The sequence below is a fragment of the Pseudomonas sp. 58 R 3 genome, from assembly GCF_900006605.1.
In the GTDB taxonomy this organism is placed as follows: Bacteria; Pseudomonadota; Gammaproteobacteria; order Pseudomonadales; family Pseudomonadaceae; genus Aquipseudomonas; species Aquipseudomonas salomonii.
The window spans coordinates 1-57,012 of the sequence record NZ_CVTT01000080.1 but is presented as its reverse complement, the minus strand read 5'-3'; the positions used below and the strand labels follow the sequence as shown (position 1 = coordinate 57,012).

Below are 57,012 nucleotides of genomic sequence, written 5' to 3'. Positions count from 1 at the left end.
AACAGGCGGCGATACCGACGCCGCCGTGCCAGAAGCCCGGCCGTGACAGGTAGTCGCCCGGCTTGCCAACCGCAATGCCATGGGCCTCATCGAAGAGGATTTCGACACTGCCGGTGGCCGCCATACCCACGGCGTTCCAGCCGTCGTGGGTGACGGTGACGCCGGGCTGGTTCATCTCGACAGCCACCAACTGCTGGCGGTCGTCTTCGTCCCAAGCCGTCAGCAAACCATGGCTGACCACCGCAGCGCCCGAGCACCAGGCTTTGCGCCCATCGACGATCAAGCGCTGACCGTCACGGCGCACACGCACCTTGGCGGTCGGCGGTTCGGCGGCCCACATGCCCCAAACGCTGCCCAAGGGCGGCAAGGGGCTGTCGAGCTCGGCGATGATCGCCAGGGCATCCGTGTGGCCTTCGAACAGCTTGCACAGGCGCAGGTCATGACCTGCCACCTGTGCCAGCCGGCTGAAGCGCTCGAGCGTCTGGCCGCTGCCGGGCAATGGCAGTTGGTCCAGGCCTTCTTCCTGAAGTGCCTTCAGTGCAACGCCCAGCGCCTGAGTGTCGGCGTAGCTGCGGTTGCCTTGAAGGAATCCATGCAGGGCCATGTCACACCTCATCATCTCGTTGCAGTTCGAACAGCAGCAGGGAACGGCCCGTCACCGCGTATTCGTGCTCGAAATCAAAACGTTCCTGCCCGCGCACTGCCGGGGCATTGGTGTCGAGCATACAGGTCCAGAATTCCCCCTGGGGCACCGGCGGCAGGCGGAAATTCACCATGTCGTGGTGGGCGTTGACCACCAGCAACAGGGTCGCGTCACCGCCTGGGCGACGAATCCCGGTTTCCTGGGCGCGGCCGTCCATCAGCATGCCCAGGCAGCGGCCGTGGCTGTCTTCCCACTGTTCGGTGCTCATCTCGTTGCCATCCGGCGCCAGCCAGGTGACGTCTTTTACCCCGAGATCTTCGTTGTAGTCGCCCACCAGGAAGCGCCCACGGCGCAGGATCGGGTAGGCCAGGCGCAACTTGATCAGGCGTTTGACGAACTTGAGCAGTGCCTTGCCGTCGTCGTCCAGGTCCCAGTTGACCCAGCCGATCTCGCTGTCCTGGCAATAGGCATTGTTGTTGCCGTGCTGGGTGCGCGCGAACTCGTCACCGGCCACGATCATCGGCGTGCCTTGGGCCAACAGCAACGTGGCGAAGAAATTGCGCATCTGGCGCAGGCGCAGGGCGTTGATTTCCGGGTCTTCGGTGGGGCCTTCGACGCCGTGGTTCCAGGACAGGTTGTTGTTGCTGCCGTCCTGGTTGTTCTCGTCGTTGGCCTCGTTGTGCTTGTCGTTGTACGACACCAGGTCGTGCAGGGTGAAACCATCGTGGGCGGTGATGAAGTTCACCGAGCTGTAGGGCCTGCGCCCCCGGTGGTTGAACATCTCGCCCGAGGCGGTCATGCGCCCGGCAAAGTCCGCCAACTGGCCGTCATCGCCTTTCCAGAAGGCGCGCACGGTGTCGCGGAAGCGGTCGTTCCATTCCACCCAACCCGGTGGGAAGTTGCCCACTTGATAGCCGCCGGGGCCGCAGTCCCAGGGCTCGGCGATCATTTTCAGCTGGCGCAGCACCGGGTCCTGGCGGCAGGCCACGAGGAAGCTGTGGCGCTCGTCGAAACCGTCGCGGTAACGTCCCAGAATGGTCGCCAGGTCAAAGCGGAAACCGTCCACGTGCATCTCGGTGGCCCAGTAACGCAGGGAGTCGGTGACCATTTGCAGCACGCAGGGGTGGCTCAGGTCCAGGGTATTGCCGGTGCCGGAATCGTTGATGTAGAAGCGCTTGTCGTCGGGCATCAGCCGATAGTACGAGGCGTTGTCGATGCCGCGCATCGACAGGGTAGGGCCGCGCTCATTGCCCTCGGCGGTGTGGTTGTAGACCACGTCGAGGATCACTTCGAGCTTCTGTTCATGCAGGTGCGCGACCATCTCCTTGAACTCGGCGATCTTGCCGCTGGCCAGGTAGCGCGGGTCGGGCGCAAAAAACGCGATGCTGTTGTAGCCCCAATAGTTGGTCATGCCTTTTTGCAGCAGGTGCTGGTCGTTGACGAAGGCATGCACCGGCAGCAGTTCAACGGATGACACGCCCAGCTGGCGGATGTGCTTGAGCACGTCATCTTCCATCAGCCCGGCACAGGTGCCGCGCACCGACTCGCCCACCGACGGGTGACGCATGCTGATGCCACGCAGGTGGGTTTCGTAGATGATCGTGCGGTCCCATGGCACCCGCACCGGCTGGTCGTTGCCCCAGGTGTGCGCCGGGTCGATGACCTTGCACTTGGGCACGAAGGGCGCGCTGTCGCGTTCGTCGAAACTGAGGTCGTCGTCCGGGTGGCCGATGGTGTAGCCGAACAGCGCCTCGGACCATTTGAGTTCACCCACCAGCTGTTTGGCATAGGGGTCGATCAACAATTTGTTGTGGTTGAAGCGGTGACCATTGGCCGGGTCATACGCACCGTACACGCGGTAGCCGTAAATCAGCCCTGGGTGGGCGTCGGGCAGGTAACCGTGGAAGGTTTCGTCGGTGTATTCGGGCAGTTCGATCCGTTCAAGTTCGACCTCGCCGGTGTCATCGAACAGGCACAGCTCGACCTTGGTGGCATTGGCTGAGAACAGCGCAAAGTTGACGCCCAGGCCATCCCAGGTGGCGCCTAGAGGGAAGGGCAAACCTTCACGAATCCGCGACGGCTCGTTTTCCGGCGTGGCTGGGTTGTTATCGGGTTTGCTCATTAAATTGCTCCTGCAAGGGTCTTTTTCGGGCCGAGCGCTACCGTGCCGACGGTTGCTCAGCTAACGCACTGAAAAGTAAACAGGGCCGCCTGCCGAGCGTGTCGGCAGGCGGCGCGTGGGCTATTAAGGCTTGGGCTTTTTCGGCGCCGCAGGCTTCTTGGCCGCCGGCGGTGCGGGCTTGCTGGCTGCCGGGGCCGGCGGCTTGGCTTTTGGCGCAGGCTTGGGCGCGGTCTTGGGCTTGGCCGCAGCCTTGGGTTTGCTCGGGGTCAGCGCTTCGGCTTCGGCCAACTTGCGCGCCATCTCCCAGTGGCGTGCATCTTCACCGTGGGGCTTGCCTTCGGACTCCCAGATCTGATGCGCCAACTCGCGTATGCGTTTGTCTTCAGTACTCATCGCAATACTCCTCACAGAAAATTTTCAGCTTTCTTGATCATCGGAATTGATAAAGACATTGACCGGGAAATCCCCCAGGGCAGCGCTGATCAACAGCTCCTTGTTTGGTGTGACTGCGCCTGTATGAAAAAGTCCCTTCCAGTTTTGTGTTGTGGTGGCGAACGGTAATTTCACCCGCGTATCGCCCCAAACCTGCGCATTGATATGGGGCTGTTCACCGTTTTCCAGCAAGCGATGGGGCCAGCGTGGCACCACCACCAGCAGGTGTTTGCCCTGATACGCGCGGCAAAATGCGACGACGTGATCGGCGTGTTTGCCCAGCACTTCCAGCGGGGTATAGCTGCCGCGTTGGAAGAGTTCGGCATTGGCCTTGCGCACGGCCAGCACCTGGGCAATCAGCGCCTGTTTGATACGCCCGTCGCGCCAGTGGGACAACAGCTCGCCGATGTTCGGTGGGGTATCCAGCGCGCGTTGCCGTGCGTTGAAATCCACCGGGCGGCGGTTGTCCGGGTCCACCAGGCTGAAGTCCCAGAACTCATCGCCCTGGTACAGGTCCGGTACACCCGGCACGGTGATACGAAGCAAGGATTGCGCCAGCCCGTTGAGTGCACCCGCCGTGGCGATGGCCTGGGCGGCGCTGGCGATGGCGTTGCGTAGCGTGGCGCCGGCATCGCTGAGCAGCAGGCGTGACAGGAAGGCTTCGACCGCCTGTTCATAGGCGTCGTTGGGCGCGCTCCAACTGCTTTGCAACTTGGCTTCGCGCAGGGCTTTTTGCTGCCATTGCCACAGGCGTTGCTGGTAAGACTGCAGGTCCGGGTGGGTATCCAGCGGCCAACTGCCGAGCAGCACCTGGTAAAGGATCAGCTCATCGCCCGCCGACGGGCTGTGTGCATCATCGCGCAACGGTGCGGCGAGGCGCCGCCACTGCTCGACCTGTTCGACATACCACGGCGCACATTCACTCAGTACCGCCAGGCGTGCCCGCGTGTCTTCGCCGCGCTTGTGGTCGTGGGTGGCAGTGGCCAGCAGGTTGTCGGGGAAGGTCCGCAGGCGCTGTTGATTGGCCGCATGAAAGTCCGCCAGCGGTGCGCTGAACTGTTCGGTGCTGAAGCCCACATCGTTACGCGACAGCAGCACTGCCGAGCGATAGAACGCGGTGTCTTCCACCGCTTTGGCGGCCGCCGGCGACGTGAGCTGCTGGAAGCGCACGCAGGCATGCTTGAGCATCTTGCGCTCACGGCCCACCGGGCGATTGCGCCACGGCTGGCCGCCCAGCCATTTTTCCAGGTGGTCGAGCACTGGCCAGTCGCCTTCGCTCAAGGTGCTGCGGGCACCGGCCAAGGCTTGCAGGAAAAACACATCATCGTGCGCACTGCGCCCACGGGCGCTGATGTAGGTGCGGTACACCGGAAAGTGCACGATCAGCGCCTGCAAGGCACGGCGGATCGCGCCCAGGGTCAGGTCGCGGGTCATGACGTCATCGCGGGCCACTTGCAGCAGCGCCTGGGCCACGCTCTCGAAGTCACCGGCCAGCGAGCCGTTAAGGATCTGCTGGCGCGCCAGCCAGGCCTCTTCGATAAAGGCAGCAGGCCGTTCGCTGTGGCGCGTCCACAGCTCAGCCAACGGCCCGAAGCCTGCCGGGTCGTGTTGCAACAGCGACAGCTGGTTCATGAATTCATAGCCGGTGGTGCCGTCTACCTGCCAATCTTCGCGCAGGGTTTCGCCTTCACCGAGGATTTTTTCCACGAAGATCGGCAAATGCCGGTTGGGCGAAAGGGCGTCCACGCGCCGACGCAACTTGCGGCAATACCCGCGTGGGTCGGCCAGCCCGTCGATATGGTCGATGCGCAGGCCGTCCACCAGACCTTGGCTGATCAGCTCGAAAATCTTGCCGTGGGTGGCTTCGAACACGGCGCTGCGTTCTACGCGCAGGCCGCCCAGTTCGTTGACGTCGAAGAAGCGCCGCCAGTTGATATCGTCCGCTGCGGTGCGCCAGCTGGCCAGCCGATACACCTGTTGTTCCAGCAAGGCGTGCAAGTGATTGAAGCCGTCCGGCTGGCGCCCATCAAATTCGGCCAGCCGGTGCTTGATAGCGTGCAGCACTGAGGCTTCGGTGGCCCGTTCGGCCAGCACGTGTTTGAGCCAGCCGGCTTCGGTGTAAGCGTCATCCTGGAAGGCAAGGGCGCTGAAACGCTCGGCCAGGGGCTTTAACGGCTCATCGCTGCCCAGGATCATGGCGTAGTCACGCGGGCAAATCGGGAAGCGGTGCTCGTAATGCTCGACGTAAAAACCGCCCTGCACGGCATCGAACTTGAGCGCCAGGTTGCCGCTTTGCAGCGCTTCACCGTAGTCGCTGCCCAGAAACGGCATCAGCAACTGGCCCTTGAGCAGCGGGTCCGGCGAGTGCCACTGGATATCGAAAAACTCACTGTAGGGGCTCAGGCGGCCCCATTCCAACAGGTCCAGCCACCACGGGTTGTCCGCGCCGCCGACGGCCATATGGTTGGAGACGATATCAAGGATCAGCCCCATCCCGTGCGCACGCAGCGCCGCAACCAGCCTGTGCAAGGCCGGCTCGCCGCCAAGCTCGGGGTTGACGCGGGTCGGGTCAACCACGTCGTAGCCGTGCATGGAGCCGGCGCGGGCGGCAAGCAGCGGCGAGGCGTACAGGTGGCTGATGCCGAGCTGGGCAAAGTAGGGCACCAGCGGCACGGCATCATCCAGGGTAAAGCCTTTATGAAATTGCAGGCGCTGGGTCGCGCGCAAGGTTAACGCATTCATCGGTCACGCTCATGGGCTTGGTTGCGCGCCACGGCCAGCAACTCCAGACGACGGGCGGCGCCGTTGTTGTCGAGCAGGCTGGCGGCCTCACCCGGCAGGCGGCGGCGCCAATTGGGGTGGGTGTCGGTGGTGCCGGGCAGGTTGGCTTGTTCCTCGATGCCCAGCGCGTCTTCCAGCGGTAACAGCACCAACGGCGCGCGGGTATGGCCCAGGTAGCGCACGCTGGCGTCGATCATATGGTCGGTGTCGTTGCGGATTTCATCGACGAAGTTCTGCGGGTCCTGGCTCAAGGCCTGGCGCAGCGCCTGGCGCTCGCGCAGGCGGTGTTCGCTCCACTGCTCCACGGTGGGCGCATCGATCAGGCCCAGCTGGATATTCCATTCGATATCGCGGCTGTGCCACCAGCCGTTGAGGGTCGGCAGGTCGTGGGTGCTGGTGGTGGCCAGGGCGTTGTCCGGCCAGTCGAGGATCGGCGTGAAGTGGCCTTCGTGGTTTTGCTCAAAGAGCAACACGCGCATGCCCAGGATCGAGCGGCCGCTGAGTTTTTCGCGCAGGCCATCGGGCACCGTACCCAGGTCTTCACCGAGCACGATGGCCTGGTGGCGGTGGGATTCCAGCGCCAGCAGGCGCAGCAGGTCATCCACCGGGTAATACAGGTAGGCGCCGTCGCGCGGCGTAGCGTCCATGGGAATGACCCACAGGCGTTGCAGGCCCATCACATGGTCGATGCGCAGGCCGCCGGCGTGGGCGAAGTTGGCCCGCAGCATCTCGATAAAGGCGCGAAAGCCGTTGCGCTTGAGGCCTTCGGGGGAAAACGCCGAAATGCCCCAACCTTGGCCCGCGCGGTTGAGAATATCGGGTGGCGCGCCGACGGTAAGGTTGGCCAGCAACTCGTCCTGCCGGCTCCAGGCCTGGCTGCCGCCGCCGTCGGCGCCCACGGCCAGGTCTGCGATCAGGCCGATGCCCATGCCACTGCCACGCGCGGCTTGTTGCGCGCGCTCCAGGCAGCGGGCGATCAGCCATTGGCAAAAGGCGAAATAACCGATTTCTTGCGCATGCTCGGCGGCAAATTGCGCCAGCGCCGGGCTCTGTGGCGAGCGCCAGGCTTCGGGCCAGTGGCGCCAGTCGAGGTCTTCACCGGCGGCGGCTCGCAGGGCTTGCACGGCTTCGAAGCGACAGTGGTTTTCCAGGGCTTCGCCGCCGGCCTGGCGAAAGCTCAGGAAGTCGGCGTGTTGCGGGTGCTGGCCGTGGCGGAAATCTTCATACAAGGCGCGCAACAGGCGCTGCTTGGCGCGGGCGGCGGTGGGCCAGTCGATCAGGCTGAGCCGCTCCAGCTCGTGCAGCTCATCGGTGAGGTCCAGTGCCTCGATGGCGTTGCGCACTTCGCGCTCGCCAAGGATGCAGGCGGGCGAGGCATACAGGCTGTTGAGGAACAAACGGCTGGAGGGTGAATAGGGGCTGTAGCGCTCGGTGTCGGCGCTGAACATGGCGTGCATCGGGCTGATGGCCAAGGCGTCGGCACCGCGCTCGGCGGCGCTGCGGGCCAGGTGCTCCAACGCCAACGTGTCACCGAAGCCGCCGTCACCCAGGCGGCGCAGTGCATACAGCTGCGCACTCAGGCCCCAGGCGCGGGCCGATTGGCTGTCGACCGCTTCACCGACGCTGTAGCAATGGGTCGGGGCCACGGCCAGGGTGAAAGTCTGGTCGTCGATATGCACCTGGTGATAACCCAGTGCGATCACGCCGGGCAGTTCGGCATTGCCATCCAGGCGCAATTCGAGGGTTTCGCCCTGTTCCAGGCTGACGCGGCAGGGTGTGTCCGGGGCGAAGTAACGCGCGAGGTCCAGACCTACGCCGGTATCCACAGTCATCAGTGGCGGCAGGTGCTTGTCTTGTTGCACCCGTTCCATTTCGAGCAGGCTGGCATCGATCTCGGCGTCGGTATCGGCCGGGTGGCCCAGGCCTTTGAGGACGGCACGCAAGGCGGCGGGTTTGACATGTTGCGGGCGGCCGTTTGCGTCGATCCAATCGACGGCCAGGCCCGCGCGGCTGGCGAGTATTTCCAGGTTCGCTTCGCTCAAGGGTGATCTCCAACAGGGGATAAGGCGACGCGTGCACTCAAGGGCGCCAGTTGCGCGCCTCCATGGGCAGACGTCTCGAATAGCAGGTGTGGCGGCGCCGGGTGATCCAGCGGCGTGGCGCCCAGGTTCAGGTCGATCTGTAACACGCTGCCGTTGCCCAGGCGCCAGCGCGCGGTGACGGCGCCGTCGGCCAGTACCTGCGCGCCCAGGGCCACGCTGCCCGGCAAGTGCGGCACGATATGCCGATGGCGCAGGCTCAGCAGCTGGCGGTATAGCTGCGCGTGTTCGTTCTCGGTGAAGCGGGGCGCCGACTGTAGAAAGGTCGGCAGCGCGTTGGGGTCGGGAATATGTTCGCGCCGCTCAGGGTCCTTGAACGCTGCGAAGTCGGCGAATTCGTTACGCCGACCTTCACGTACGGCTTCGGCCAGTTCACCGTGGTGATCGGTGAAAAACAGGAACGGCTGCTCGGCGTTGACTTCATCGCCCATGAACATCAGCGGAATCATCGGCGACATCAGCAGTAAGGTGGTGGCTGCTTTCAGCGCCTGGGGCGAGCACAGTTGGTGCAGGCGCTCGCCCAAGGCACGGTTGCCGACCTGGTCGTGGTTCTGCAAAAACGCCACGAAGGCGCTGGGTGGCAGGTCGCCGCTGGGCTCGCCGCGTGTGTGGCCGTGGCGGGTGGTATGGCCTTGGTAGACAAAACCTTCGCCCAGGCAGCGCGCAAGTTTCTCGGTGGGGCCTTGCGCGAAGTCACTGTAATACGCATCCGTTTCGCCCGTGAGCAGCACGTGCAGGACGTTGTGGAAGTCGTCGTTCCACTGCGCATCAAAGTCGTGCGTGAGCAGGCTGGCCTGGTTGAGTTCGTTTTCCAGTACCAGCCACACGTGCCGGCCGGTGTCCACCTGCTGGCGTACCCGATGCGCGAGTTCCTTGAGGAAACCGGGGTTGTCGATGGCGTGCACCGCGTCCAGGCGCAGGCCGTCGAAGCGGTACTCGAGCAACCACATCAGCGCGTTGTCGAGGAAAAAGTCGCGCACCTCGCGGCGATCGAAATCAATCCCGGCGCCCCAGGGCGTGTGCACGTCTTCTTCAAAGAAGCCTTGGGCGTACTGGCCCAGGTAATTGCCGTCGGGGCCGAAGTGGTTGTAGACCACATCCAGGATCACCGCCAAACCGTGTTCGTGGGCACTGTCGATCAGGGCCTTGAGTTGTTCGGGGGAGCCATAGGAGGCTTGCGGGGCGTAGGGCAGTACGCCGTCGTAGCCCCAATTGCGCTCGCCGGGAAATTGCGCCAGCGGCATCAGTTCAATGGCGGTCACCCCAAGCTCGGCCAGGCGGGGTAGCTGTTTTTCAACGGCTGCATAACCGCCCATTGCGCCGACATGCAGCTCGTAGATAACGGCCTCGTGCCAAGGGCGACCTTGCCACTGGCTGTGTCGCCATTGATAGGCGAGGGGATCGACGACCACGCTCCAGCCGTGTACGTCAGTCGCCTGGGCCCGGGATGCCGGGTCCGGCACGTCCTGTTCGCCGTCGATGTTGTAGCGGTAACAAGTGCCCGCCGGGCACTTGGTTTCTACCTCGAACCAGCCATCTGCCTGGGGCAGCATGGCGATGGACTTGCCGTCTTGCAATTCAACGCTGACATAAAATGCGTCTGGCGCCCACAAGGCAAAACGCGTGTGTTGCGCGTCCAGCATGATTGCGCCGTGGGGCCAGGTTTCCAGAGTCCGTGACGGCATCTATGAAGACCTCCCTTTTTTTAAAACAACAACTAAAAATTACTTCGTGGGTTTCCCCAAGGCCTTGGCCACCAGCTGTTCATACAGTTCAGCGTAGGGTTCCACCGCCTGGCTCCAGTTGAACGGCTGGGTCATGGCGCGGCTGCGCATGGCGTTAAGCAGGCCTTTATTGGCAAATACCCTGAACGCGCGGCTCAGCGCTTCTTCATAGCTCTCGACGGTGGACTCATTGAACAGAAAGCCGGTGACGCCATTTTCGATGGTGTCCGCCAGGCCGCCGGTATTGCGCGCCACCGGCAGCGAGCCGAAACGCTGGGCGTACATCTGGCTCAGACCACACGGCTCGTAGCGCGACGGCATCAGCAGGAAATCGCTGCCGGCGAACATGCGCCGTGCATCGGTTTCATTGAAGCCGATGCGCACACCTACCTGGCCAGGAAAGCGCAGGGCCAGTTCGCGCATGGCGTGTTCTTCTTCCGGCTCGCCGCGGCCGATAATCGCGATCTGGCCGCCGTTTTCAACGATATAACGACTGACCGCTTCGGTCAGGTCCAGGCCTTTCTGGTACACCAGCCGCGAGACCACCGCGAACAGCGGGCCGGTGGAATCGTGCAGGCCAAACAGTTCACGTACATGGGCGGCGTTGACCGCCTTGCCTTCCCAATCGCCGATATTGAAGTTATGGGTCAGGTGCGTGTCGGTTGAGGTTTCCCAGCTTTCATCGATGCCGTTGGGGATCCCACTGAGCAGGCCTTGCTGGGTCTTGCTGGCGAGGAAGCCATCGAGGCCACAGCCGAATTCCGGCGTAGTGATTTCCTGGGCGTAGGTCGCACTCACGGTGGTGATATGGCTGGAATACGCCATGCCGGCCTTGAGAAACGACATCTTGCCGTAGAACTCCATGCCTTCCTGTTGCAGGGCGTGGGGTGGAATGCCCAACTCAGGGGTCGAGGCCAGGCTGACCACACCCTGGTAGGCGAGGTTATGAATGGTGAACAGCGTGGGGGTGCGCGACCCGCGCCAGTGCATATAAGCCGGCGCCAGGCCTGCGGGCCAGTCGTGGGCGTGCACCAGGTCCGGGCACCAGTGGATTTGTGCGAGGTTGGCGGCCATGTCGGCGGCGGCTAGGCCCAGGCGGGCGAAGCGAATATGGTTGTCCGGCCAGTCGCGGCCGTTGTTGGCGCCGTACGGCGTGCCTTCACGCTCGTAGAGCTCGGGGCAGATCAGCACATAGATGACCAGGCCATCCTTGAGGTCCATGCGCCCGATCTTGCACGGCGGCAGCGCCGCGTGGCCGCCCAGTTCGCCGATGATATGGATCGGGTTGTCGCTTTCCATCACCTGCGGGTAGCCGGGGATCAGCACGCGCACATCATGCAGGTGCGCCATGGCACGGGGCAGGGCGGCGGAGACGTCGCCCAAGCCGCCGGTTTTCACCAGGTCGGCGAATTCGGACGTCACAAACAGGACTTTCTTTCGATTAGGGTTCTGACTCACGATCGGCCGCACAGTGTTGGGCAGGTCGGCCAACGAAGTCGGTCCCCCTGCCGGCTGACTAAAACGCTCTCCCTGAGTATCGACTGCAGCACTGATCATCGTTCTCTCCTACATATTGGGTCGGCTGATGGCCCGCTGCCATCGGCTCCGATTGGCCACATCCTGCGGCCAGGCGCACAAGCACAGTACAAACTGGCAAGGCGTATGCCAGTTGCACTCATTGCGAAAAAAGAGTGGATGGACGGGCATTCGGCTGAATCGCCTGCGCTCGCCTCCCTTAAAAACTTGACCTGCGGCAGAGTTGTAAAGTTTCGATTTTTTGCGGGGTTTTTGTTTTGGAACGGACCCATCGGTCATGAGTCTAGGACAGATCCCAGAGCCCGTATGGTTTATAGGCGTTTTTTGTAGGACAAAAAACTTGTAACCATATGCACAGTTCACAATTGCTGTGATTTTGCGAGAACGGCTGAGGAATGGTGGCGAATTGCCTAGATGTTGTGAGCAGGCTTGTTGTGGCGAGCAGGCTTGCCCTGCGTTGGAGCGCGCAGCGCTCCCAAATGGCCCACTCGGTGCGTCAGATAGATGGGGTGTGTTCATTATGGGGCTGCTGCGCAACCCAACGCAGGGCAAGCCTGCTCGCCACAATGGCCTGCTTGCCACAACAGGCCTGCATGCCATACCGCTTACAGGCTGCGAATCGGCGTCCCGCTGGCCCAGGCTTGGATGTCTTCGATCATCTGCTGATAGAACTGCCGATAATTCTGTTCACTCACATACCCGACATGGGGCGTGGCCAACACATTCGGCAGACGCCGGAAGGGATGATCAACCGGTAGTGGCTCTTCGCTATACACATCCAGCGCGGCCCCTGCCAGTCGCCTAGCTGTTAACGCCTCGATCAGCGCCTGTTCATCCACAATCGGCCCACGTGATGTATTGACCAAACGCGCACTGGCCTTCATCCAGCTCAGCGCCTGGGCATCTACCAGGCCGCGACTGCGCTCGCTGAGCACCAGGTGCACGCTCAGAATATCCGCCTGTTCAAACAACTCACGCTTGCTGACCCAGCTCACACCCGCCTCGGCGGCGCGCTCCGGCGTGAGGTTCTCGCTCCAGGCAATCACGCGCATGCCGAATGCCTGGCCAAACTGCGCGACTTTCTGGCCGATGCTGCCCAGCCCGAGAACCCCCAGGGTTTTGCCATACAGGTCGCCGCCCAGCCCGATCTGCCAACCGCCGGCGCGCAGTGAGTTGGCTTCGGCCAGCAGGTTGCGGGTCGAGGCCATGATCAGCGCCCAGGTCAATTCCGGCGCCGCCTGCTTGTAGCTGTCGGTGCCGCACACCTGGATGCCCAGGGCTTTAGCTTCGGCAATGTCGATGGCCGCGTTGCGCATGCCGCCGGTCACCAGCAGTTTCAGCTTGGGCAGGCCTTGCAACAGGGCCTGATCGAAGGTTGAGCGCTCGCGCATCAGGCAAATCACGTCGAACCCCTGCAAACGTTCAACCATCGTGGCGGTATCGGCGGGGTAATCGTGCAGAAAGTGCACCTGGCCCACCGCCGCCAGTGCCGACCAATCCACCACACCACTGGCTACATTCTGCCAATCATCAATGACTGCGATCTGTACCGACATTCACGAGTGCCTCGAAATAGGTTGGATTAAAGGGCGTTCAACCCCTGCAACAGTGCCTGATGAAACTGCGCCGGTTCTTCCATCTGCGGTGCATGGCCCAGGCCCGGGAATTCCACCAGGGTCGCATGGGGGATCAGCTTGGCCGCCTGTTTGCCCAGCACGTCGTAGTGACCGAGCCTGGCCTTGACCGCCGGCGGCGCGATATCGCTGCCGATGGCGGTGGTGTCGGCAGTGCCGATCAGCAGCAGCGTGGGCATCTGCAAGTCCTTGAACTCGTAGTACACCGGCTGGGTGAAGATCATGTCGTAAATCAGCGCCGAGTTCCATGCGACCTGGGTGTGGCCGGGGCCTTTATTCAGGCCGGCAAGCATGTCGACCCAACGCTCGTATTCCGGCTTCCAGCGCCCGACGTAGTAAGTGTTGAGTTCATACTGGCGAATGCCGTCGGCGCTGAGTTTCAGCTCGCGCTCGTACCATTGGTCGACGCTGCGATAGGGCACGCCCAAGGCTTTCCAGTCTTCCAGGCCGATGGGATTGACCAGCGCCAACTGCTCGGTTTGTTGCGGATACAGCAGTGCATAACGGGTGGCGAGCATGCCGCCGGTGGAATGGCCGATGAGGGTGGCCTTTTGAATGCCGAGTTTTTCCAGCAGTTGATGGGTGTTGATCGCCAGCTGCTGGAAGCTGTACTGGTAGTGGTCGGGTTTGCTGGAGGTGCAAAACCCGATCTGGTCCGGCGCGATCACGCGGTAACCCGCTGCGCTCAAGGCCTTGATCGAATCTTCCCAGGTCGCGCCGCAGAAGTTCTTGCCGTGCATCAACACCACGCTGCGGCCATTGGCACGGCCCTTGGCGGGCACGTCCATATAACCCATTTGCAGGGTTTTGCCTTGGGACTGGAAACTGAAATGTTCGACCGGGTAAGGGTATTGAAAGCCTTGCAGCTCGGGGCCATAGGCAGTGGCGAGGGCCGTAGCGGCGAGGGCGGGAGTGGCGCTTGCCGTCAGCAGGCCGGCGATGCAGAAGGCGCGAATTAGCGACATGTAAGGGCTCCGATGGGAATGCCCGGATGCTGTTGCGAGGGGATTAAGTGGGGATTAACACCCACTGCAAGGTCAGCGCCGCCAGTACGCCATAGCGCAGGCTCTTGGCCAGGGTGACCAGCAGCAAAAACCGCCACAGCGGTTCGCGCATCACACCAGCGACCAAGGTCAAGGGGTCACCAATGATCGGCACCCAACTGAGCAACAATGTCCAGTATCCCCAGCGCTGATAATTGCGACGGACTTTTTCCAGATGCTTGGGACCGACCGGAAACCAGCGCCGTCCCTTGAAGCGTTCAATCGAAAACCCCAGCCACCAATTAACCACCGACCCCAGCACATTGCCCAAGGTCGCAATACCCAGCAGCAGCCACAGGCTGTAGTGCCCGCTGAACAGCAAGCCTACCAGCACGGCTTCCGATTGCAGCGGTAGCAGGGTGGCTGCGCCGAAGGCGGCGAAAAACAGCCCCAGGTAACCGGCGAACATTAATCAGTGGGCCAGGGTGGTGGTGAACAGGGCGCAGAGTAAGGCCAGTGGCAAGGGGATTTTCATGCGGGTCTCGTGGGCAAGAGGACGGCGTCGGAATTTTGCGGCGATCATGACGACGTCATCCCAGGCAAGCCAGCTCCCACAGGGTGATAGGGCGTCAGTAATGTATCTAAATTATACGAAAGCCGCGTTTTCAAGGCGGTGTTTGAGCTGATCCAGGGCAATGGCCGACAGCTCGACCATGCGCGCGTGCAAGGTGGCCAGTTGCAACTCGGTCTCGTAGGTGAGCACCCGTCTGAACAGCGTGCCGCCACGATGGGGTTGCAGGAAGTAGTGAATCGAACCGTCTACCGCCAGGGAGGTGAACACGGTTTTGAATTCACCGGGGCAGCGGGCGATCTGCACGCGATAGCTCAAGGGAACGCGCACGCCCAGCAGGTCGATGATTTCGGTAAAACGCGCGCCGGCCGGCAGTGAGCCGGTGGTGCCGGTGTCGGCACTCAGGGAGGTGGGGTGCCACTCGTGCCAGCGATCCGGCTGGGTCACGTAGTCGTAGATGACCTCGATAGGTGCCTGGATGAAGCGCTCCTGACTGATCCGCTCCAAGCGGACCGAATGCTCAGTTGCATGCATGACACACCTCCTGTGTGGCGAGAGTTTGTCCTGAGAACTGTCAGAATAGCCCCACTCCCGCGCATTGCACGGGAGTGTCTCAGTCTTTTATCAGCGCACCTTGAAGCGGCCCATCAACGCAATGACCCGGCCATTGGCATCCAACAGGCTCTGGGTGTTGGTTTGCGTGGCGTGGCCACTTTCTACCAACTCATCGACCATTTGTCGGATCTGCACCATGCTGCGGTTGATCTCCTCGGTCACCGCGCTTTGCTGCTCGGCCGCCGTGGCGATCTGGGTGCTGAGGTTATTGATATGGCTGACGGAGCCGGCCATCTCGTCCAGCCCGGTGTTCACCCGTGCCGTCGCGTCGGCCGCCGATTGGCAACTGGCCTGGGTGTTTTCCATGGCTGCCACCGACGAACTCACGCCGGTGGTCAGGCGCGCGAGCATCTCGTTGATCTGCGAGGTGCTGGCCTGGGTGCGTGCCGCCAGCGCCCGCACTTCATCGGCCACCACCGCAAAACCACGGCCTTGCTCGCCGGCCCGCGCCGCTTCAATCGCCGCGTTGAGGGCCAGCAGGTTGGTCTGGCCGGCAATCGCGCCGATCACCCCGAGGGTCTCGGTGATGCGTGCAGCGTCCTGGCGCATGGCCTCCACGGTGTGGGTGGCGCTGGCGACTTCGCCGATCAATGCGCTGACACTGGTGGACGCTTCGCCCACCACCACGCGGGAACGGTCGGCGTGTTCGTTGGCGCGTTGGGTGAACGAGGCGGTTTCCGCCGCGTTTTGCGCCACGGTGTCGGCAGTCGAGCTCATTTGCGTGATGGCGGTGACGGTCTGGTCGGTCTCCGAGGCGTGGCGCACCAGGATCTGGTTGGTGTGGGCCGATGTCTGCTGCAGTTGCGCCAGGCTCGATGACATGGCGCCCGTGGCCTGGGTCACTTCACCAATCATGTTCTGCAAGTAGACGATAAAATGGTTGACCGAATGGCCGATGGCGCCCAGTTCGTCTTCGGCGCGAATGGTGATGCGCCGCGTCAGGTCGGCATCGCCGGCGGACAAGGCATCGATATTGGTCTTCAACGACTTCATGCGCTGCACCAGTTGGCGGATCGCATAAGCGGCCAGCAGCACCAGCAGCAACACCATGGGGATTTGTATCAGGGCCAGGCTGCCGAGTACGTCATCACGCTGGGCGGTGATCAACGAGGTGGGCAGGGCGGTGGCGAGGAACCACGGCGTGCCCTCGATCGGGCGCAAGTAGAAGGTGCTGGCCACGCCCTGGTTGTCGAACTCGGCGCGTACAAGCCCTTGGTCGCGGTGGGCCAGGGCTTTACTCACCTGGGCGGCAAACGCCGAGGTGCCGACCAGTTCGCTGATGTTCTTCAACACCACCGGGCCGCTGATGCGCGAACTGTTGCTGATGATCTTGCCGTCGCCTTCGACGATCAGCATCTGGCCGCCGATGTCTTTTTCCTTGCTGGCCACCAGCTCATTGAAGAACCCCAGGGTTACGTCAATGGTGGCCACGCCATAGGCTGCGCCATCGCGCTGAATGGCCATGGCACAGTTGGTGCGTGGCTCCTGGCTGGCGTCGTCCTTGTAGGCGGCGGCCCAGGCGCACTGGCCGCGCGGCGAGGCGAGGCCGCCTTTGTACCAGCTCTGGTCATAGTAGTTGGGCGCAGCGTCGCTGTTCCAGAACGTATTGACCGCCAATTTGCCCGACGCGTCGCGGTGCCAGAAGGTGCTGAACTTGTTGCGCCCTGGGGCGCGCTGGTTGGGCAGTGGCCAGATACCGCCGCCGAAGACTTTCAGCTCGCCATATTGATCCACCAGGCCGGGCAGCACTTTGTCGATGGCATCGCTGTCGAGCAGGGGAATGGTTTGGGTGATGCTGCGTTGCTGGGCTTGAACCTTGTTCAGTTCGCCCTGAATGCGCTCAGCCACTTCGGCGACGCGGTTGAGCACCACCTGTTCTTCGGTATGGCGCAGCGTGGGGGCCACCAACTGGCCGATCCCGACGACGGTCAACACCAATATCAGCAGGACGAACAGCACCAGAAACAGGGTGTAGCGGGTTTGGATGGAGCGCAGTGGAGGCATGGGGGTCGTCCTTACGAAGCGTTATTATCGACGCGGCTTTGTTAGAGCTTCGTAGGGCTATCGGCTAGGTGCGCTGGAGCTTTAGGTACGATGGTGCAAAGTGGCCAGGTAATTGACGGCGGCCTTGCGGGTGCTTGAGTTGAACAGGAGGGCGTCCATACGATTGAGCGAAGTAGACACCTGACAAGATGCCAGGACTGCTCTGACGTGGCGCTTCCGGATAAAGGGGTTCCCAGCAATGGCGCCGCTCAGTGGCTTCAGCGTCACCTCTGCAATTGCCCTTTGCGATAAGCCCCAGGCTGCTGGCCGGTGGTCTTGTGGAACGCCCGGGTAAACGCCGCCACCGACTGATAACCCACGGCCAGCGACACATCGGCCACGGTCATGTTTTCCTTGAACAGACGGCACGCATGGCGCATGCGCATCATCAACAGCACATGCCCCGGCGATTGCCCGCACAACTCGCTGAAGCGTTTGAAGAACGCCGAGCGCGACAAGCCGGTGCAGGCGGCCATGCTTTCCAGGGTCCATGGGTCTGCCGGGCGGGCGATCAATTGCTCCAACAGTTCGGAGAACGCCGGTTGCCTGCCTAGCGCTGCCAAACCGCCCAGTTCGGCGTTATCGATGACCTGCTGACGCAACACATAAAGAAACAACAAATGGCACAGACGTTCGAGCAGTGCCGAGGAGGGCGCCGGGACGCGCTCGCACTCTTGCAGGATCAATTCGAAGAGGTTGCGCGCAGCGGTCAGCGATGGGTCGCCGGCGCGCAGGATGATCCAGGCGGGCAAGCCGTCGACGATCATTGCCGACAAACCGGAATGGAAGTGAAAAAAACCGCAGACCAGGCCGACGCCATCGTCGGCGTTGCTGTCCAGTGCCAGCATCGGTCGGCGCGGGCATTGCTGCGCGGCTGCGGCCGTCGCCTCGCCAGACAACCGATACTCGAGGTCACGCAGCAGAAACACCGCATCACCATTATTCAGGTGTTGGGGAAGGGGTTCGCCGTCAATATGCAACCAGCATTGGCCCTGCACAATCAGATGGAAACTCGCGCTGGCCAGGCCATGGGTGCTGGCATGCCACGCGCCGCAATAGCGGCCGACATGGAACAGGCTGGTGTTGAGTTCGAGGCTGTCTAATAACCAATCAACGAGTGCACTGGACGAATTCATCTAACGGAAAGACTCTAGAGCAAGTAATCGCTACTTTAGCCTATTGAGGCGTTTTTTTATAACCAACAGACTTAGGTGAAGACCCCATCAGGAGACCACTCCATGTCCCGTGTACCGTTGCTCACCCCTGAAACCGCCCCGGAAGCGGCCAAGCCCTTCCTGGAAAACGCCCTCAAAGCCTCGGGTTTCATCCCTAACCTGCTCGCCGTGTTGGCCAATGCACCGGCGGCGCTGGAAACCTACATCACCGTGTCCGGGCTCAACGCCAAGTCGCAACTGAGCCTGGCCGACCGCGAAGTGGTGCAGTTGATTGCCGCCACCACCCACGGCTGCGATTTCTGTGTGGCCGGCCACACCGCCGTGGCGCGCAATAAAGCCAAGCTGCCCGAAGACGTGATTGACGCCTTGCGCCAGCGCGGTGAATTGCCCAACGCCCGTTATGAGACACTCGCCGCCTTCACCCGCGAAGTGATCGCCACCCGTGGCGATGTCAGCGACGCGGGTTTTGAAGCGTTCCGCGCCGCCGGCTATACCGATGGCCAGGCGCTGGAAGTTATTTTGGGCGTCAGCCTGGCAACCCTGTGCAACTTCGCTAACGTGTTTGCCCGTACCCCGCTGAACCCGGAACTGGCGCAGTACCGTTGGGAAAAACCGGCAAGCTGAATCGGCGATTGTCCACCTGCTGTGAAAAGGAGAATTGAATGCTTGACCCAATCTTGAGCCGTTGGCTCGATGTTCAAGCGCAGGCCCTGGATGTGGGCAGTTGCGATCCACAGGAAGTGCTGCCACGGCTGGCAGAGTCAAATGTATTAAGCATCGGCGTGCCCAAGGCGCTGGGCGGGCTGGGCGGTGATGTGACCGGCGCGGTGGAAGCCATCGCCAATGTGGCCAGCCATTCCCTGGCGGCGGCGTTTGTGTGTTGGGGCCAGCGCTCTTTTATCGAATATTTGTTGCAGAGCCCGAACGAGCGGTTGCGCGAGCAACTGCTGCCGGACTTGCTCAGCGGCAAGCTGGCCGGGGCCACCGGGCTGTCGAACGCGATGAAGTTTTTGTCCGGCATCGAAACCCTGCAAATCAGCGCGCAGCCGACCGATGATGGCTGGACCCTCAACGGTCGCCTGCACTGGGTGACCAACCTGCGCAAGAACGGTTTCGTCGCGGCGGCGGCGATCGAGCATGCCGGCGGTGGCGCGCCGTTTATCCTGGCGATCCCGGATTCGGTCGCAGGCCTGCAGCGTTCGCGTGACCTGGAGCTGATGGGCCTGCAATCGAGCAACACGGCGGCCCTGGGCCTGGAAGGCGTGGAGCTGAGCCGCGACTGGTTGCTGCATGAGGATGCGCGCAAGTTTCTGCCGGCGGTGCGCCCGGCGTTCCTGGGCTTGCAGTGCGGCATGTCCATCGGCCTGGCGCGGCGCTCCCTGGCGGAAGTCGCCAACCACCTCGGCGCCTCACGTACGGTGCTGCGTGACGAGCTCGAGGCCCTGCGGGTAACCCTGGATCATCTGGTCACAGAACTGAAAAGCGGCCTGCTCGCCGGGCGTTTCGCCGCCGAGCCGGTGCCCTTGTTCAAACTGCGTATCGCCCTGGCCGAAACCGCCGCCAGCGCGGTGCAACTGGAACTGCAAGCCAGCGGCGGCAAAGCCTACCTCACCGCCCATGGCAGCGGCTTTGCACGGCGCTGGCGCGAGTCGGCCTTTGTGCCGATCGTGACGCCCAGCCTGGTGCAACTGCGCACCGAGCTGCACCGCCAGGCCAACCTATGAGTCAGGCGGTATTGAACGCCCAGGGCATTTGCCTGGGCTATGCCAGCGGGCCGGTGTTGCAAGGCTTTGACTTGCAAGTGCAGGCGGGTGAAGTGGTGTCGATCCTCGGCCCCAGCGGCGTGGGTAAATCCAGTTTGCTGCGGGTGCTTGCCGGTTTGCAGGCGCCCCAGGGCGGTAGCGTGCAGGTGCTGGGCGAGCCACTGGCCGGGCCGCATCCACGGGTGGCCGTGGCGTTTCAAGACCCCAGCCTGTTGCCCTGGCTGAACCTGGAAAAAAACGTCGCCTTCGGCCTGGATTTCGCCCGTCAGCCGCACTTGAGCCCTGAGGCGCGCCGCCAGCGCGTCGACCACGCCATTGCGGCGGTCGGCCTGGAACATGCGCGTCAGCAGTTTCCAGCGCAGTTGTCCGGCGGCATGGCCCAGCGCACCGCGTTGGCCCGTTGCCTGGCTCGCCAGCCGCAGGTGTTGCTGCTGGATGAGCCGTTTGGCGCGCTGGATGAGGTCACCCGCGCCGACATGCAGCACCTGCTGCTCAAGGTCAACCGCGAGCAAGGGTCGGCGGCGGTGTTGATCACCCACGATATTGACGAAGCGCTGCTGCTGTCCGACCGCATCCTGCTACTGGGCAACCGCCCGGCGCGGACCTTGGGCGAATGGCACATCGAGTTGCCGCAACCGCGCGAAGAGCAGGTTGAAGCCATCGGCGCGTTGCGTATCGAGATTCTGAAAACCTTACGGCAGGCGAGCCGCCCTCAACCCCACCCCATTGCTCAACAGGAGTTTTCACATGTGTCTGGATGACCTCACGCACTCGCGCCGTGACTTTCTCAAACTCTCGGCGGTGCTCAGTGCCGCCGGTGCCTTGCCGTTGCTCAGCAGCCTGCAGGCCCGCGCCGCCAGTGAGCCGGACGCACCGGTGCGCATCGGCTATTTACCGATCACCGACGCCACGCCCTTGCTGGTCGCGCATAACAACGGCTTGTTCGAGGCCGAAGGCATCAAGGCCGAGCGCCCGGTGCTGTTGCGCAGTTGGGCGCAGGTCATCGAGGCGTTTATTTCCGGGCAGGTCAACGTGATTCACCTGCTGTCGCCGATGACGGTTTGGGCGCGCTACGGCAGCAAGGTACCGGCCAAGGTCGTGGCCTGGAACCATGTCGGCGGTTCGGGCCTGACCGTGTCGCCAGGCATTACCGATGTGAAGCAATTGGGCGGCAAGTCGGTGGCGATTCCGTTCTGGTACTCGATCCACAACGTGGTGGTGCAGCAACTGTTCCGCGACAATGGCCTTACGCCCGTGGCGCGTGCCGCCGGCTCTGCGATTGCGGCCAATGAGGTCAACCTGATCGTGTTGCCGCCGTCGGACATGCCGCCTGCATTGGCCAGCAAGCGCATCGATGGCTATATCGTCGCCGAGCCGTTCAACGCCCTGGCAGAGAACCTCAAGGTCGGCCGCGTGCAGCGCTTTACCGGCGATGTGTGGCGCAATCACGCGTGCTGCGTGGTGTTCATGCACGAACATGACCTGACCAACCGCCCGGAGTGGTCGCAGAAGGTGGTCAACGCCATCGTCAAGGCGCAGGTGTGGACCCGTGATAACCGCGAAGAGGCGGTCAAGCTCTTGTCCAAGGACGGCCCCAACCGCTATACGCCGCATGCCGAGCCGGTGTTGAGCAAGGTCTTGGCCCCGGCCGCCGCCGACCGTGCCGCGTACCTGGCCGACGGCGCGATCCGGCACGCCAATTGGGACGAGCATCGCATCGACTTCCAACCGTACCCATTCCCCAGCTACACCGAGGAGTTGGTGCGACGCCTGAAGGACACCTTGATCGAAGGCGACAAAAAATTCCTCGCCGACCTGGACCCAGCCTTCGTGGCCAAGGACCTGGTGGACGACCGCTTTGTGCGCAATGCCATCGAATCCGTGGGCGGCATGAAAACCTTCGGCTTGCCCGACGGTTATGAACGGCATGAGGAGATCGGCGTTTGAACAACGGCAGAATCCCTGGCTGGTGTCTGGGGCTGAGTGGTTTGGCGGGCTTGTTGCTGCTGTGGTGGTTGGGCGTGAAGGTGTTTGGCGACGCCGAGGGTTTATCGGCGCGCTTTTCGCTCGCAGCAACCGCCAGCAGCCTGTGGGAGTTGCTGGGGCGCAGCGAGTTCTACTTGCACATCGCCGTGAGCTTGAAGCGTATTTTCGTCGGGCTGTTGCTGGCCTTGTTGGTCGGTGTGCCATTGGGGCTGCTGGTGGGCAGTTCGCGCAACCTGGAGGCGGCCACCACACCGGCGTTCCAGTTTCTGCGGATGATATCGCCACTGTCCTGGATGCCCATTGTGGTGATGCTGATGGGCGTGGGCGACCAGCCCATCTACTTCCTGCTGGCGTTTGCCGCGGTGTGGCCGATCATGCTCAACACCGCCGCGGGCGTACGCCAGTTGGACCCGCGTTGGTTGCAACTGAGTAAAAGCCTGAGCGCCACGCGCTGGGAAACCCTGCGTCGGGTGATCATTCCCGGCGTCGTCGGGCATGTGCTGACCGGCGTGCGCCTGGCCATCGGCATCTTGTGGATCGTGCTGGTGCCGTGCGAGATGCTCGGGGTCAGTGCGGGGCTGGGCTATTACATCCTCGACACCCGCGATCGGCTGGCGTATTCGGAGTTGATGGCGATGGTGGTGGTGATCGGGTTGCTGGGGTTTGCGCTGGATGGGTGTGCGCGGTGGTTGCATCAGCGCTGGGTGCATGCTGGTTGAATGGCGCGCCTCTCGTCTTCCATCCTGGAAAGCGAGAGGCGCCCGGTATCAGCGACGCTCGTAGCCAGGGCCGCCATCGTAGCGGTGGTCGTGCCAGCCGCCACCGCCGCCGCGTGGGAAAAAGAAGCAGCCGCTCATGGTCAGCATGATCAGCAATGGAATCAGCAATGTGATTCGACGGAGCATTTTCAAATCCTCTAAAGTACCGACAGGTTCAAACCGGCGCGGAACAAGCCAAAATTTCTCAGCGCCTGTAACATATGACCCTGCCGAACCCGTGCCATCCCCGTAACCGGGTATGTGCTTGGCATGCTCGGCGGTACAAAGTGGATACATTCTTAAGGTTCAGGAACCCGTCATGACCCAAAAGCAACGTTTGAAATATTCGATTCTGATCGCCCTGGCAGTACTGGCGTCGATGTTTGGCCTGTCTTATCTGCAGAACACCGGCGTGATCAGCGAAAAAACGTTCCAGTACCTGGCGATTGCGATTGCCGTCGTGGTGGTGGTGATCAACGGCATCATGCGGCGCAAGGTCAAACCTCACTTCTGATGCCTGCTGGAGCGCCAGGCCAAAGCGTCAGGCGCGACCGTCCAGCACTTTGGCAGCCTCTGCATGGAGGCTGTAGCTTTTATCGGCATTGAGGGTGATCACGCCCTCGCTGCACAGGCGCTTGAGCACCTCACGCACGCTGAGAAACGACAGCGGGATGCCCAGCTCCAGCAAATGGCTGTGCACGCCGCGCACGCCCAGTGTGCGCTGGTTGTCGGCGGCGGTGAGCAGGGCATCAATGACCTTCAGCCGGATCAGGCTGGTGCGCAAACCGAAGCACTTGAGCAAATGGCGGATACGCTGGTTGCCGTGCTCCGGCGCTTTGCCGAATGCTTGTGCGCTGCCGCCGTAATTGGCGTCGGCAGCCGGTGAATGTCCATCCATGGGCGATTGCGGGTTGTACATGCAAAAACTCCTTATCAGAGCCTGATCAGGAAAATGATGGCGCTCTTATTTGAATAAGACGAACGAGCGAGCGAAATCATGAAGTCCCGGATGTAGAAATTTTGTCGGTATCCGCTTTGTCACACTTCAACTGCCGTTTAATAAACACCCGCAGCGGCTAAATTATTCCCGGTTGCCTGCGTTCTTACGGTGGGGTCGTTGCCCCTTGTAAGGGTGTTCAATTTGACTGTGGAGCTTGCGTGATTATTTCCAACCGGTTGTCCAAGGCGTGCGTGGCAGGGCTGTTGCTGGGGCTGTGCCTGAATGCTTCAGCGCGTGAACAGGTGACACAGGCTGCTGCAGATATCCGTCGCACCAGCTTCGGCGTCCCGCACATCCGGGCTAATGATGAGCGTGGCCTGGGCTACGGTATTGGTTACGCGTACGCGCAAGACAACCTGTGCCTGCTGGCCAATGAAGTGGTCACGGTGAACGGCGAGCGTGCGCGGTTTTTCGGCCCGGACCAGGCGACCCTCGAAGAGCGCAACAACCTGGCCAGTGATGTGTTTTTCAAGTGGCTGAATACGCCCCAGGCCGTTGCCGCATTCTGGAAGGCGCAAACCCCGCAGATGCAGCAGCGCATCGAAGGCTATGTCGCCGGCTACAACCGTTATCTGAAAGAGCAGGGCGCGCCGACCCAGTGCCCCGCCACGTGGGTGCGCCCGCTGGTAGCGCAAGACGTGGTCAAGCTGACGCGCAGGCTGCTGGTGGAAGGCGGTGTCGGCCAATTCGCTGAAGCCCTGGTCGGCGCCACGCCGCCTAACGCCACTGCCGCTGTGCCGTCGAGCATGAAGGACTTTGAACTGGCCGCAGCCAATCAGCAACGCTTCAGCCTCGACCGTGGCAGCAACGCCGTGGCCGTGGGCCGTGATCGTTCGTTTAATGGCCGTGGCATGCTGCTGGCCAATCCGCATTTTCCGTGGGTCGGTGGCATGCGTTTTTATGAGATGCACCTGACCATTCCGGGCCAACTGGACGTGATGGGCGCAGCACTGCCGGGTTTACCGGTGATCAATATCGGCTTTAACCAGCACGTGGCCTGGACCCACACGGTGGACACGTCCAAGCATTTCACCCTGTATCGGCTGACCCTCGATCCCAAGGATTCCACCCATTATCTGCTGGACGGGAAATCCGTTCCCCTGGATCAAACTTCAGTAAAGGTGCAAGTCAAACAGCCAGACGGCAGCCTCAAAGTGGTGAGCCATACGGTCTACAGTTCGCAGTTCGGCCCGGTGGTGCAATGGCCCGGCAAACTCGACTGGGACAGCCACTACGCCTTCAGCCTGCGCGACGCCAACCTGGGTAACGACCGCGTGTTGCAGCAGTGGTACGCGATGAACCGCGCGACCAGCCTTAAAGAACTGCAAACCTCGGTGCACACCCTGCAAGGCATACCGTGGGTCAATACCGTGGCCGCCGACGACCAGGGCCAGAGCCTGTACATGAACCTGTCGGTGGTGCCCAACGTCAGCGCCGCCAAACTGGCGCAATGCAGCGACCCACGCGCCGGCCTGCAAATGATCCTGCTCGACGGCGCCCACAGCGCCTGTGCCTGGGAGGTTGACCCGCGTGCGGCGCAGCCCGGCATCTTCGCGGCCGACCAACTGCCGCAACTGCAGCGCACCGACTACGTGCAACACTCCAACGACTCGGCGTGGCTGGCCAATCCCAAGGCGCCACTCACCGGCTTCTCCCCGGTGATCAGCCAGGACCACATCGGCCTCGGCCCCCGCGCACGTTTTGCCGTGCAACGCCTGCAATCCCTGGAGAAGCAACCGATCAGCGTGGCCGACCTGCAAAATATGGTGATGGACAACGAGGTGTACCTCGCCGGCCAGGTCATGCCCGACCTGCTGGAGTTCTGCGCCAAATACCTCGGCGCCGACGCCGCCGCTCTGCAACCGCTGTGCACCAGCCTGAAAGCCTGGGACCAGCACGCCAACCTCGACAGCGGCATCGGCCTGGTGCACTTCATCAACCTGGTCGAGCACCTGCAGCAAATCCCCGACGCCTGGCGCGTGCCTTTCGACTCGGCGCAGCCCTTGACCACGCCGCGTGGCCTGGCGATCGACCGCATCGAGGTGGCCAACGCCCTGCGCGAAGCCATGCTGGCCTCCAGTGCCGAGGTCAATACACTCAAGGCCACGCGCTGGGGCGACATCCAGGTCAGCGGCCAAACCCCCCTGCACGGCGGCCCGCAACAACTGGGCATCTACAACGCCATGCAAACCGTGCCCCGCGCCGACGGCAAACGCGAAGTCGTCAGCGGCACCAGCTACTTGCAAATCGTCACCTTCGACGACCAAGGCCCCCAGGCGCTGGGCGTGTTGGCGTTCTCCGAATCCAGCAACCCTGCATCCAAACACGCCAACGACCAGACCCAAGCCTTCTCCGAGAAAAAACTGCGCGCGCTGCCCTTCACCGAAGCCCAGATCAAGGCCGACCCGCACTATCAGCAGCAACGCATCCAGGAGTAGGGCAGGCCCGCAACCCCTTGATGGCTATACGAAATATTTTTGAAATCAAGGGGTTGCAGGTAAAAGCAAATACGTACATAATGGCGCCCATCGAACGCAACGAAGCATTTAAAACTTCAATGTATTCAATAAGTTAGAGTAGAGGCAGGGTTTTACAGCCCACTCAAGTTTTTATGCGGTGAATGTCAGTAGTCAGGGCATTGGTCGTTTGAGGCCGAGTAGCAAAATGGTTATGCAGCGGATTGCAAATCCGCCTACGCCGGTTCGATTCCGACCTCGGCCTCCACTCTTAGAAGCCCCGTAGATTAACGTCTGCGGGGTTTTTTATTGGGCGCAGGAAAGAAGGGCATGCCGAAGCGTTGCGCGTATAAGCGCTTCACGCTGGGCTGGAGACTTCTTATCCTGAAGTCGTTGCGTGATAGAAACTTGGATGCGTTCGTACTTTCAGATTTTGGCTAGGTAGCCTGTACGAAAGGTCTTTTTTTAAAGAGTAGAATTTTCCAACGGCGCAGGGAAAGATAATCTACCTCGGCAAGCCAAGAGTGCCTGAGCACGATACGATAGATTTATGATCTTTTTTTAGTAAGGAAGCTGATTTGGATATCACCTATAAATTACCCCATCCTGTAAGGGTTAATTGTACTGAGTTTGGAGAGCGAAATTCCCAGGCGATAGACAGGTTTTATGATTTGGTATTCGGCCCGCTGGATATTGAAACGTGCTCAATCGACTTTCTGAATAACGTGCTTGCGACAACGCGTCCTGACGTTTTTGAGTCGTTTCGGGTGAACAGTACGACTGACCATTTGGCCGGCGTTATAATGAGTTCAACGCTGTTTCCATATAAATTCAAGAATCAGGATGGCAACATACTCACGACCTCCAATGTCATTGATCAACTTCTTGAAGAAACTGAGATAGGCGATGATATTCCTATTTCATACCTGAGGCCTCCGTTTAAAAATTGTTATATCGAGTTTACCGAAGATAGAAGCTCATCGCTCAGGGTATTCAATGAGTAGACGCATGAGCATATACTTGAGGGCGTCTACATATCCGAGACGCAAATAGAACCCCGGAACCGAAGGTATGCAGCGCTATGTCGCGCATCCGTTGGTAGATACCACTCAGACATTAAGAATTCTTGAACTCATGTTTACAGGCTCTCCGCTCGGTAAGAGTCATAACACAGATGATGCGTTGAGAGTTCAAGGGTTCTACATTCAGGATAATGCGCTGACCATCAAGGAGGAATTGAAGCGGGTGGAAGAAAGGTATGGTGCGGATGAAGACTTTGCTGGGGATATGAACTATGTCTCTGAAGCACTGAATCATATGGCCAAGGTGTTGCTGTTTATCAATTGCAAGCAATACCGTGATGTCGCGTTTAACGAAAAAAAGGAAATGCTGAAGAAGGTCGTCGCGCTCAAGTCTTTACCAAAAATCAAAAAGTATGAAAGTAAGCTACGTAAGGTTTATGACCGGATCATTATTAAGCCTGAAGACAGTGTTGTGTACGAAAGCTCTCTAGGTCACAATCATGCACGGGACGTCCAGCCAAAAAAAACGCATTGGAGAAAAGGACATTTTCGAATGCAGCCCTACGGTGTGGGTGCGACTAAACGAAAAGTGATATTCATTGAGCCGACGGTGGTGGGGGGTGTCTTCGCGAAGAAAAAATCCTACGACGTTAAATCTAAGTGATAATAGGTTTGTGACTAGTATGCGGTAAACCACAATTTTTTAGCTAATTAAGTTGACCTTGTTTTGAATCAGTGATGGTGCCAGGACTTTCATTGGTGTGATGAACTCTAATGGACTAAGGAGTGGTGTTGTGAAACGTCCCGAAGTAACTTCCTGCACAACCACATTTGAAGTGTTCACGAAGCATCGTGCCGTATTTGCCGAGCGTTTTGATGACATTGTGTATTCGTGTGTATCAGAAATCCTAGTGTATGGTCGTGAGTTGCGCAACATCAGCAACGGTTGTGAATTAAACGATGCCTTGGGCCGGGGATGGATGTGTCACTGCCGGACCTTTGACGAACAGTTGCAGTTTGTCTCGGACATCGATGAGTGTTTATCGAATACCCGCTATCGCCTCACCCTGTCCACCGGACAGGTGATTCGCGGGGCGACCGATGCCAACGGTTACACTGAGCGCATTCGCAGCCACACGGCTACCACTCTGGACAACATCACCTTTTACCGGAACACCGCCTTCGCCAGGGGCTGTGCTGGGGTAGGGGTTGAGGAAGAGGAAGAGGAGGAAGAAGAGGGCATCAGCGCTCGCAACGTCAGCCTACGCACCGTGCAGACCTCGCAGGAAGACTTTGGTCTGTCGTCGAAAAAGGTCGTGCTGAAGAATGACGTGCGCGGATTAACCAGCGCAGAAATAGCCGCCTGCAACTTACTGTTTGGCAAAGCTGTTAATTATGAGAAAGTTAAAGTTCATGGCAGAGAATATCTATTATTTGGTTTGCAACCTGATGATGCCGCCATGACTCCGAATGGTGAGCTGTACTTTAATCCGAAACATTATCGGCAGGACTACACCGCAGCCAGCAATTCAGTCTTGCATTGGTTTATGCATGAAATGGTGCATGTCTGGCAATATCAGCTAGGTTATCCGGTTAAAACCCGCGGCGCAGTACGTCTCGGCCTGGACTATAGCTATACCCTGAAAGAAGGCCGCCGTCTGAGAGATTTTAATATGGAGGCACAAGGCGATGTGTTGGCCGACTATTTTATCTTAAAGTTCAAAGCGGCCCCCGCCGCGATGTCGATGAAAAAATACGCAACCAGCTTAACGCTGTATGAGGATGTATTAAGTGATTTTCTCAAAGATCCTTCTTCACCTGATAACTTACCCCCGTTTGTTTAGTTTGTCCGAGCTACTGGCGGGGTGGCTGATTGTGGTGGCGCTGCTAATCAGCAGCGCGGACAATCCAGCGCAGGCCCGTTCGCGCCTGGGCGAGCTGGATGTGAGGCTGGTAAATGAGAGTCCGTGTTTCTCCCCAGGCGTTGGTGAGCTGGACTACTCAAAGGGACCAATCCAGCTTAGCGCGGTGATTGTCAGTGACACCACAACCGCTCCCTACACAGAGGTCTGGTCATTTTATTTGACCGGTCAAGCCAGGACGGTGCAGTCGTTGTTGTCGTGTATCACGTATGGCCAAACACCTGCGCAGGCGGCGGACGTACACGGCCCTATCCCATTGCAAACGGGCCGGGTGTACACCGCCTTTGTCGATGTCGATAAGCCCGACGCCCGTGACCCGACTTTTGGCTATATGGCCTATTTTTGCCTGTTGAAACATCGCGACAACTTGCTACGCTTGGTCAAGTTGGAGTTTGTTCAGGACCGCTGGAATGTTGAAGCCTGTGATCCTGGACTACCTGACCTTTCGCTGTACTCCGAGCAGGGGAACCGAGGAACCGCAAAAGCCCTCCGGTCGCGGTTATAAGTTCCGGCCATTTCGGGAAATAGGGGGCCGAGAAATAGCTGGAAATAGGGGGTTGACGCTGAGGTGGTCCAAAACGCCTGCAATACATCGGGCGTTGGGGTGAAACAGGTGTAAACCTATTTCAGGACTAGACAATTAAGCCAACTCCCTTCCTCCAAGGATCACCAGCCCATGTCCACTACTGCTGGCGTATTCACCCGCCAGTTCTTCCACGGCACCCGGGCTGACCTGGAGCCAGGCGACACCATCCGCGTCGGCTACCCCTCCAACCTCACAACGGGCAAGCCACTGTCCTGGGTGTATTTCGCGGGCACGTTGGACGCTGCAATCTGGGGCGCGGAGCTGGCGCTGGGCGAGGGGGCAGAGCGGATTTATGTAGTTGAGCCTACCGGGCCTATCGTGGACGACCCCAACGTGACGGATAAGAAATTTGCCGGCAACCCAACGCTGTCGTATCGCTCGCTGGAGCCGCTGCGGGTGGTGGCTGAGGTGACGAAGTGGCAGGGGCATGCGCCTGAGCGGTTGCAGCAGATGAAGGACAACCTTGCCCGTTTGAAGGCACAAGGTCTGGATGTGATCATTGACTGACGGCTCTCGAGCACATTAATCCCAGCGAACTTCCAGTTCAGAAATCTCCCTTTCCAACGGCTCCCTGGCTTCAAACCATGCATCGAAACCGTTGAACTGGTCGTCGGCCAGGTAGAGGTAATAGCCTCCGGTTTCGCCTGTGGTGTCATCCTGGATCGTTATCGTCCAGCCCGTGTGCTCCCCTGATAATATCGTTCCGCTGCGAGTGGTGGGCATGGGTGGCTTGGTCGCCCTCGCAAGCGCCACAGCCGCAGTAATTGCCGCCCGCGCCTGGGGGCTGTTTTTCCAGCAGGTCGACCCGACTGCTGCCGATGCTTGCGCAAGTATGTCGCCCACGTCCGACTTTCCAAGCACCTCCAATGAGTTAATGCCCAACTGCTCCAGCCGTGTAAGCACTGTGGGGCCTACGCCCTTGAGCGCGAGCAACGCGGTTCTTTCTTCCGATGAAAACGGCATGTATAAATTCCTTTTTTATTACTCGCTAGGCCTCAGCGCGGACAATACGCTGTGCCTTAACCTCTTCGGCGTACACGTCAAGCTTTGCCTGCTGCGCAGCCAGCAGTGCGCACATTTTCATCAGGGCCACCGCTTCATCGGCTGTTCTGCCGTTCGCGGCCATCGCCGTCAGCTCGACCACCGACCAGCCGATAACTGCCCGTGCATCGTCAAGGTCGTAAAACAGTTCTTGTTGCGCGGTTCTGGGCCCGTCGAGGCCCTCTATCAGTTCGGCCATTTTAGCGCTGCGCCTGCTGTTTCAATTCAAGTCCCATGACGACCATCCCGATGTCGGCAAGGTCCGTGCTGAAGGGGATTTCGCCCATGTGGCGAAATCCGAATGCGTCATAAAAGCCCTGTGCCTTGGCATTGGTTTTAAGTACGTCCAGCCACAGCAACGGTTCACCACGTTGCGCCACTTCATCGCGAACACACTGCAACAGTTGCTTGCCGTAACCCAACCCGGCGGCGGATTTAAGCAGGTAGATTTTCTGCAGCTCTGCGCCCACTTCACCGGTTAACGGCGCAGGCACTGCCCAATTCACTTTGGCAAACCCGACGGCTTTGCCTTGTTCATCGCAAGCAATAAACCACGTATGCCTGCCTGGCAGCTCGATTGACTGGCGCAGCGCAGTGGGTGAAAAATCCTGCTCAAGAAAACCCTGCATACCGGCAGGCGACCATAACGTCGAAAAATGCTCGCGATAGGTCTGGCAGCCGACCTCGCGCAGCGTCTCGATATCAGCTGTTGTCGCTTTATGAATGGTGATCATGCTCTTCCTTGGTCTTTGCGCGTAGAACCTCTTACCGCTTCCAGCCTAACCCATGCGCCTTACACAGCCATGCAAAATCCTCCAACAGCTCGACAGCCGCGCAACTCCGGCTTTGATGGTCGAGGCATACAAGCCAGCGCCGCACACTGTCGCCAAGTGCTCGATAACGCCAAAGTGTACGCCTCGATCCGCCCCTAGCTGTACGGGGCGACAAGGGCTGTAACCCACTACTGTCGCAGGCATACCACTGCCGTTTGGATGCCGCGCCATGTTCATGTCCACCAGCCTGTTGTCCGCTTTTGTACTGTTTGCCTTCGTGTCCTCGATCACGCCCGGCCCGAACAACACCATGTTGCTCGCCTCGGGGGTGAACTTTGGCTTTCGCCGTTCGATGCCCCACGCGCTGGGGATCAGCATCGGCTTCATGCTGTTGGTGATTTCGGTAGGTCTGGGCCTGGGTGAGGTGTTCAAGGTATTTCCGTGGGCCTACACGGTTTTGCGCTATGTGGGCGCGACCTATTTGCTTTACCTGGCGTGGAAGATCGCCACGGCTGGCGGCATGTCCGAGAACCCTGACGAGCGTGGCAAACCCATGACCTTTCTGGGCGCGGCCGCGTTTCAATGGGTCAACCCCAAGGCGTGGATCATGGCGCTGGGGGCGATCACCACCTACACGCCGGCCGAAGGCTACGTGACCAATGTGTTGGTGATCGCACTGGTATTTGCCGTGGTCAACCTGCCCAGTGTGTGCGTGTGGGTGGGCTGTGGCAGTGGCTTGCGCAACGTGCTGCGCGACCCGCGTTGGTTGCGGGTATTCAACGGGTCGATGGCGGCGCTGTTGGTACTGTCGTTGTACCCGATGCTTTTTGCGTGAAGCAGTGCCTCACACCGGCGAGATGGTTGCCAGCAAGCCGATGCCGATGGTCAGCACCAGAAAACCGAACAGGAAAAGTGCCATCTTGGTCATAAGGCCTCCGAAGGGAAGGGAGTCGACAGGAGTGTCGGGATGGCGCCCATTGTCCGCTTCACTGGCGTTTCGATACAGACGCAGATAGTAAAGAAAAAACCGTATCAGATGGGCCCGCAGCGGCCAGGCCAAGGGCCTGGGAGGCGGGCGCTTTTGTAAAGATCAGGCTTGAAGGCCCTGTTGACTATCACCAGGCAAGCATCCTTCATCGGGGTGGCGGCCAGTAGAGCGGCGCGCAGCAGCGGAATTATTCTTCGTGGGAATGCGGCACGACAGCCGGCGCATTTGCCCCTAAGATAGCGCCCACTGCATCAATAATAAGAGTGGGCCAAGCCTCGATGGAAAGACGCCAGTTCAGCGGTGGCATGAAAGGCAAGAACCTGCGCTACCTCAATGAAAACTTCCAACAGCCGTCGCCGGTCACCCGCGTCGGTTTTTTGCTGCTCGAACACTTCTCCCTGCCGGCATTCACCCAGACCCTCGACACCCTGATCACTGCCAACCTGCTACGCCCCGATCTGTTTGCCACGCGCACGTTCGGCTGTGACGAGGGTGAAGTCATCAGCGACCTGGGCCTGGTGATCCGCCCGGATGCGCGGCTGGAGGCGTCGGCATTGCCAGACCTGGATTTGTTGGTGATCTGTGGTGGTTTTCGCACCGAGCTCAAAGCCGGCGATGAGTTCACCCAGCTGTTGCGCAGCGCCGCCGAACAAGGCGTGAGCCTCGCCGGCCTGTGGAACGGCGCCTGGTTCCTTGGCCGCGCCGGGCTGTTGCAGGGCTATCGTTGCGCGATCCACCCGGAGCATCGGCCGGCGCTGTCGGAAGTTTCCAAAGCTGCCCAGGTCACCAGCGAACCCTTCGTGATCGACCGCGATCGCCTTACGGCCTCCAGCCCATCGGGCGCGTTCCACATGGCCCTGGACTGGATCAAAAGCCTGCATGGCAAAGCCCTGGTCGAAGGCATCGAGGACATCCTGGCGTTTGAAGAGTCGCGCTACCGGCGTATCAAACCCACAGAGAACATCAGCGTCAGCGCGCCACTGCGTGAAGTGGTGAAGCTGATGGACGCCAATCTCGAAGAACCCTTGGAACTGGACCAATTGGCGGTGTACGCCGGCCGTTCGCGGCGCCAGCTCGAACGCCTGTTCAAGGAGCAACTGGGCACCACGCCGCAACGCTATTACATGGAACTGCGCGTCACCGAGGCGCGGCGCCTGTTGCAGCACACCGAGCTGTCACAGGTGGATGTGCTGGTGGCGTGCGGGTTTGTGTCGCCGAGCCATTTCAGTAAGTGCTATAGCGCGTATTTCGGCTATCGGCCGTCCAAAGAGAAGCGCTTGGTCAAGTAGCGTTGGGGGCGAGCACTGTCACTGTGATTGTCACTGTGGCAAGCCTGCTCGCCACAAAGCCTAAAAACGCGCCAAGCGGTAAGGGGCCAGGTCCGGCAACGCCATGCGCTTACCCGGCGCGGCCAGTTGCGCGACCATCTCCGCCGTCACCGCCGCCTGCGTCAACCCCAAGTGCTGATGCCCAAACGCAAGCAATACCTTGCCATCCGCCACCCGATCAATGATCGGCAGCGAGTCCGGCAACGACGGGCGAAAGCCCATCCAAGGGGTTGCGTCCCGGGTGCTCAAGTCCTGACGAAACAAGCCCTGGCTCAAGCGGTGCAACTGCCAGGCGCGTTGCATATTGGCGGGGCGCGCCAAGCCTGCGAACTCGACCGTGCCGGCCAGGCGCAAGCCATCGCGCATGGGCGTCATGATGAATTTGCGCTCGAACGAGGTCACGGCAAAGGGCAGGCGCTGGTGCTCGTGGGGCAGCATCAGGTGATAGCCGCGCTCGGTGTCCAGCGGGACCGATGTGCCGGTGAGTGCAGCGGTGAGTTTGGCCGAATGGGCGCCGCAGGCGATCAGTACCTGGCGAGCGCTCAGGCTGCCTTGATCGGTCAGCAGTGATACGCCGTCTGAGTCCAGGCGCCCATCCAGTACGCGTTGCTGCACAAACTGCACACCGCACGCCTTGGCCGCGCTCACCAGTGCGCCCACCACGCTGTACGGATCAATAAAATGCCCTGTAGCGGGGAAGAACAGGCCGCCCTGAATCGCCTCGCTCAGTTGCGGTGCGGCTTTGCATATGGCCTCGCGGGGCCAGAATTCCACCGGCACATGCTGCTGCTGCATGCGTTGACGCAACGCGTCGATGGCTTCCCCGGACTCAGCACGCTCGAACACTAACAACGAACCGTCCGTATGCAACAGCTGCGGCTGCTCAATGGACAGCAGCAGCCGTTGCCACGCGCCCAGGCTGGCCTCGTTCAGTGCACGAATGCCCGCCACGGTGCGCCGGTAGCTTGCCGGGCGCAGGTTGAGCAACAGCCGTGCAAACCAGGGCAGGGCGCGTGGCAGGTACTTCCAGTCCAGGCGCAGCGGGCCCATGGGGTCCATCAGCATGGCGGGCAGGCGCTTGAGGATCGACACGTCGGCAATCGGGAACACTTGCTCGGTGGCCAAATGCCCGGCGTTGCCATAGGAGGCGCCCATGCCCGGCGCCTGTGGGTCGATAACCACCACGCGCTGGCCTTGCCGGGCCAATTGCAGGGCGCAGGCGACGCCAATGATGCCGGCGCCGATCACAGCGATATCAGCACGGTTGCTGTCACTCATGGTTCAGGCCTCTCTGTGGCCGTCGAGCAAGCGCCGCAACAGCAGCGGGTTGGCGTGTTGCAGCGCAGCGGGCAGCAAGCTGTCCGGGAAGTCCTGGTAACACACCGGGCGCAGAAAGCGCAGGATCGCTGCGGTGCCGACCGAGGTGCTGCGTGAGTCGCTGGTGGCCGGGAACGGGCCGCCGTGGACCATGGCATCGCACACTTCCACACCGGTCGGCCAGCCGTTGACCAGCAGGCGCCCGGCCTTGCGTTCCAATACCGGCAGCAGGGCTTGGGCGCGTGCCAGGTCAGCGTCGTCCAGGTGCAGTGTGGCGGTCAATTGGCCTTCCAAATGCTCGGAAACCTGACGCACTTGCTCGTCGTCGGCACACACCACCACCAGGGAGGCCGCGCCGAAGACTTCCGCTTGCAGATGCTCATTGCTTAAAAACGCGCTGGCCTGGGCCACAAACAGCTGTGCCTGGCCTTGATTCGGGCCTTGCGCCGCCATGCCTTGGGCGGCGATTTGGGCGTGTTCGGTCAAGCGGCCGACGCCCGCTTCATAGGCCTGGAAAATACCTGGCGTCAGCATGGTCTGGGCGGCGCACGCCGGGAGCAATTCACTCACCGTGGCGACAAAGCGCTCGAGTGCCGGGCCTGCGACCGCAATCACCACGCCAGGGTTGGTGCAAAACTGCCCGGCGCCTTGGGTCAACGAGGCGACAAAACCCTGGGCCAACGCCTCTGCACGCGTGTGCAACGCCGCAGGAAACAGGTACACCGGGTTGATCGAACTCATTTCCGCATACACCGGAATTGGCTCCGGCCGCGCTTGCGCCGCCTGGGTCAGGGCGATACCGCCGCTGCGTGAGCCGGTAAACCCCACGGCTTTGATACGCGGGTCGGTGACCAATGCCATGCCGACTTCGCGACCCGAGCCGTACAACAGCGAAAACACCCCGTCGGGCAAACCACAGTCCTGAACTGCCTTGGCCAGCGCACGGCCGACCAGTTCACTGGTGCCGGGATGCGCGCCATGGGCCTTGACGATCACCGGGCAACCGGCGGCGAGCGCAGAGGCGGTATCGCCGCCCGCCACGGAGAAGGCCAAGGGGAAATTGCTCGCGCCAAACACTGCCACCGGCCCCAACGCAATATGCCGCTGGCGCAGGTCTGCACGTGGCAATGGCTGACGCGTCGGTTGCGCGGTGTCGACGCGTACATCCAGCCATTCACCGGCGCGCACCGTGCGGGCGAATGTGCGCAATTGCCCGCAGGTGCGGCCGCGTTCGCCCTGGATCCGCGCGCGCGGCAGGCCGGTTTCGGCTAAGGCGCGTTCGATCAGTTCATCGCCAAGGGCTTCAATGTTGTCGGCAATCGCTTCTAGAAACGCTGCGCGCACTGCCAGTGAGGTGTCGCGATAGGTGTCAAACGCAGCCCAGGCCAAGGCACAGGCTTGGTCGACGTGCTCGCCATCGCCGCCTGGGTAGGCAGGCGCCAAGGGCAGGTCGGTGGCGGGATTAATCGCCTGGATTGCTTCTCGATGGCCGAGAGTTGCGTGCTGACCGATCAGCATCTTGCCCGTCAGAGTCATGGGGAGTCCTTGAAAAGTGAGGGTTGGCCGCTGTGAGAACCACAGCGGCGCGCGAGGGTGTCAGGCGACGTTCTGTTCAGCCGACCAGTTGGCGTACCACTGGCGGAACAACGCGTACTGGTGCTCGGCATAACGCTGTTGGGCGGTGCTGAGTACGTCGGTTTCGTTGAAGTGCAGGGCGTAGCCATGGTCGCCGTTGAGCACCATCAAGTGCTTGTAATACAGCACCAGGTCGCAACCCTCGTCGAAGGACGACAGCACGGCCAGCGCGGCTTCCAGTTCACGGGCCAGGCGCCGGGCCTTGGCGTCGCCTGTGGCGGCTTTTTTGCTCAGGGCCACCAGTTGCAGCACTTCCCGCGGCAGCGCGTTACCAATACCGGTGATGGCGCCGGTGGCGTTGCAATTGACGAAACCGTGCACCACTTGGGTGTCGACGCCGACCATCAGGGTTACGGCATCGTCCTGGGAGGTAATGTTTTCTGCCGCGTAGCGCAGGTCGGCGCCGCCGCCAAATTCCTTGAAGCCGATCAGGTTAGGGTGTTCACGGCGCAGCTCAAAGAACAGGTCTGCGCGGGTAGCGAAGCCGTAATACGGGCTGTTGTAGATCACTGCCGGCAAGTTCGGCGCGGCCTTGAGGATCGCCGAGAAGTGCGCCTTTTGCGCGGTGGCCGAAGCGCCACGGGACAGCACGCGCGGGATTACCATCAAGCCATGGGCGCAGACCTTGGCCGCGTGGGCGGCGTGGGCCACCGCTTCACGGCTGTTGACCGCGCCGGTGCCGACGATGGTCGGCACACCAGCGGCGACCAAGCGGGCCACGCCTTCCTGGCGTTCGGCTTCGGTCAACAGCGGCCAGTCACCCATGGAGCCGCAATACACCACGGCGCTCATGCCGATATCGACCAGTTCACGGCCCTTGGCGACCAGGGCGTCGAAGTCCGGTGTGCGTTCAGGCGTGCACGGGGTCATCAGTGCAGGGATGCAACCGGTGAAGATGTTGTCGCTCATTGTTCTAACTCCAGCGTTCAGTTAAATAAGGCCCAGGCTCAGATGCCCCAGGCAAAAGGGTCCTGTTCGTCGATCAGCAACGTGCTGTCGGCGGTCATGTAGGCGCGGCCGGTAATGAAGGGGCGAATGCGTTCGCCATCCCATTCATAACGGCCTTCGAATTGGCTGCCGGTAATGCTGGCTTGTACCCAGGTGGCGCCGGGCGCGAGTTTGTCGTCAGCCGCCAGGCACGCCAGTTTGGCGCTGGTGCCGGTGCCGCACGGTGAGCGGTCGTAGGCTTTGCCGGGGCACATCACGAAGTTGCGGCTGTCGGCGTGGGCGTCGTCGGCGAACAGTTCGATATGGTCGATCAATGCACCGTCTGCACCGTGAATGCCTTGGGTTTCCAGGGCCTTGAGCATCGCCCAGGTGTAGTCGGTGAGGGTGTCGACGTTGTCCATCGCCAGCCTGTGGCCGTGCTGCGACACCAGGAAAAACCAGTTGCCGCCCCAGGCGATATCGCCATGCACCACGCCATAGCCCGGCACGTCCACCGGCACCTGATGGCGATGCCGGTAGGCGGGCACGTTGCGCAAGGTCACGGCGCCGTCGTCGTGCAAGGTGGCCGCTACCGGACCCACCGGCGTGTCGATGGTGTGCACGCCAGGCCCAATGCGGCCCAGGTGGTGCAAGGAGGCAACCAGGCCGATGGTGCCGTGGCCGCACATGCCCAGATAGCCGGCATTGTTGAAGAAGATCACCCCGCAGGTGGCGCCGGGCGTGACCGGCGCGCAGTACAGCGCACCGACCAGCACGTCATTGCCACGCGGCTCCAGCAGGCAGGCGCGGCGCCATTGATCGTGTTCGCTGCGCAAGGTGTGCAACTGCTCGGCAATGGTTGCGCCGGCGAGCGCAGGGAAGCCGTCCATTATCAGGCGCGTCGGTTCGCCGCCGGTGTGGGAGTCGATAACATGCAGGCGCTTCATAACAGGCTCCATCAGTGAGTGGCTGGAGACAGTGGCGCGCTGTAATGCGCATCGCTGACGGCTTCGCTTTCGTCGTCTTCGTGTTCCAGGCGCACCAGGTGCGCGGGCACACCAGTGGCGGCGCCCCAGTAGTAGATGCCCAGGGCACAGAGGGCGACGACCAGGGTGTCAAACGGATGGCTGATCACGCCGATGCCGCCGAAACTGCCGAGCTTGGACAGCAGGATGGTCACCGCATAAAAACCGATCAGCCAGGCCGACGAGCGCACTTGCTGCTTGAGATTCAGGTGTGCGGTCGGTACCCAACGTGCGCACAGCAGGTACACCACAAACATCAGGATTTGCAGGCCCAGCAACCACGACACGGTGCTCCAGCCGGACCAATAAACGATCAGCGCGGCGATGATGAACGACAACGGGCCGAGCACCGCCATGCCCTTGACCCGGAACGGCCGCGCCATGCCCGGCGCATTGCGGCGCAGCGCGGCGACGGTGACCGGGGCCACGGCGTAGCTTAAGATCAGCGCCGCCGACACCACATTGATCAGCGCTTCCCAGGACGGAAACGGCAGGGTCCAGAACACCGACAAACCAAAGGTCAACCACAGCGCCGGGCGCGGGATGCCGGATTTCTCATCAATGCGCGTAAAGATCTTGAAAAACGTGCCGGTCTGCGCCCAGCCGTACACCACACGCGGCGTGGCGTTCATGTAGATATTGCCGCAGCCGCTGGGCGAGATCACGGCGTCGGCTACCACCAGATAGGCCAGCCAGCCCACGCCCAGCGCCAGGGCGATATCGCGATACGGCAGCGCCAGTTGCTTGCTGATACCCGCCCAGCCATCGGCCAGCATCTCGGTAGGCACGCCACCGAGGAAGGCGGTTTGCAGCAGCACATAAATGGCGGTCGACAGCAGCACCGAGAGGATCAAGGCAATCGGGATCGTGCGTTGCGGGTTCTTTACTTCACTGGCCACCGAGATGATCGGCGTGAGGCCCAGGTAGGCGAAGATCACGCCGCCAGCCGACACCGCCATCTCGATGCCCGACAGGCCGAACGGGGCAAAACCCTGGGTCTGGAAATTCGCCGGTTTGAAGAAGGTGAACAGCACACCAATCACCAGAAACGGCACGATGAACTTGAACACGCTCACCAGGTTATTGGCGATGGCGAAGGTCTTGACGCTGCGGTAGTTGAGCACAAAGAACAGGCACAGCAGGGCCAATTGCACCAGCCAGCCCAGGGTGGTCGGGTCGCTGGAACCGACCTTGGTCAGTTCGGGAAACCAGGCCGCGGCGTATTGGCGCGAGGCGACCACTTCGATGGCTACCAGGCTTGAAAACGCGATCAGCGTGATAAAACCCATCAGGTAGCCCAGCAGCGGGCCATGAGAGTATACCGGGTAACGCACCACGCCACCGGCGCGGGGCAGGGCGGCGCCGAGTTCGCAGTACACGATCCCGAGCAGCAGCACGGCGAACCCGCCGATCAACCAGGAAATAATCCCCGCCGGGCCGGCGATGGCGGACACGTGGCTGGCTGCAAATAACCAGCCCGAACCGAAGATGGCGCCTAACCCGATAAAGGTCAGGTCCATCAGTGAAAGTTGTTTCTTGAACTTGCCTTGAGCAGACATGGCGGCGCCTTCTTGTGAGTTATTGGATAGGCATGCAGTGGCGATATCCTGAACCGATCAAGGGGCGCTGCGATTGATGTTTTGCGTTGATGTGGATGACGAATTCGGCACAGTTTGCTGCGTTCGGTCCGGGTAATTCATGGGCCAAATGTGGGAGCGGGCTTGCTCGCGAATGCGGTATGTCAGTCGCCAGATGTATTGGCTGATCCACCGCATTCGCGAGCAAGCCCGCTCCCACATTCGACCGAGTGTTGGCCAAAAGGCCCCGAAAACTTTATAGATACTCCTGCTGGCATAGTGCAATCTGCCTAAAAAAACCGGAGTCCAGGCCATGCTGCCGAGTGCATTTGCGAGCGTTCTACAGGCCAATCGCCCCCACAGCATCGAGCAACTATTGGCCGGGGTCGCGCAGTTGTTGCCCTTGCTCGACGTCATCCCCAATGCCGCGATTTTCATCAAGGATATCGACGCCCGTTACGTGCTCGCCAACCACACCCTGGTGCAACGCTGCGGCCTTAAACAGCTGCATCCGCTGCTGGGCAAGACCAGCGCCGAAGTGTTCCCCGCGCAATTGGGGCCGGGCTACACCGAGCAGGACCGGCGCGTGCTGGAGCAGGGTTTTGTGCTCGAAGACCAGCTTGAGCTGCACCTGTATGGCAGCCGCGAACCGGGCTGGTGCCTGACGCACAAATGGCCGCTGTACAACGACAAGGGTACGATCATCGGCCTGGCGGGTATTTCGGTGGACCTGCAATCGGCCAGCGAAACGCACCCAGCCTACCAGCGCCTGGCTGCCGTGGATGAACACATTCGCCAGCATTTCAACCGACGCGTCACCCTTGGCGAGCTGACCCGCATTGCCGGGATTTCCGTCGCGCAACTGGAGCGCTACTGCAAACGCGTCTTCCACCTCACGCCCCGGCAGATGATTCAGAAGGTGCGCCTGGAGCATGCGCGCCGGCTGTTGCACTCCGAACTGCCGATCACCGAGGTGGCGCTGCAATGCGGCTACACCGACCACAGCGCGTTTACCCGCCAGTTCAAGGCATTGACCGGGTTTACGCCCAGGCAGTATCGGCAATTGGAGTAAATGCAACGAATCATGGCATCCGCTGCTCCTATGCTTACGAATAACCTTTTCACGGCAAGAGGAAACAGGCTTATGACGGCGGCGGACAACGATCATGTGAACTGGCTGGTGCAACAATCCATGCTCAACGCGGCGCGCCAGCGGGCCAAGCTCTATAGCGGGCAAGGGCGCTTGTGGCAGCAGCCGTATGCGCAGACCCGGCCGCGTGATGCTTCTGCGCTGTCATCCGTGTGGTTCACCGCGTACCCGGCCTCGATTGTGACCCGTGAAAACGGCACGGTGCTCGAAGCCCTGGGCGACGAAAGCCTGTGGCAGGCGTTGTCGAAGATCGGCATCCAGGGCATTCACAACGGCCCGCTGAAAAAGTCCGGCGGGCTCGACGGTACGCGGCATACGCCGACCATCGACGGCAATTTCGACCGTATCAGCTTCGAGATTGACCCACAGCTGGGCACCGAAGCGCAGTTGCAGGCCCTGACGCGCATGGCCGCCGCGCACAATGCGGTGATCATCGACGATGTGATCCCATCCCACACCGGCAAGGGCGCAGACTTCCGCCTGGCCGAGATGGCGTATGAGGATTATCCGGGGCTTTACCACATGGTCGAGATCCGCGAGGAAGACTGGCCGCTGTTACCTGACGTCGCCGAAGGACGGGATGCGCAGAACCTCAGCCCCGCGCAGGTGGATGCGCTGCGTGACAAGCATTACATCGTCGGCCAGTTGCAGCGGGTGATCTTCTTCGAACCCGGCGTCAAGGAAACCGACTGGAGCGCGACCCCGGTGGTCGTTGGCGTGGACGCCAAACCGCGTCGCTGGGTGTACCTGCATTACTTCAAGGAAGGCCAGCCGTCGCTGAACTGGCTCGACCCCTCGTTTGCCGCACAGCAGATGATCATCGGCGACGCCCTGCATGCCATTGATGTGATGGGCGCCAAGATCCTGCGCCTGGACGCCAACGGCTTCCTCGGCGTGGAACGCAAGCTGGACGGCACTGCCTGGTCGGAAAGCCATCCTCTGTCGATCACCGGCAACCAACTGCTCGGCGGGGCGATTCGTAAGGCGGGCGGGTTCAGTTTTCAGGAGTTGAACCTCACCGTCGACGATATCGCCGCCATGTCCCACGGCGGTGCCGACCTGTCCTACGACTTCATCACGCGCCCGGCGTATCAGCATGCCTTGCTGATGGGCGACACCGAATTTTTGCGCCTGATGTTGCGCGAGATGCACAGCCAGGGCATCGACCCCGGTTCCTTGATTCATGCGCTGCAAAACCACGATGAACTGACCCTGGAGCTGGTGCACTTCTGGACCCTGCACGCCCACGACAGTTACCTCTACCAAGGCCAGACCTTCCCCGGCAACAGCCTGCGCGAGCATATCCGCGAGCAGATGTACGAGCGCCTGGCCGGCGAGCATGCGCCGTATAACCTCAAGTTCGTCACCAATGGCGTGTCGTGCACCACCGCCAGCATTATCACGGCGGCCCTGGGCATCCGTGACCTGGAGGCGATCACGCCGGCCGATATCGAGCAGATCCGTCGGATCCATGTGCTGCTGGTGATGTACAACGCCATGCAGCCTGGGGTGTTTGCCCTGTCTGGCTGGGACCTGGTCGGCGCGTTGCCGTTGGCGGCCGATGCGGTTGCCCACTTGATGGGCGATGGCGACACCCGCTGGATTCATCGCGGTGCCTATGACCTGGTGGATTTGAACCCGAATGCTGAGCTGTCCGCCGGCCAGATGCCGCGCGCGCAAACCTTGTACGGCAGCCTCAACAGCCAGTTGCAGGACCCGGAGTCGTTCGCGTCCCAGTTGCAGAAAATTCTCGCCGTGCGCAACGCCTACGGAATCGCCGCCAGCCGCCAGATTCTGGTGCCGGATGTGGAGCATCCGGGGCTGCTGATCATGGTTCATGAGTTGCCGGCCGGGAAGGGCACGCAAATCACCGCGCTTAACTTCGGCAGTACGCCGCTGACCGAAACCCTGCACCTGCCCGACATTGCGCCGGGGCCGGTGGTGGACATTATCAATGAGCGGGTCGAGGGCGATCTGACTGCTGAAGGTGAGTTCACCATCACGCTTGACGCGTATGAGGGGCTGGCGCTGCGGGTGGTCAGCCTGTCGCCGATGCTTTAGGGGCGCGAGGCGCTGATCGCCTGGTCGATCAGCGCTGATTGTGAGTTTGCCGGGAGCGCTGATAACATGCAATTTTCGCATTATTAAATAAGTAAATATGCGCTTGATGAATTTTTTCGTTCGAGCTAGCGTAGCCTCAATGGCCACGTTCGAGTACCGGCCACTGACCTGCCGAGGAATTTCCCATGCCTTTAGTTCGAATCGACCTGGCCGCCGACACCTCCACTGAAACCGCCGCTGCGATTGGTGACGTGATCTACGCCGCCATGACCAGCGTGGCCAATGTGCCTGAGCACGACAAATTCCAGATCATCAATCGTCACGCCAAGGATGAGTTGGTGTATCCGGCAGCGGGTTATCTGGGGATTACCTACACGCCGAACATTGTGTTTATCCAGGTGACCTGGAGCGCCGGGCGTAGCATCGCGGTGAAAAAGGCTTTTTATAAATTTATCGCTGAGGGCATCCACGCCAAAACCGGGCTGCGCAAAGAAGATGTGTGGATCAACCTGGTGGATGTGAAACGCGAGGATTGGTCGTTTGGCAACGGTGAGATGCAGTACGTGCCTGACGAGTGAGGCAGGCCCGCAAGCAGGCGGCGACTCAGTGATGAGTCGCCGTTGTTTTTATTGGGCGTTCAACGCTTGTAGAAACTGGGTGTGTTTCAGCGTTTGCGAGAACATCGGCAAGGTGAAGTTCTCGGCGGCGTGTTGTTGCTCATCACTGAAGGTGGCGGTGCAGTCGGTCAACGTCACCACGTCGTAGCCTTTCTCATAACCCGAACGAACCGTGCCTTCAACGCAGCAATTGGTCAAAAAGCCTGCGACAACCAGGTTCTGGATGCCGTTGTTGCGCAGCACCAGGTCCAGGCCGGTGGTAGCAAACGCATCCAGGCCACGTTTGCCTTCTATGAGGATGTCAGCCGGCTCACGGCTCAGTGCCTCGCTGATGTCGGCGCCCCAACTGCCGGCCCGAAAGGCGCTGCCGTCTGCCACACCCTTGAGAATGCCGTAGGAGCGGTGCGTCAGTTCGGGGTAGCCGTCGGCAAATTGAATCGGCATATGGATGATCTTCACACCGAGCTTTCGTGCTTGTTCAACGGTGGTTGCAGTGTTTGCCAGCATGTCGGTGCTGTGCATGACGCCTTTGACGGCGTCGTGAAACACGCCACCTGCAGTGGTGAAGTCGTTTTGGAATTCAATCAGGACCAATGCGGTTTTCGTCGGGTTCATAGTGATGCTCCGTCAGGGGGGGGGGTCACTACAGCAGTTATAGGCGCCAATTCCAAGGGCTGCACTCATCGTGTGGGAGCGGGCTTGCTCGCGAATGCGGTGAAGCGAATCCAGGCGTTCGAGGGTGGCGGCAACGGTGGTCATGAAAGCCTCGGTCACGGTGCATTTGCGCCAGTGTAGGCGCGCGCCAAGTCGCTGAAACTCCGGTTCTTGCGACGCAATTTGCCCTGGCTGACCGAACATTGATCTCGATCAGGTGCCCCGCCTGGCAGGCCTTTTAACCTTGTGCTTCCATCAAAGGCCAGGGACGGCTCAATGCGAGCCTGTGGCCGTGCACCTCAAGGAAGAGTCTGCCATGCGATCATTGAAGATCATCTTGTTGTCCTCTGCATTCAACGGCCTGACCCAACGGGCCTGGCTGGATTTGCGCCAGTCGGGGTTTGACCCCAGCGTGGTGCTGTTCACCGATGAAGCCTCGGTGTGCCGGCAAATCGAGGCGTCGGACGCTGACCTGGTGATCTGCCCGTTCCTCAAGGACCGCGTACCGCAGCAGCTGTGGAGCAACCTCGACCGCCCGGTGGTGATCATTCATCCGGGGATTGTCGGTGACCGTGGCGCCAGCGCGCTGGACTGGGCCATCACCCAGCAGGCGCGTCGTTGGGGCGTCACCGCGCTGCAGGCGGTGGAGGAGATGGACGCGGGGCCGGTCTGGTCGACCTGCGAATTCGACATGCCCGCCGAGGTGCGCAAGTCCGAGTTGTACAACGGCCTGGTGAGTGATGCGGCGATCAGCTGTATTCGCGACGTGGTGGAAAAATTCACCCGTGGTGTGCTCCCTACGCCGCCGGATTACACGCAGCCCAACGTTATCGGGCGCTTGCAGCCGAACATGAAGCAGGTAGACCGGGCTTTCAGCTGGCACGACTGCGCGCGCTTCATCAAACGCAGCATCGACGCCGCCGACGGCCAGCCGGGTGTGTTGGCCAGTATCCACGGCGAGCAGTATTACTTGTACGACGCACACCTGGATGCACGCCGGGGCCTGCCGGGTGAAATGCTCGCGGTACAGGATGATGCGGTATTGGTCGCGACCGGCGATCAGAGCGTGTGGGTCGGCTCACTTAAACGCAAGGCCCAGCCAGGCGAGGAGACCTTCAAGTTGCCGGCCCGTCACGTGTTGGCCGAACGCCTGGCGGGTGTGCCCGTGCTGGACAGCTCAATTGCCCATCAAGCCTTCAATGAACAGGCCTATCAACCGATTCGCTACCGCGAATGCGGCCACGTCGGTGAGTTGACCTTCGAGTTCTACAACGGCGCCATGAGCACCGAACAATGCCAACGGCTGGCTGCTGCACTGAGTTGGGCCAAGGCGCGCAGCACCCAGGTGCTGCTGATCAAAGGTGGGCGCGGCAGCTTTTCCAATGGCGTACACCTCAACGTCATCCAGGCCGCCCCCGTGCCGGGGCTGGAGGCCTGGGCAAATATCCAGGCGATCGACGATGTGTGCCAGCAACTGCTGAGCGCCCGGCAACTGGTGGTCAGTGGCCTGACCGGCAGCGCCGGCGCCGGCGGTGTAATGCTGGCCCTGGCCGCCGATATTGTTTTCGCCCGCGCCGGTGTGGTGCTTAACCCGCATTACAAGAGCATGGGGCTGTATGGCTCCGAATACTGGACCTATAGCCTGCCGCGTGCGGTGGGCAGCGAAATTGCCCATAAGCTCACGCAAGAGTGCCTGCCGATCAGCGCCATTCAGGCACAGCAGTGGGGCATGGTGCAGGACATTGGCCCACGTTGCCCAAATGAGTTCAGTGCCTGGTTGCTGCAAGCGGCCCAAGGCGCGCTGAGCGATGAGAAATACGCCGCGCAACGCGCGCGCAAAGCCAATATCGACCCTGAGCACATGGATCGCTGCCGCCAAAACGAGTTGGCACAGATGGAAATGGACATGGTGCACAACCGCCAGCAATTTGCCGAGAAGTGCCGCAACTTCGTGTTCAAGCGTAAAGCCTGCCAGACGCCGCAACGGTTGATGGCGCCGTGGGCGTTGGCGCGTAAGGGCGAACTGGTCGCCTGAGCGGTACTGCGCTGCCCATGTGCTTGCGAGTGCCATATCCCATGCGCGATGATCCGGCACCGTCAGCGCCTGGAGAACAGTGATGCAATTGCTATCGTTTTTATAAAGTTGAGCGAGCTACATTTGAGCGCTCCGTAATGGGCGAGCGCTACTGATTTCGGCAATCGGATCTATATTCAATAGGGCAGTCCCTTCTGGAGTGAATGATCATGTTCAAATCTCGCTCGTTGGTAGTCGTCTTCACTTGCATTGCCCTGGTCGCGGGCTCGGCGACGGCATTGGCTGATCCTGGTAACGGGAAGGGGCAAGGCCATGGCAACGGCAACGGCAACGGCCAAGGCGGGCAGGGCAAGAAGGGCAAAGGCGGCGATTCGCACTATGGTCCCAGCGTTGATCGAGGCAGCGTGCTGGGCGTGCTCGGTGGCTATCGGGATTATTGGCAGCCTGGCCCATCACTGCCCCCTGGCATACAGAAGAACCTCGCTCGAGGAAAGCCGCTGCCTCCAGGGATTGCGAAAAAACTCGATGGTCGACTACTCGGCAGGCTGCCTCACTACGACGGCTACGAATGGCAGCAGGCAGGCACGGATTTGATCCTTGTGGCTATTGCTTCCGGGATCATCTACGAAGTGCTTAACGGCGCTTTTGATTAGTGCGTTGAAGGCGATTGATGGCACACGATAAAGGTATCGTTCGCCGTCCTCTATGCAGCCAGACTAAATGGCAGGGCCCTTCAACTCGATCCGGTTATCATCCGGATCGTTGAAATAAATCGACCAGCCAGTCCCGTCTGCGCCATAGCGCTGCTGCGCCTTCTCAGCAAACACACCCGCCTCAGCCAAGTGGTTGAGAATGGCGGACTCATCAAAAGGCTCAACCCTGAGGCAGACGTGATCGACGTTATGCCTCTGCTTGCCCGCCGGCTCCCCACCTTCACGACCGATCGACCCGTTCACATCGACCAGGTCAATCAGGGACGTGCCGGCACTCAGGTGGATCATGCCGAGGTCGTCACGGCGCTTTTTGACCTCACAGCCCAGTACCGAGGTGTAAAACGCCAGGCTGCGGGTGATGTCCTTCACGCGTAAAACAACATGATCTATATGTTGGATTGAAAAGGTGCGCATTGGGATCATTCCTGTTTGATCATGGGTTTTGTTGTCGCCAAAGTCTTCAACTTAGCTGATCCTGGAAAACTAGTGCTGTATTTAACCCGTGGTATCGGCCCAGGACAGTCAGCCCACCGGCTTGATGCAATGCCGGGTTTACTGCGTAGATCACTGATCTGCCGAGCTTTTTCAGCTTGCAATGAGCACCATAAAGGTACGCTTCGACCTTGCGTCCAAGCGCCGGGGTCTATATATTCCCAACCCTGCAACACCGCGCTACCGCCCGAATGGCGAAACTGGTAGACGCATGGGACTTAAAATCCCCCGCCCGTAAGGGCGTCCCGGTTCGATTCCGGGTTCGGGCACCATTTTACATTCCACTGGAAGCTGTTCAGTTCCTTGGAAGCCTTGAAAAACCTGCCTTCTGGCGGGTTTTTTTGTTTTTGCGTTCCGTCGAATTCTCGTCCGGTCTTCAGAGATTGGAGGATGGTTTGCAATTCGTTGAGCTGTACGCGCAATGCGTCCCGCTCAGCCTGCGGAGCGTGCAAATAGGTATGCAGAATTTCTGCTTCTGTTGCGGGTGTCTGTCGGCACAAGTCCTGATATGCGGAAGGAACTGGTTTTTTAAGTGTAAGGTCGGCGGGCTGAAAACAGAACTTGCCTATACAAGGTGTTTAATTTTCATGGCGATCTAATGAAACGTCATTTTACTTGCGAACGCATGGCTGGATGCTCATGGCCGTTCACTTTCGGCATCCCAATGTCAGAAATGATCAAGTCGAATTGTGTATCGCGGGCTGTTTCCAGAGCAATCTGTGGGTCATCTGAGCCGGAAGAGCGGTGATGTGTCCGAGCCATCAAGGAAATATATGAAGCGAGTCGAACGGGATTTCATCACGTTGTTCAATTATCTGTAGTATCAGGATTTACCGGTGTGGGAGGCGCATGCGTTAGCGGGACTTGCCGATTGGTTGCAAGGCAGTGCGCCACGCTGTTTGGAGCACCCCTCGGTGCCAGTGAGCAACTGACAAGGCACTGGGCACCTCGCTTATTCAACGACCGGTATCGATCACTGGACTGGAGAGATAAAGATTATGGCGAAAAGACCTTCCATGGAACAGCGCCGGGAATTCGGGAAATTTCTCTCTAGCCGACGTGCGCGTCTTGAGCCCAAAGAGTTCGGCCTGCCGGAAGGGCCGCGTCGCACGCAAGGGCTGCGCCGCGAGGAGGTCGCAGTGCTCGCCGGAGTCAGCGTCAGCTGGTACACCTGGCTGGAGCAGGGCCGCGATATCCAGCCTTCACCAGACGCACTGCGCCGCATCGCCAAAGTGCTCAAACTCGACCGTATCGAGTCCGCCCACCTGTTTGCATTGTCTGCGCTTGAAGCACCCGCGGTTGAAGCTGGCGGCGGCGTCAGCGCAGGGCTGGAAATGCTCGTGCGTGCGATCAATCCCATTCCGGCCTACGTGCGTAATTCACGACTGGACATTCTGGCCTGGAACGATGCAATCGCCGAGCTGTTCGTCGACTACGGTTCGTTAGAGCCCCATGAGCGCAACACCCTGCGCCTGCTGTTCCTGTACATCCCCTATCGAACCTTGATCCTGGATTGGGAGCAGATGGCGCGCGGGATGATCAGCGCTTTTCGCGCTTCCCGTGCGCTGGCGCAGGATAAGGCGCCTTTCGACAGCCTGATCGAGGAGCTGTCCGCCCTGAGCCCGGAATTCCGCGAGTGGTGGCAGGACACAGAAGTCAAAGGCTTCGACGAAGGGCGCAAGCGTCTGCTGCACCCGGTCAGTGGCTATATCGATTTCACCTATGTGGCCCTGACGCCAGAGGGACGCCCGGATCTTTCGATGGTGACCTATATCCCTCGACACACTGCCTATGACCCGCAGTCATAGGATAACAACACGCCTTCCTGGCTCTCTCGGGCTTACCTAATGTGACGGTCATCGCAGCGCACAACGCGCTGCACCACCGCCAACGAGGTGATACCGATGACCAACCTGAACGCTATTTCGACCGCCCCTGCTTTCGCCACTTCGCGTAATCCGGCGACCGGCGAACTGATCGCGACTTACCCGTTTCAGACCCAGAGCGAAGTCGAGCAACTGCTGGACGTAAACGCCGCTGCCTTCCGCTTGTGGCGTGCCACACCAATGCGCGAACGTGTTACGGCCTATCGTCGTCTGTCCGCAATCCTGCGCGAGCGTGCGCAAATCATTGCTGGGCTGATCACCGCTGAAATGGGCAAGACTCTGGCTTCAGCCCGCGCAGAGGTGGAGAAGTGTGCCGCGACCATCGACTGGATTGCTGATAATGGCCCGGCGATCCTGGCTGATGAGCCAGTCAACGTAGAGGGAGACGATCAGGTTCACGTTTCCTTCTTGCCCATCGGCACCATCCTCGCGGTGATGCCCTGGAACTTTCCCCTGTGGCAGGTGATTCGCGCGTCAGGGCCGATCATGCTGTCGGGCAACGGGTTCATGCTCAAACATGCCCCGAATGTCATGGGCTCTGCCTACGCGCTGCAGGACGCCTATGAAGCAGCGGGCTTCCCGAAAGGATTGTTCGTCAATCTCATCGCCGACAATGAAACCGTGGCTCGCACCATCGAAGACCCACGCATCGCCGCAGTGACCCTGACGGGCAGCATGCGCGCAGGTTCGGCAGTGGCGGCCACCGCTGGCAAGGCACTGAAAAAGAGCCTTCTTGAGCTGGGCGGCTCCGACGCTTTCATCGTGCTGGCCGATGCCGATATCGACCTGGCGGTCAAGGCCGCTGTCGAGGCCCGTTTCCAGAACGCAGGTCAGGTATGTCTCGCGGCCAAGCGCTTTATCCTCGAGCAACCGATTGCCGAAGAGTTCACCCGAAAGTTCGTGGCCGCAGTAAAACAATTGAAGGTCGGCAACCCCCTGGATAGCGCCAACAACGTCGGGCCCATGGCACGCGGCGATCTGCGCGAAGAGCTTGATGGCCAAGTCCAACGCACCCTTGCAGCCGGCGCGACGTTGCTGCTCGGTGGCAAGAAGATCGAAGGCCCAGGCAATTTCTACGCGCCAACTGTGCTGGCCAACGTCCAGCCCGGCATGGCCGCGTTCGATGAAGAAACGTTTGGCCCCGTCGCCGCCATTACCATCGCCAGCAATGTCGAGCATGCCATCGTCCTGACCAACACCAGTGACTACGGATTGGGCGGCAGCCTGTGGACACAGGACATGGTGCGGGCGCAACGCATCTCTCGTCGCCTGGAAACCGGTGGGGTCTTCATCAATGGCTTCCCTGCAACCAATGCGCGTATTCCGGTGGGTGGCGTGAAAAAGAGCGGTTACGGCCGCGAGCTCTCGCATTTCGGCTTGCGGGAATTCACCAATGCGCAGGCCGTATGGGCCAAGACCATTGGCTGAGCGCATCCACAATTGCCCTGACTTGCAGAGAGAAAAACATCATGAGTGATCGTTTCGCAAGCCCTGTCCTGCAGCCCGCCAAACTGGGCGAGCTGCAACTGAAGAACCGTATTGTGATGGCGCCGATGACCCGCAGCCGCGCGGACGATGTCGGTGTTCAACCTGACTACGTAGCTGATTATTACGGCCAGCGGGCAAGCACCGGATTGATTGTGACTGAAGCGACCAATATTTCGGCCCAGGCCCGGGGCTACTCGCGAACCCCGGGGATCTGGACTGAGGCGCAAATCGTTGCGTGGAAGCGTGTGACCGAGGCAGTGCACCGTCATGACGGCAAAATCTTCCTGCAACTCTGGCACACAGGACGCATGTCGCACCCTGACATGCACAACGGCGGCCTTCCTGTAGCGCCATCGGCGATCAAGCCTCATGGGCAGATCCGGGTTCATGAAGGAATGAAAGATTTCGTTACGCCGCGGGCACTTGAAACCGATGAGATTCCCCTGATCGTAGAGGATTATCGCCGGGCCGCCCAAAGCGCCCGGATTGCCGGTTTTGACGGTGTAGAAGTGCATTCTGCGAACAACTATCTGCTTGAGCAGTTCATTCGCGACAGCACCAATGTTCGCACAGACCGTTACGGCGGTTCGCTGGAAAATCGCCTGCGCTTTCCTCTGGATGTGGTCAAGGCCGTCATTGGCGTGTGGGGCCCCGACCGTGTTGGCATCCGCATCTCTCCAGTGACTACAACGCCCGGCGAAACGCCACTGGACAGCAATACCATGGCCACCTTCGGTGCCTATGTTGCCGCGCTGTCGGACTTGGGGGTGCTGTATATCCATGAGATCGAGGGCGTCACTCAGTTAAGTCGCGAAGAGGTCAACGGCGTTGACTTTAAACAATTGCGGCAGCGCTTCAGCGGAGCCTATATCGCCAACAACCAGTACACGCTGGATCTGGCCGAGCAGACTCTGGCGGCAGGGGAAGCGGACTTCTTTAGCATTGGCCGCCCGTTTATCGCCAACCCCGACCTGATTTATCGCTTGGGCAGCGGAGCGCCTTTGGCGCAAGCGCCTAAGGTCTATTGGTACGGTGGCGATTCGACGGGTTACTCGGACTGGCCTGCAATGGGATAAACCCTTCGTCGAGCTGAAGTCCCCCCCTCAAAGCCGTCGCCAGTCGACGGCTTTTCCATGCCCGAATATAAAGACTTCGTTCCCAAGGATTGGCACAGCTTAAAGCTGATTCACGTCTATAGGGCGTCGGGGCGTGACGTACCGAGTCGTGCCGTGGCCCATGCGCGCCGCCCGTTGTTCTGCCTGCATGTAGCCAAACCCGTTAGCGAAGCAGGCGCTCCACTCTATTGTCGGGCTGTACGAAGTCGAGCAACATGCCCAGCCGCGCGCTTGGGTTCGAACGAGTTATTCGTCAGGTCGCTGCGCAGCGAGCCAGTGAGATCAAGCCTCTGCTTGCGCATCGGTGAATGCCTGACTGATCTGCGCAAGTTGTGTACGCTGGCTGCTTACGCTCTGGAAACTCATTCGAGATATCCCTATGAAACCCAATCCGACAATCGACAACGGATTACGCGTCGCATTGGTGACAGGATCGACTTCCGGTATCGGCGCAGCCATTGCACGTGTACTCAGCCGTGCAGGCTATGCGGTGGTGCTTCATTCGCGAAATTCTGCAGAGACGGGACGCGCCATGGTTGCCGAAATGAAGCAGACTGTTTACGTGCAAGCTGATCTTGCTGTCGAAGCTGACAGGGTCAGGCTTGTTGACGAGGCTATTGCCGCGTGGGGGCAGCTCGACGTATTGGTCAATAACGCTGGTATTAGCAGAGTCATTGCGCACGGCGACCTTGCGTCTGCAAGTTCGGCGGTGTGGCACGAACTTAACGAGGTCAATGTCGTGGCGCCGTTTCACCTGGTCGTTTTGACCGAGTCGGCATTGCGCGATGCTGCCCGTTACCGTCGAGCAGGCTGCGTCGTGAACATCAGTTCGCATGCCGGTATCCGTCCTAAAGGCGCATCGATTCCCTATGCGGTAAGCAAAGCTGCGCTGAATCACATGACCCGCTTGCTCGCGGTATCGCTTGGGCCAGAAATTCGCGTAAACGCTGTGGCGCCTGGCTTGGTCGATACGCCATTGACAGCAGAGTGGACAGAGGCCCAGGAGCTGTGGCGAACTCGCGCTCCTATGCGCAGGGCCGCCAGCCCGGACGACATCGCAAAAGCTGTTGCCATGCTGGTCGAGTCGGACTATTTGACCGGCGAGGTGCTCCTGTCAGACGGGGGGTTGAACCTGACCTAGGTTTAGCGTGCTCCTGTGGAGCAGGCGAAAATGCAAGTCACGCTGTTTCGCCGACTCGCTTAAACGCCGGACGGATCCCGTAGTGTTTCAGGGCGAGCGAAATTCTGCGGTCGGCTACAGTTCGCTAAAAACTTGGTGGCATCAACGGAAAAGCCCGACATTAAGTCGGGCCTGGTGGAGCATATTCAGTTATTTACCAGTTCATGACAGTCATCTCACGTGCCAGAGTTGATAGAGAAATTGCGGCATTACAATGATCGTCCGCCTTCGAATCATTGCGCGGCTTTGATAATCAGATCCGCGACTGCTTTCGGATAAGCGAGCATTGCGACGTGGCTCGAAGGCACTTCTATAGAAGTGGCGTGCATGCGCTTTGCCTGATCGCGTTGCTGCTGCGGCGAAATGATCAGGTCATTAGCGGCTACAACTGCGAACGAAGGCACCTTGTGCCAGGCAGCATGGGGAACTGGTTGACCCAGTGCTTTGCTGTTCAACGCGCCTTGAGTTGCTGCAATCAGTTTTTGTTCCGACGGCGAAAGATCAGGTGCGAAAAACTTGGCGACGCCTGCGTCGCTGACCTTTAGGTAGCCATCGTTATCTTTTACGAAAGACGCCAGCCCTGGCATTTGCGGGTAGCCTTTAGCTGAGTCGTACACAGATTGGCCGTCATCGGGTGCGTAAGCCGCCACATACACCAAGGATTTGACCTTGTCGTTGACGCCGGCGTCGCTGATAACAGCGCCCGCCCATGAGTGCCCAACCAGAACCACAGGCCCTTGCGCATCGGTGATCGCGCGGTTGGTAGCGGCGACGTCGCTGTCCAGTGAGTCCAGCGAATTCTGCACCGCGACCACCTTCAGTCCAGCTTTCTCAAGTAATGGAATCACTTTGTTCCACGATGAACCGTCAGCGAACGCGCCGTGTACGAGTACGACCGTTTTGGCGGCCTGTACAGCGGCGGGATTTTCCTGTGCAGCAGCCGCAGTGCTAAGCGCAGCCAGCGTCAGAGATGAGATGAGAGCGGCGATTCTCGTTTTGGATTTCATCTTTTTATTCCTTGTGCAAGTTTGATTAGGGTCAGCATTGAGTCGTCAAACTGAGCGTCGTTGGTTTCTTGAGCACTATCGCCAGCGCCAGGAGCGCCACGAGTAATTGGGAAGTCGATAACCAGACCGCGTTCGAGGCTCGTGTGTCGATCGTCAAGCGCTTATTGCGCTGCGATGGATGCCACTCTAGGTAGGCTCAAAAATCCCAACAAGGAGTGTTGTTATCCTATGAGTACGGGTCATAAGCTCGACGGAAACCAAGATCATCTGCGGAAAGTTCGGGGGGCAAGCAGATAGGCATATCCTGGCAGTGCAATCGAAGCTAAGGTGAATCGAAGGGAAAACGTAAGCGTATGGCCAGTACAGCCTGTGCGATCAACGGTCTGATCCGTAGATGTTAGAATCAGTGGCAAGTCTGACCTGACGCGGGCGCGCATTGGGCGTTTTGGGACGTCAACCTTGGATAACCAGACGGGCCGGAAGGTGCACTAATGTTTCTTAGTCTTGAAGTTCGCAGCTATGAGAGGGAAGACCGTCACCACTACCACGAGCATGCTCAATTGGTACTGCCGATTCGTGGCGAAATGGAAATTGACGTAAACGGTCGCGGCGGCTGCATTGATCAGTCACTGGCAGCGCTTGTGACACCTGGCTCGATCCATTCGCAGCAAACTCACCTCGATAGCCGTTTTTTAGTTTTGGACTGTGCGCCGACAATTATGGAAACGCTCCAGATCGAGCGTCTTGCTCAGAAAATATATGTGCCCATTTCCCCCGCTACTCGTCGGCTTATAGAGTTCGCTGAGCTAATCGGCAATGCGCAATTGTCCATCGCGGCCGCCCAATTGGGGCCTCTGCTTTTGTCGTCTCTAAATCCGGATATCTCCCGCTTTCCAGACCCCATGAAGCAGTTGATCGCTCGTGTTCACGCGGATCCTGGAGCGAACTGGAGCAATGAAAGCATGGCTCAAGTAGCAAAAATGAGCATGAGTCAGATGCACCAACGTTTCCGGCTAATGTTCGAGATGAGTCCGCAAGCTTGGTTGACTGATTTACGCCTGCAAGAAGCTCAACGATGGTTGCGTGGAACCTCATTGACCATATCCGAGATTGCCTTGCGTGCCGGCTTTTGCGACCAGGCATCGCTGACCCGTGCCATGCAGCGCGTGAGGGCCACGACCCCGGCGGTTTATCGTAAAACGCAAAAACAGTCTGGGTAAAAAATCCCGTAGTTACCGACAATACTCCCCGAATCAGTTGCTCCAGACTTTACCCATAACGCTTTGGAGCGCGGATGAAATGTTTGCTGACCGATTACTGCTAAAGGGCATTGTCTACGGAGTTTGCGCGGGCCTGTGTTGGGGAGTGATCTTCCTCGGCCCCCAGCTCACCCCGGGGCTGAGCGGACTGCAATTCGCCGTTCTGAGATTTCTCTGCTACGGCGCGATTTCGGTGGCCTTGCTTATGCCCCGCTGGAGGCGCGTTTGCGCCAATCTCACTATCGCCGACTGGAAGTCACTCTTCTGGCTTAGCCTGATTGGGAACCTCATTTACTACACGCTAGTGGGCACCGGTGTGCAGTTGGTTGGCATTGCCACAACGTCTCTGATCGTCGGACTCATTCCCGTGTTCGTCACGCTGGCAGGTCGTCATGACGTCAACGCAATTTCTTTGCGCAAGCTAACTCCCTCGCTGTTCTGCGCTGTGGGCGGGGTCGTACTCATCAGCTGGCACGCACTGATCAACGGCGACAAGCCAGATATACTGACAAACGTGGCCGGAATTCTATGCGCAGCGGGCGCGTTAGTGACATGGAGTTGGTTCGCAGTGAGCAACGCTCGGCGGCTGGCTCAGGTAACCAGCGTTTCCGCCCATGACTGGGCACTGCTGACAGGGGTCATGACTGGCGCTCAGTCACTGCTTTTGGCGGTACCTGTCCTGGGCTGGCAGGTCGGAACGCATGACAACTCCGAATGGCTACACTTTGTCATGGTAGCCGGTGGCGTAGCGTTTTTATCTTCGGTTGTGGGTAATGCGTGCTGGAATCAGGCGAGCCGACTTCTACCACTGGCACTAAGCGGACAAGTGCTCGTGATTGAGACGTTAGCGGCGCTGGTTTTTGGATTTCTATGGGAGCATCGGCTGCCCGACT

The 57,012-nt window shown here is 60.2% G+C and carries 51 protein-coding genes, 2 tRNA genes and 1 pseudogene (1 of these 54 only partly in view); 27 read left to right on the top strand and 27 right to left on the bottom strand.

Going from position 1 to position 57,012, the window contains the following annotated elements:
- The 13 genes from BFP92_RS25000 to BFP92_RS24940 form a co-directional block, all read right to left on the bottom strand.
- On the bottom strand, positions 1-604 hold the 5' portion of the coding sequence (locus tag BFP92_RS25000; RefSeq protein ID WP_065931575.1) for an acyl-CoA dehydrogenase family protein. 395 nt of this gene lie to the left of the window's left edge; only the first 604 of its 999 coding nucleotides appear in the window; the start codon lies at positions 602-604; its stop codon lies beyond the left edge, outside the window.
- 1 nt (position 605) lies between these two features.
- Positions 606-2,765, bottom strand: coding sequence for a glycogen debranching protein GlgX (gene glgX / locus BFP92_RS24995; RefSeq protein WP_065931574.1), 2,160 nt, complete (start codon positions 2,763-2,765; stop codon positions 606-608).
- A gap of 123 nt (positions 2,766-2,888) precedes the next feature.
- Positions 2,889-3,158, bottom strand: a complete 270-nt coding sequence (locus tag BFP92_RS24990; RefSeq protein WP_017138916.1) for a DUF2934 domain-containing protein — start codon at positions 3,156-3,158, stop codon at positions 2,889-2,891.
- Between the two features lie 24 nt (positions 3,159-3,182).
- Positions 3,183-5,939, bottom strand: coding sequence for a malto-oligosyltrehalose synthase (locus BFP92_RS24985; protein WP_065931573.1), 2,757 nt, complete (start codon positions 5,937-5,939; stop codon positions 3,183-3,185).
- The gene (gene malQ, locus BFP92_RS24980) at positions 5,936-8,020 is read right to left on the bottom strand and encodes a 4-alpha-glucanotransferase (protein WP_065931572.1); all 2,085 of its coding nucleotides are present in this window, start codon (positions 8,018-8,020) and stop codon (positions 5,936-5,938) included. The genes BFP92_RS24985 and malQ overlap by 4 nt, the downstream gene beginning before the upstream one ends.
- Entirely contained in the window at positions 8,017-9,762 is a 1,746-nt protein-coding gene (treZ, locus tag BFP92_RS24975) for a malto-oligosyltrehalose trehalohydrolase (RefSeq protein WP_065931571.1), read from the bottom strand. Before treZ ends, malQ begins: the two co-directional genes overlap by 4 nt.
- 39 nt (positions 9,763-9,801) lie before the next feature.
- Complete coding sequence (gene glgA, locus BFP92_RS24970) at positions 9,802-11,358, bottom strand: glycogen synthase GlgA (RefSeq protein WP_081321457.1); 1,557 nt, start codon at positions 11,356-11,358, stop codon at positions 9,802-9,804.
- Between the two features lie 584 nt (positions 11,359-11,942).
- Positions 11,943-12,893, bottom strand: coding sequence for a D-2-hydroxyacid dehydrogenase family protein (locus tag BFP92_RS24965; RefSeq protein WP_065931570.1), 951 nt, complete (start codon positions 12,891-12,893; stop codon positions 11,943-11,945).
- 26 nt (positions 12,894-12,919) lie between these two features.
- On the bottom strand, positions 12,920-13,936 hold the full coding sequence (locus tag BFP92_RS24960; RefSeq protein ID WP_065931569.1) for an alpha/beta fold hydrolase: 1,017 nt from the start codon (positions 13,934-13,936) through the stop codon (positions 12,920-12,922).
- Between the two features lie 43 nt (positions 13,937-13,979).
- A complete protein-coding gene (locus BFP92_RS24955; RefSeq protein WP_065931568.1) occupies positions 13,980-14,423 on the bottom strand; it encodes a YqaA family protein in 444 nt (147 codons plus the stop codon).
- A gap of 177 nt (positions 14,424-14,600) precedes the next feature.
- A complete protein-coding gene (locus tag BFP92_RS24950; RefSeq protein ID WP_065931567.1) occupies positions 14,601-15,059 on the bottom strand; it encodes an SRPBCC family protein in 459 nt (152 codons plus the stop codon).
- Positions 15,060-15,149: 90 nt separating this feature from the next.
- The gene (locus tag BFP92_RS24945) at positions 15,150-17,144 is read right to left on the bottom strand and encodes a methyl-accepting chemotaxis protein (protein ID WP_065931566.1); all 1,995 of its coding nucleotides are present in this window, start codon (positions 17,142-17,144) and stop codon (positions 15,150-15,152) included.
- A gap of 263 nt (positions 17,145-17,407) precedes the next feature.
- Positions 17,408-18,319, bottom strand: coding sequence for an AraC family transcriptional regulator (locus BFP92_RS24940; protein ID WP_065931565.1), 912 nt, complete (start codon positions 18,317-18,319; stop codon positions 17,408-17,410).
- Positions 18,320-18,421: 102 nt separating this feature from the next.
- On the opposite strand from BFP92_RS24940, the gene BFP92_RS24935 reads away from it, so the two are divergent.
- From BFP92_RS24935 to BFP92_RS24915, 5 genes are read left to right on the top strand one after another with little or no spacing between them, the layout of a single operon-like run.
- A complete protein-coding gene (locus BFP92_RS24935; RefSeq protein WP_065931564.1) occupies positions 18,422-18,982 on the top strand; it encodes a carboxymuconolactone decarboxylase family protein in 561 nt (186 codons plus the stop codon).
- Between the two features lie 38 nt (positions 18,983-19,020).
- Entirely contained in the window at positions 19,021-20,082 is a 1,062-nt protein-coding gene (locus BFP92_RS24930) for an acyl-CoA dehydrogenase family protein (protein ID WP_065931563.1), read from the top strand.
- The gene (locus tag BFP92_RS24925; protein WP_065931562.1) at positions 20,079-20,882 is read left to right on the top strand and encodes an ABC transporter ATP-binding protein; all 804 of its coding nucleotides are present in this window, start codon (positions 20,079-20,081) and stop codon (positions 20,880-20,882) included. Before BFP92_RS24930 ends, BFP92_RS24925 begins: the two co-directional genes overlap by 4 nt.
- A complete protein-coding gene (locus BFP92_RS24920) occupies positions 20,869-22,068 on the top strand; it encodes an ABC transporter substrate-binding protein (RefSeq protein ID WP_065931561.1) in 1,200 nt (399 codons plus the stop codon). The genes BFP92_RS24925 and BFP92_RS24920 overlap by 14 nt, the downstream gene beginning before the upstream one ends.
- Positions 22,065-22,826: an ABC transporter permease gene (locus BFP92_RS24915; protein WP_065931560.1), complete on the top strand. Its 762-nt coding sequence runs from the start codon at positions 22,065-22,067 to the stop codon at positions 22,824-22,826. Before BFP92_RS24920 ends, BFP92_RS24915 begins: the two co-directional genes overlap by 4 nt.
- A gap of 48 nt (positions 22,827-22,874) precedes the next feature.
- On the opposite strand, the gene BFP92_RS31850 is transcribed toward BFP92_RS24915, so the two are convergent.
- Complete coding sequence (locus tag BFP92_RS31850; RefSeq protein ID WP_162843025.1) at positions 22,875-23,012, bottom strand: hypothetical protein; 138 nt, start codon at positions 23,010-23,012, stop codon at positions 22,875-22,877.
- A gap of 172 nt (positions 23,013-23,184) precedes the next feature.
- Here BFP92_RS31850 and BFP92_RS24910 point away from each other — a divergent pair, with 172 nt between their 5' ends.
- Positions 23,185-23,379, top strand: coding sequence for a hypothetical protein (locus BFP92_RS24910; RefSeq protein ID WP_065931559.1), 195 nt, complete (start codon positions 23,185-23,187; stop codon positions 23,377-23,379).
- 27 nt (positions 23,380-23,406) lie between these two features.
- Here the strand turns inward: BFP92_RS24910 and BFP92_RS24905 are convergent, their stop codons facing one another.
- Positions 23,407-23,784: a fe2+ zn2+ uptake regulation protein gene (locus BFP92_RS24905; RefSeq protein WP_065931558.1), complete on the bottom strand. Its 378-nt coding sequence runs from the start codon at positions 23,782-23,784 to the stop codon at positions 23,407-23,409.
- 239 nt (positions 23,785-24,023) lie between these two features.
- Here BFP92_RS24905 and BFP92_RS24900 point away from each other — a divergent pair, with 239 nt between their 5' ends.
- The 7 genes from BFP92_RS24900 to arr all read left to right on the top strand — a co-directional run bounded on the left by BFP92_RS24900 (position 24,024) and on the right by arr (position 30,358).
- On the top strand, positions 24,024-26,303 hold the full coding sequence (locus tag BFP92_RS24900; protein WP_065931557.1) for a bifunctional acylase PvdQ: 2,280 nt from the start codon (positions 24,024-24,026) through the stop codon (positions 26,301-26,303).
- Positions 26,304-26,515: 212 nt separating this feature from the next.
- Positions 26,516-26,589 (top strand) — tRNA-Cys (locus BFP92_RS24895).
- Positions 26,590-26,899: 310 nt separating this feature from the next.
- Positions 26,900-27,325, top strand: a complete 426-nt coding sequence (locus tag BFP92_RS24890) for a hypothetical protein (RefSeq protein ID WP_065931556.1) — start codon at positions 26,900-26,902, stop codon at positions 27,323-27,325.
- 67 nt (positions 27,326-27,392) lie between these two features.
- Positions 27,393-28,007 carry an AcrVA2 family anti-CRISPR protein gene (locus tag BFP92_RS24885; RefSeq protein WP_065931555.1) on the top strand — a complete coding sequence of 205 codons (615 nt, stop codon included), beginning with the start codon at positions 27,393-27,395 and terminating at the stop codon, positions 28,005-28,007.
- Between the two features lie 130 nt (positions 28,008-28,137).
- Positions 28,138-29,187, top strand: a complete 1,050-nt coding sequence (locus BFP92_RS31960) for a hypothetical protein (RefSeq protein ID WP_204839906.1) — start codon at positions 28,138-28,140, stop codon at positions 29,185-29,187.
- On the top strand, positions 29,135-29,770 hold the full coding sequence (locus BFP92_RS24875) for a hypothetical protein (protein WP_139114120.1): 636 nt from the start codon (positions 29,135-29,137) through the stop codon (positions 29,768-29,770). The genes BFP92_RS31960 and BFP92_RS24875 overlap by 53 nt, the downstream gene beginning before the upstream one ends.
- Before the next feature lie 171 nt (positions 29,771-29,941).
- Complete coding sequence (gene arr / locus BFP92_RS24870) at positions 29,942-30,358, top strand: NAD(+)--rifampin ADP-ribosyltransferase (RefSeq protein ID WP_065931553.1); 417 nt, start codon at positions 29,942-29,944, stop codon at positions 30,356-30,358.
- 231 nt (positions 30,359-30,589) lie between these two features.
- Here the strand turns inward: arr and BFP92_RS24865 are convergent.
- The 3 genes and pseudogenes from BFP92_RS24865 to BFP92_RS24855 form a co-directional block, all read right to left on the bottom strand.
- Positions 30,590-30,814: pseudogene (locus tag BFP92_RS24865) on the bottom strand (helix-hairpin-helix domain-containing protein); the annotation flags it as partial.
- Between the two features lie 25 nt (positions 30,815-30,839).
- A complete protein-coding gene (locus BFP92_RS24860; RefSeq protein WP_065931552.1) occupies positions 30,840-31,091 on the bottom strand; it encodes a hypothetical protein in 252 nt (83 codons plus the stop codon).
- 1 nt (position 31,092) lies between these two features.
- Positions 31,093-31,626, bottom strand: coding sequence for a GNAT family N-acetyltransferase (locus tag BFP92_RS24855; protein WP_065931551.1), 534 nt, complete (start codon positions 31,624-31,626; stop codon positions 31,093-31,095).
- Positions 31,627-31,894: 268 nt separating this feature from the next.
- Between BFP92_RS24855 and BFP92_RS24850 the strand changes: the two genes are divergently transcribed.
- Positions 31,895-32,500 (top strand): LysE family translocator, encoded by a 606-nt coding sequence (locus BFP92_RS24850; protein WP_065931550.1) that lies wholly within the window; start codon positions 31,895-31,897, stop codon positions 32,498-32,500.
- Between the two features lie 9 nt (positions 32,501-32,509).
- On the opposite strand, the gene BFP92_RS31520 is transcribed toward BFP92_RS24850, so the two are convergent.
- Positions 32,510-32,725, bottom strand: coding sequence for a hypothetical protein (locus BFP92_RS31520; RefSeq protein WP_139114119.1), 216 nt, complete (start codon positions 32,723-32,725; stop codon positions 32,510-32,512).
- 233 nt (positions 32,726-32,958) lie between these two features.
- Here BFP92_RS31520 and BFP92_RS24845 point away from each other — a divergent pair, with 233 nt between their 5' ends.
- The gene (locus BFP92_RS24845; protein WP_058420401.1) at positions 32,959-33,942 is read left to right on the top strand and encodes a GlxA family transcriptional regulator; all 984 of its coding nucleotides are present in this window, start codon (positions 32,959-32,961) and stop codon (positions 33,940-33,942) included.
- Positions 33,943-34,002: 60 nt separating this feature from the next.
- On the opposite strand, the gene BFP92_RS24840 is transcribed toward BFP92_RS24845, so the two are convergent.
- The 5 genes from BFP92_RS24840 to BFP92_RS24820 are packed head-to-tail and all read right to left on the bottom strand — an operon-like array spanning position 34,003 to position 40,444.
- A complete protein-coding gene (locus BFP92_RS24840) occupies positions 34,003-35,259 on the bottom strand; it encodes an NAD(P)/FAD-dependent oxidoreductase (protein WP_065931549.1) in 1,257 nt (418 codons plus the stop codon).
- Between the two features lie 3 nt (positions 35,260-35,262).
- Positions 35,263-36,834: an aldehyde dehydrogenase (NADP(+)) gene (locus BFP92_RS24835; RefSeq protein WP_065931548.1), complete on the bottom strand. Its 1,572-nt coding sequence runs from the start codon at positions 36,832-36,834 to the stop codon at positions 35,263-35,265.
- A gap of 60 nt (positions 36,835-36,894) precedes the next feature.
- The gene (locus BFP92_RS24830) at positions 36,895-37,842 is read right to left on the bottom strand and encodes a dihydrodipicolinate synthase family protein (protein ID WP_065931547.1); all 948 of its coding nucleotides are present in this window, start codon (positions 37,840-37,842) and stop codon (positions 36,895-36,897) included.
- 38 nt (positions 37,843-37,880) lie between these two features.
- Positions 37,881-38,807 carry a 4-hydroxyproline epimerase gene (locus tag BFP92_RS24825; protein WP_065931546.1) on the bottom strand — a complete coding sequence of 309 codons (927 nt, stop codon included), beginning with the start codon at positions 38,805-38,807 and terminating at the stop codon, positions 37,881-37,883.
- An 11-nt stretch (positions 38,808-38,818) separates the two neighbouring features.
- Entirely contained in the window at positions 38,819-40,444 is a 1,626-nt protein-coding gene (locus tag BFP92_RS24820; protein ID WP_065931545.1) for an APC family permease, read from the bottom strand.
- 331 nt (positions 40,445-40,775) lie between these two features.
- Between BFP92_RS24820 and BFP92_RS24815 the strand changes: the two genes are divergently transcribed.
- The 3 genes from BFP92_RS24815 to BFP92_RS24805 all read left to right on the top strand — a co-directional run bounded on the left by BFP92_RS24815 (position 40,776) and on the right by BFP92_RS24805 (position 44,251).
- Entirely contained in the window at positions 40,776-41,534 is a 759-nt protein-coding gene (locus BFP92_RS24815) for an AraC family transcriptional regulator (protein WP_065931544.1), read from the top strand.
- 72 nt (positions 41,535-41,606) lie between these two features.
- The gene (gene treS, locus BFP92_RS24810; protein ID WP_065931543.1) at positions 41,607-43,673 is read left to right on the top strand and encodes a maltose alpha-D-glucosyltransferase; all 2,067 of its coding nucleotides are present in this window, start codon (positions 41,607-41,609) and stop codon (positions 43,671-43,673) included.
- Between the two features lie 185 nt (positions 43,674-43,858).
- Entirely contained in the window at positions 43,859-44,251 is a 393-nt protein-coding gene (locus BFP92_RS24805) for a tautomerase family protein (RefSeq protein ID WP_065931542.1), read from the top strand.
- A 48-nt stretch (positions 44,252-44,299) separates the two neighbouring features.
- Here the strand turns inward: BFP92_RS24805 and BFP92_RS24800 are convergent, their stop codons facing one another.
- The gene (locus BFP92_RS24800; protein WP_017138867.1) at positions 44,300-44,905 is read right to left on the bottom strand and encodes a cysteine hydrolase family protein; all 606 of its coding nucleotides are present in this window, start codon (positions 44,903-44,905) and stop codon (positions 44,300-44,302) included.
- A gap of 355 nt (positions 44,906-45,260) precedes the next feature.
- Between BFP92_RS24800 and BFP92_RS24795 the strand changes: the two genes are divergently transcribed.
- The gene (locus BFP92_RS24795) at positions 45,261-46,979 is read left to right on the top strand and encodes a hydrogenase maturation protein (protein ID WP_065931541.1); all 1,719 of its coding nucleotides are present in this window, start codon (positions 45,261-45,263) and stop codon (positions 46,977-46,979) included.
- A gap of 209 nt (positions 46,980-47,188) precedes the next feature.
- Positions 47,189-47,632 (top strand): anti-virulence regulator CigR family protein, encoded by a 444-nt coding sequence (locus BFP92_RS24790; RefSeq protein WP_065931625.1) that lies wholly within the window; start codon positions 47,189-47,191, stop codon positions 47,630-47,632.
- 63 nt (positions 47,633-47,695) lie between these two features.
- Here the strand turns inward: BFP92_RS24790 and BFP92_RS24785 are convergent, their stop codons facing one another.
- Positions 47,696-48,106: a VOC family protein gene (locus BFP92_RS24785; protein ID WP_065931540.1), complete on the bottom strand. Its 411-nt coding sequence runs from the start codon at positions 48,104-48,106 to the stop codon at positions 47,696-47,698.
- Between the two features lie 263 nt (positions 48,107-48,369).
- On the opposite strand from BFP92_RS24785, the gene BFP92_RS24780 reads away from it, so the two are divergent.
- From BFP92_RS24780 to BFP92_RS24760, 5 genes are all read left to right on the top strand, one after another.
- A tRNA-Leu gene (locus BFP92_RS24780) sits at positions 48,370-48,456 on the top strand.
- A 726-nt stretch (positions 48,457-49,182) separates the two neighbouring features.
- Positions 49,183-49,992, top strand: a complete 810-nt coding sequence (locus BFP92_RS24775) for a helix-turn-helix transcriptional regulator (protein WP_065931539.1) — start codon at positions 49,183-49,185, stop codon at positions 49,990-49,992.
- A gap of 96 nt (positions 49,993-50,088) precedes the next feature.
- The gene (locus tag BFP92_RS24770) at positions 50,089-51,498 is read left to right on the top strand and encodes an NAD-dependent succinate-semialdehyde dehydrogenase (RefSeq protein ID WP_083221804.1); all 1,410 of its coding nucleotides are present in this window, start codon (positions 50,089-50,091) and stop codon (positions 51,496-51,498) included.
- 41 nt (positions 51,499-51,539) lie between these two features.
- Complete coding sequence (locus BFP92_RS24765; protein WP_065931623.1) at positions 51,540-52,634, top strand: alkene reductase; 1,095 nt, start codon at positions 51,540-51,542, stop codon at positions 52,632-52,634.
- A gap of 418 nt (positions 52,635-53,052) precedes the next feature.
- Positions 53,053-53,814, top strand: a complete 762-nt coding sequence (locus tag BFP92_RS24760; protein ID WP_074854555.1) for an SDR family NAD(P)-dependent oxidoreductase — start codon at positions 53,053-53,055, stop codon at positions 53,812-53,814.
- 272 nt (positions 53,815-54,086) lie between these two features.
- On the opposite strand, the gene BFP92_RS24755 is transcribed toward BFP92_RS24760, so the two are convergent.
- A complete protein-coding gene (locus BFP92_RS24755) occupies positions 54,087-54,860 on the bottom strand; it encodes an alpha/beta fold hydrolase (RefSeq protein WP_065931537.1) in 774 nt (257 codons plus the stop codon).
- 491 nt (positions 54,861-55,351) lie between these two features.
- On the opposite strand from BFP92_RS24755, the gene BFP92_RS24750 reads away from it, so the two are divergent.
- Positions 55,352-56,080 carry an AraC family transcriptional regulator gene (locus BFP92_RS24750; protein ID WP_065931536.1) on the top strand — a complete coding sequence of 243 codons (729 nt, stop codon included), beginning with the start codon at positions 55,352-55,354 and terminating at the stop codon, positions 56,078-56,080.
- A 79-nt stretch (positions 56,081-56,159) separates the two neighbouring features.
- The coding region (locus tag BFP92_RS24745; RefSeq protein WP_065931535.1) for a DMT family transporter at positions 56,160-57,012 on the top strand (853 nt) is incomplete at its 3' end.

Coding starts and splice junctions, on each gene's coding strand:
- BFP92_RS24795 (WP_065931541.1), top strand. CDS start 45,261: ATGCGATCATTGAAGATCATCTTGTTGTCCTCTGCATTCAACGGCCTG.
- BFP92_RS24790 (WP_065931625.1), top strand. CDS start 47,189: ATGTTCAAATCTCGCTCGTTGGTAGTCGTCTTCACTTGCATTGCCCTG.
- BFP92_RS24820 (WP_065931545.1), bottom strand. CDS start 40,444: ATGTCTGCTCAAGGCAAGTTCAAGAAACAACTTTCACTGATGGACCTG.
- BFP92_RS24775 (WP_065931539.1), top strand. CDS start 49,183: ATGGCGAAAAGACCTTCCATGGAACAGCGCCGGGAATTCGGGAAATTT.
- BFP92_RS24960 (WP_065931569.1), bottom strand. CDS start 13,936: ATGTCGCTAATTCGCGCCTTCTGCATCGCCGGCCTGCTGACGGCAAGC.
- treS (WP_065931543.1), top strand. CDS start 41,607: ATGACGGCGGCGGACAACGATCATGTGAACTGGCTGGTGCAACAATCC.
- BFP92_RS24910 (WP_065931559.1), top strand. CDS start 23,185: ATGACCCAAAAGCAACGTTTGAAATATTCGATTCTGATCGCCCTGGCA.
- BFP92_RS24850 (WP_065931550.1), top strand. CDS start 31,895: ATGTTCATGTCCACCAGCCTGTTGTCCGCTTTTGTACTGTTTGCCTTC.
- BFP92_RS24845 (WP_058420401.1), top strand. CDS start 32,959: ATGAAAGGCAAGAACCTGCGCTACCTCAATGAAAACTTCCAACAGCCG.
- BFP92_RS24920 (WP_065931561.1), top strand. CDS start 20,869: ATGTGTCTGGATGACCTCACGCACTCGCGCCGTGACTTTCTCAAACTC.
- BFP92_RS24840 (WP_065931549.1), bottom strand. CDS start 35,259: ATGAGTGACAGCAACCGTGCTGATATCGCTGTGATCGGCGCCGGCATC.
- BFP92_RS24885 (WP_065931555.1), top strand. CDS start 27,393: ATGCAGCGCTATGTCGCGCATCCGTTGGTAGATACCACTCAGACATTA.
- glgX (WP_065931574.1), bottom strand. CDS start 2,765: ATGAGCAAACCCGATAACAACCCAGCCACGCCGGAAAACGAGCCGTCG.
- BFP92_RS24965 (WP_065931570.1), bottom strand. CDS start 12,893: ATGTCGGTACAGATCGCAGTCATTGATGATTGGCAGAATGTAGCCAGT.
- BFP92_RS24950 (WP_065931567.1), bottom strand. CDS start 15,059: ATGCATGCAACTGAGCATTCGGTCCGCTTGGAGCGGATCAGTCAGGAG.
- BFP92_RS24945 (WP_065931566.1), bottom strand. CDS start 17,144: ATGCCTCCACTGCGCTCCATCCAAACCCGCTACACCCTGTTTCTGGTG.
- BFP92_RS24785 (WP_065931540.1), bottom strand. CDS start 48,106: ATGCGCACCTTTTCAATCCAACATATAGATCATGTTGTTTTACGCGTG.
- BFP92_RS24800 (WP_017138867.1), bottom strand. CDS start 44,905: ATGAACCCGACGAAAACCGCATTGGTCCTGATTGAATTCCAAAACGAC.
- BFP92_RS24835 (WP_065931548.1), bottom strand. CDS start 36,834: ATGACTCTGACGGGCAAGATGCTGATCGGTCAGCACGCAACTCTCGGC.
- BFP92_RS24815 (WP_065931544.1), top strand. CDS start 40,776: ATGCTGCCGAGTGCATTTGCGAGCGTTCTACAGGCCAATCGCCCCCAC.
- BFP92_RS24830 (WP_065931547.1), bottom strand. CDS start 37,842: ATGAGCGACAACATCTTCACCGGTTGCATCCCTGCACTGATGACCCCG.
- treZ (WP_065931571.1), bottom strand. CDS start 9,762: ATGCCGTCACGGACTCTGGAAACCTGGCCCCACGGCGCAATCATGCTG.
- BFP92_RS24905 (WP_065931558.1), bottom strand. CDS start 23,784: ATGTACAACCCGCAATCGCCCATGGATGGACATTCACCGGCTGCCGAC.
- BFP92_RS24985 (WP_065931573.1), bottom strand. CDS start 5,939: ATGAATGCGTTAACCTTGCGCGCGACCCAGCGCCTGCAATTTCATAAA.
- BFP92_RS24760 (WP_074854555.1), top strand. CDS start 53,053: ATGAAACCCAATCCGACAATCGACAACGGATTACGCGTCGCATTGGTG.
- BFP92_RS24860 (WP_065931552.1), bottom strand. CDS start 31,091: ATGGCCGAACTGATAGAGGGCCTCGACGGGCCCAGAACCGCGCAACAA.
- BFP92_RS24765 (WP_065931623.1), top strand. CDS start 51,540: ATGAGTGATCGTTTCGCAAGCCCTGTCCTGCAGCCCGCCAAACTGGGC.
- BFP92_RS24990 (WP_017138916.1), bottom strand. CDS start 3,158: ATGAGTACTGAAGACAAACGCATACGCGAGTTGGCGCATCAGATCTGG.
- BFP92_RS24930 (WP_065931563.1), top strand. CDS start 19,021: ATGCTTGACCCAATCTTGAGCCGTTGGCTCGATGTTCAAGCGCAGGCC.
- BFP92_RS24805 (WP_065931542.1), top strand. CDS start 43,859: ATGCCTTTAGTTCGAATCGACCTGGCCGCCGACACCTCCACTGAAACC.
- BFP92_RS24940 (WP_065931565.1), bottom strand. CDS start 18,319: ATGAATTCGTCCAGTGCACTCGTTGATTGGTTATTAGACAGCCTCGAA.
- BFP92_RS24855 (WP_065931551.1), bottom strand. CDS start 31,626: ATGATCACCATTCATAAAGCGACAACAGCTGATATCGAGACGCTGCGC.
- BFP92_RS24750 (WP_065931536.1), top strand. CDS start 55,352: ATGTTTCTTAGTCTTGAAGTTCGCAGCTATGAGAGGGAAGACCGTCAC.
- BFP92_RS24925 (WP_065931562.1), top strand. CDS start 20,079: ATGAGTCAGGCGGTATTGAACGCCCAGGGCATTTGCCTGGGCTATGCC.
- glgA (WP_081321457.1), bottom strand. CDS start 11,358: ATGATCAGTGCTGCAGTCGATACTCAGGGAGAGCGTTTTAGTCAGCCG.
- BFP92_RS24755 (WP_065931537.1), bottom strand. CDS start 54,860: ATGAAATCCAAAACGAGAATCGCCGCTCTCATCTCATCTCTGACGCTG.
- BFP92_RS31850 (WP_162843025.1), bottom strand. CDS start 23,012: ATGCTCCGTCGAATCACATTGCTGATTCCATTGCTGATCATGCTGACC.
- BFP92_RS24935 (WP_065931564.1), top strand. CDS start 18,422: ATGTCCCGTGTACCGTTGCTCACCCCTGAAACCGCCCCGGAAGCGGCC.
- BFP92_RS24955 (WP_065931568.1), bottom strand. CDS start 14,423: ATGTTCGCCGGTTACCTGGGGCTGTTTTTCGCCGCCTTCGGCGCAGCC.
- BFP92_RS24825 (WP_065931546.1), bottom strand. CDS start 38,807: ATGAAGCGCCTGCATGTTATCGACTCCCACACCGGCGGCGAACCGACG.
- arr (WP_065931553.1), top strand. CDS start 29,942: ATGTCCACTACTGCTGGCGTATTCACCCGCCAGTTCTTCCACGGCACC.
- BFP92_RS24770 (WP_083221804.1), top strand. CDS start 50,089: ATGACCAACCTGAACGCTATTTCGACCGCCCCTGCTTTCGCCACTTCG.